General features: G+C 73.0%; 48 protein-coding genes (1 of these 48 running past the window's edge). 15 read left to right on the top strand and 33 right to left on the bottom strand.

Annotated features, from left to right (window positions below):
* The 4 genes from AB0398_RS19130 to AB0398_RS19115 all read right to left on the bottom strand — a co-directional run.
* A protein-coding gene (locus AB0398_RS19130; protein WP_366376528.1) for a DUF2567 domain-containing protein crosses the window boundary here: on the bottom strand, positions 1-124 show its 5' portion. 491 nt of this gene lie to the left of the window's left edge; only the first 124 of its 615 coding nucleotides appear in the window; it begins with the start codon at positions 122-124; the stop codon falls past the left edge of the window.
* Positions 125-158: 34 nt separating this feature from the next.
* A complete protein-coding gene (locus tag AB0398_RS19125; protein ID WP_366376908.1) occupies positions 159-962 on the bottom strand; it encodes an ABC transporter permease in 804 nt (267 codons plus the stop codon).
* A 271-nt stretch (positions 963-1,233) separates the two neighbouring features.
* The gene (locus AB0398_RS19120; protein ID WP_366376907.1) at positions 1,234-2,214 is read right to left on the bottom strand and encodes an ABC transporter ATP-binding protein; all 981 of its coding nucleotides are present in this window, start codon (positions 2,212-2,214) and stop codon (positions 1,234-1,236) included.
* A 20-nt stretch (positions 2,215-2,234) separates the two neighbouring features.
* Positions 2,235-3,566, bottom strand: a complete 1,332-nt coding sequence (locus tag AB0398_RS19115; RefSeq protein ID WP_366376526.1) for an NYN domain-containing protein — start codon at positions 3,564-3,566, stop codon at positions 2,235-2,237.
* Positions 3,567-3,791: 225 nt separating this feature from the next.
* Here AB0398_RS19115 and AB0398_RS19110 point away from each other — a divergent pair, with 225 nt between their 5' ends.
* The gene (locus tag AB0398_RS19110; protein ID WP_167309042.1) at positions 3,792-3,965 is read left to right on the top strand and encodes a hypothetical protein; all 174 of its coding nucleotides are present in this window, start codon (positions 3,792-3,794) and stop codon (positions 3,963-3,965) included.
* 102 nt (positions 3,966-4,067) lie between these two features.
* Here AB0398_RS19110 and dnaE read toward each other — a convergent pair whose 3' ends face one another.
* A complete protein-coding gene (gene dnaE / locus AB0398_RS19105; RefSeq protein WP_366376523.1) occupies positions 4,068-7,607 on the bottom strand; it encodes a DNA polymerase III subunit alpha in 3,540 nt (1,179 codons plus the stop codon).
* Between the two features lie 190 nt (positions 7,608-7,797).
* On the opposite strand from dnaE, the gene AB0398_RS19100 reads away from it, so the two are divergent.
* From AB0398_RS19100 to AB0398_RS19080, 5 genes are all read left to right on the top strand, one after another.
* The gene (locus tag AB0398_RS19100; RefSeq protein ID WP_366376522.1) at positions 7,798-9,156 is read left to right on the top strand and encodes a DUF2252 domain-containing protein; all 1,359 of its coding nucleotides are present in this window, start codon (positions 7,798-7,800) and stop codon (positions 9,154-9,156) included.
* A 37-nt stretch (positions 9,157-9,193) separates the two neighbouring features.
* Complete coding sequence (locus tag AB0398_RS19095; protein WP_366376520.1) at positions 9,194-9,880, top strand: hypothetical protein; 687 nt, start codon at positions 9,194-9,196, stop codon at positions 9,878-9,880.
* Between the two features lie 95 nt (positions 9,881-9,975).
* Positions 9,976-10,791 carry a DsbA family protein gene (locus AB0398_RS19090; protein ID WP_366376518.1) on the top strand — a complete coding sequence of 272 codons (816 nt, stop codon included), beginning with the start codon at positions 9,976-9,978 and terminating at the stop codon, positions 10,789-10,791.
* Between the two features lie 169 nt (positions 10,792-10,960).
* Positions 10,961-12,610 (top strand): alkaline phosphatase D family protein, encoded by a 1,650-nt coding sequence (locus AB0398_RS19085; RefSeq protein ID WP_366376516.1) that lies wholly within the window; start codon positions 10,961-10,963, stop codon positions 12,608-12,610.
* Positions 12,611-12,966: 356 nt separating this feature from the next.
* Positions 12,967-13,929 (top strand): zinc metalloprotease, encoded by a 963-nt coding sequence (locus tag AB0398_RS19080; protein WP_366376514.1) that lies wholly within the window; start codon positions 12,967-12,969, stop codon positions 13,927-13,929.
* 74 nt (positions 13,930-14,003) lie between these two features.
* Here AB0398_RS19080 and AB0398_RS19075 read toward each other — a convergent pair whose 3' ends face one another.
* From AB0398_RS19075 to AB0398_RS19050, 6 genes are all read right to left on the bottom strand, one after another.
* Positions 14,004-14,585, bottom strand: a complete 582-nt coding sequence (locus tag AB0398_RS19075; protein ID WP_366376513.1) for a dienelactone hydrolase family protein — start codon at positions 14,583-14,585, stop codon at positions 14,004-14,006.
* Between the two features lie 37 nt (positions 14,586-14,622).
* On the bottom strand, positions 14,623-16,209 hold the full coding sequence (locus AB0398_RS19070; protein WP_366376511.1) for a Na+/H+ antiporter: 1,587 nt from the start codon (positions 16,207-16,209) through the stop codon (positions 14,623-14,625).
* Positions 16,210-16,291: 82 nt separating this feature from the next.
* On the bottom strand, positions 16,292-16,759 hold the full coding sequence (locus AB0398_RS19065; protein ID WP_366376509.1) for a GNAT family N-acetyltransferase: 468 nt from the start codon (positions 16,757-16,759) through the stop codon (positions 16,292-16,294).
* Positions 16,756-17,697: an RluA family pseudouridine synthase gene (locus AB0398_RS19060; protein WP_053640443.1), complete on the bottom strand. Its 942-nt coding sequence runs from the start codon at positions 17,695-17,697 to the stop codon at positions 16,756-16,758. The genes AB0398_RS19065 and AB0398_RS19060 overlap by 4 nt, the downstream gene beginning before the upstream one ends.
* Positions 17,698-17,714: 17 nt before the next feature.
* Complete coding sequence (gene lspA, locus AB0398_RS19055) at positions 17,715-18,299, bottom strand: signal peptidase II (RefSeq protein WP_366376508.1); 585 nt, start codon at positions 18,297-18,299, stop codon at positions 17,715-17,717.
* Positions 18,300-18,438: 139 nt separating this feature from the next.
* Entirely contained in the window at positions 18,439-19,299 is an 861-nt protein-coding gene (locus AB0398_RS19050; RefSeq protein ID WP_366376507.1) for a TraR/DksA C4-type zinc finger protein, read from the bottom strand.
* A 548-nt stretch (positions 19,300-19,847) separates the two neighbouring features.
* On the opposite strand from AB0398_RS19050, the gene ileS reads away from it, so the two are divergent.
* Complete coding sequence (gene ileS / locus AB0398_RS19045; RefSeq protein WP_366376505.1) at positions 19,848-22,991, top strand: isoleucine--tRNA ligase; 3,144 nt, start codon at positions 19,848-19,850, stop codon at positions 22,989-22,991.
* Positions 22,992-23,180: 189 nt separating this feature from the next.
* Here ileS and AB0398_RS19040 read toward each other — a convergent pair whose 3' ends face one another.
* The 16 genes from AB0398_RS19040 to rsmH form a co-directional block, all read right to left on the bottom strand.
* Positions 23,181-24,338 (bottom strand): DivIVA domain-containing protein, encoded by a 1,158-nt coding sequence (locus AB0398_RS19040; RefSeq protein ID WP_366376503.1) that lies wholly within the window; start codon positions 24,336-24,338, stop codon positions 23,181-23,183.
* A 55-nt stretch (positions 24,339-24,393) separates the two neighbouring features.
* Positions 24,394-24,684 carry a YggT family protein gene (locus AB0398_RS19035; RefSeq protein ID WP_360801912.1) on the bottom strand — a complete coding sequence of 97 codons (291 nt, stop codon included), beginning with the start codon at positions 24,682-24,684 and terminating at the stop codon, positions 24,394-24,396.
* Between the two features lie 81 nt (positions 24,685-24,765).
* On the bottom strand, positions 24,766-25,386 hold the full coding sequence (sepF, locus tag AB0398_RS19030; protein WP_366376501.1) for a cell division protein SepF: 621 nt from the start codon (positions 25,384-25,386) through the stop codon (positions 24,766-24,768).
* A 122-nt stretch (positions 25,387-25,508) separates the two neighbouring features.
* The gene (locus tag AB0398_RS19025; RefSeq protein ID WP_366376499.1) at positions 25,509-26,228 is read right to left on the bottom strand and encodes a YggS family pyridoxal phosphate-dependent enzyme; all 720 of its coding nucleotides are present in this window, start codon (positions 26,226-26,228) and stop codon (positions 25,509-25,511) included.
* Complete coding sequence (pgeF, locus tag AB0398_RS19020) at positions 26,228-27,004, bottom strand: peptidoglycan editing factor PgeF (RefSeq protein WP_366376497.1); 777 nt, start codon at positions 27,002-27,004, stop codon at positions 26,228-26,230. The genes AB0398_RS19025 and pgeF overlap by 1 nt, the downstream gene beginning before the upstream one ends.
* The gene (gene ftsZ, locus AB0398_RS19015) at positions 27,001-28,218 is read right to left on the bottom strand and encodes a cell division protein FtsZ (protein ID WP_366376495.1); all 1,218 of its coding nucleotides are present in this window, start codon (positions 28,216-28,218) and stop codon (positions 27,001-27,003) included. Before ftsZ ends, pgeF begins: the two co-directional genes overlap by 4 nt.
* Positions 28,219-28,496: 278 nt before the next feature.
* On the bottom strand, positions 28,497-29,300 hold the full coding sequence (locus tag AB0398_RS19010) for an FtsQ-type POTRA domain-containing protein (RefSeq protein ID WP_366376493.1): 804 nt from the start codon (positions 29,298-29,300) through the stop codon (positions 28,497-28,499).
* Positions 29,301-29,335: 35 nt separating this feature from the next.
* On the bottom strand, positions 29,336-30,430 hold the full coding sequence (murG, locus tag AB0398_RS19005) for an undecaprenyldiphospho-muramoylpentapeptide beta-N-acetylglucosaminyltransferase (protein ID WP_366376491.1): 1,095 nt from the start codon (positions 30,428-30,430) through the stop codon (positions 29,336-29,338).
* A gap of 6 nt (positions 30,431-30,436) precedes the next feature.
* A complete protein-coding gene (gene ftsW / locus AB0398_RS19000) occupies positions 30,437-31,777 on the bottom strand; it encodes a putative lipid II flippase FtsW (protein WP_366376489.1) in 1,341 nt (446 codons plus the stop codon).
* Positions 31,778-31,832: 55 nt separating this feature from the next.
* A complete protein-coding gene (gene murD, locus AB0398_RS18995; RefSeq protein WP_366376487.1) occupies positions 31,833-33,272 on the bottom strand; it encodes a UDP-N-acetylmuramoyl-L-alanine--D-glutamate ligase in 1,440 nt (479 codons plus the stop codon).
* The gene (mraY, locus tag AB0398_RS18990) at positions 33,254-34,324 is read right to left on the bottom strand and encodes a phospho-N-acetylmuramoyl-pentapeptide-transferase (protein ID WP_121832102.1); all 1,071 of its coding nucleotides are present in this window, start codon (positions 34,322-34,324) and stop codon (positions 33,254-33,256) included. Before mraY ends, murD begins: the two co-directional genes overlap by 19 nt.
* Complete coding sequence (murF, locus tag AB0398_RS18985) at positions 34,321-35,745, bottom strand: UDP-N-acetylmuramoyl-tripeptide--D-alanyl-D-alanine ligase (RefSeq protein ID WP_366376484.1); 1,425 nt, start codon at positions 35,743-35,745, stop codon at positions 34,321-34,323. The genes mraY and murF overlap by 4 nt, the downstream gene beginning before the upstream one ends.
* Before the next feature lie 4 nt (positions 35,746-35,749).
* Positions 35,750-37,339 carry a UDP-N-acetylmuramoyl-L-alanyl-D-glutamate--2,6-diaminopimelate ligase gene (locus AB0398_RS18980; protein ID WP_366376482.1) on the bottom strand — a complete coding sequence of 530 codons (1,590 nt, stop codon included), beginning with the start codon at positions 37,337-37,339 and terminating at the stop codon, positions 35,750-35,752.
* 118 nt (positions 37,340-37,457) lie between these two features.
* Positions 37,458-39,452 carry a penicillin-binding protein 2 gene (locus AB0398_RS18975; protein WP_366376480.1) on the bottom strand — a complete coding sequence of 665 codons (1,995 nt, stop codon included), beginning with the start codon at positions 39,450-39,452 and terminating at the stop codon, positions 37,458-37,460.
* 7 nt (positions 39,453-39,459) lie between these two features.
* Entirely contained in the window at positions 39,460-39,969 is a 510-nt protein-coding gene (locus AB0398_RS18970) for a cell division protein FtsL (protein WP_366376478.1), read from the bottom strand.
* On the bottom strand, positions 39,966-40,922 hold the full coding sequence (gene rsmH, locus AB0398_RS18965; protein WP_366376476.1) for a 16S rRNA (cytosine(1402)-N(4))-methyltransferase RsmH: 957 nt from the start codon (positions 40,920-40,922) through the stop codon (positions 39,966-39,968). Before rsmH ends, AB0398_RS18970 begins: the two co-directional genes overlap by 4 nt.
* A gap of 541 nt (positions 40,923-41,463) precedes the next feature.
* Between rsmH and AB0398_RS18960 the strand changes: the two genes are divergently transcribed.
* Genes AB0398_RS18960 through AB0398_RS18950 form a run of 3 tightly spaced genes read left to right on the top strand, consistent with a single transcriptional unit; the run spans position 41,464 to position 46,315 of the window.
* Positions 41,464-42,483 carry a MoxR family ATPase gene (locus tag AB0398_RS18960; protein WP_366376474.1) on the top strand — a complete coding sequence of 340 codons (1,020 nt, stop codon included), beginning with the start codon at positions 41,464-41,466 and terminating at the stop codon, positions 42,481-42,483.
* On the top strand, positions 42,483-43,829 hold the full coding sequence (locus AB0398_RS18955; RefSeq protein WP_366376472.1) for a DUF58 domain-containing protein: 1,347 nt from the start codon (positions 42,483-42,485) through the stop codon (positions 43,827-43,829). Before AB0398_RS18960 ends, AB0398_RS18955 begins: the two co-directional genes overlap by 1 nt.
* Complete coding sequence (locus tag AB0398_RS18950; RefSeq protein WP_366376470.1) at positions 43,826-46,315, top strand: DUF3488 and transglutaminase-like domain-containing protein; 2,490 nt, start codon at positions 43,826-43,828, stop codon at positions 46,313-46,315. The genes AB0398_RS18955 and AB0398_RS18950 overlap by 4 nt, the downstream gene beginning before the upstream one ends.
* 226 nt (positions 46,316-46,541) lie before the next feature.
* Here the strand turns inward: AB0398_RS18950 and AB0398_RS18945 are convergent, their stop codons facing one another.
* The 3 genes from AB0398_RS18945 to AB0398_RS18935 form a co-directional block, all read right to left on the bottom strand.
* Positions 46,542-46,943, bottom strand: coding sequence for a DUF3040 domain-containing protein (locus AB0398_RS18945; RefSeq protein WP_366376469.1), 402 nt, complete (start codon positions 46,941-46,943; stop codon positions 46,542-46,544).
* Positions 46,944-47,215: 272 nt separating this feature from the next.
* Positions 47,216-48,004: a methyltransferase gene (locus AB0398_RS18940; protein WP_366376467.1), complete on the bottom strand. Its 789-nt coding sequence runs from the start codon at positions 48,002-48,004 to the stop codon at positions 47,216-47,218.
* A 66-nt stretch (positions 48,005-48,070) separates the two neighbouring features.
* Positions 48,071-48,589, bottom strand: a complete 519-nt coding sequence (locus tag AB0398_RS18935) for an SAV_6107 family HEPN domain-containing protein (RefSeq protein WP_366376465.1) — start codon at positions 48,587-48,589, stop codon at positions 48,071-48,073.
* A gap of 163 nt (positions 48,590-48,752) precedes the next feature.
* Here AB0398_RS18935 and AB0398_RS18930 point away from each other — a divergent pair, with 163 nt between their 5' ends.
* The 5 genes from AB0398_RS18930 (at position 48,753) to AB0398_RS18910 (ending at position 54,894) form a co-directional block, all read left to right on the top strand.
* Complete coding sequence (locus AB0398_RS18930) at positions 48,753-49,748, top strand: ATP-binding cassette domain-containing protein (RefSeq protein WP_366376463.1); 996 nt, start codon at positions 48,753-48,755, stop codon at positions 49,746-49,748.
* Positions 49,720-51,807, top strand: coding sequence for a YhgE/Pip domain-containing protein (locus AB0398_RS18925; RefSeq protein ID WP_366376461.1), 2,088 nt, complete (start codon positions 49,720-49,722; stop codon positions 51,805-51,807). The genes AB0398_RS18930 and AB0398_RS18925 overlap by 29 nt, the downstream gene beginning before the upstream one ends.
* A gap of 43 nt (positions 51,808-51,850) precedes the next feature.
* The gene (locus tag AB0398_RS18920) at positions 51,851-52,459 is read left to right on the top strand and encodes a TetR/AcrR family transcriptional regulator (RefSeq protein WP_366376460.1); all 609 of its coding nucleotides are present in this window, start codon (positions 51,851-51,853) and stop codon (positions 52,457-52,459) included.
* Positions 52,460-52,766: 307 nt separating this feature from the next.
* Entirely contained in the window at positions 52,767-53,414 is a 648-nt protein-coding gene (locus AB0398_RS18915) for a DUF4126 domain-containing protein (protein WP_366376458.1), read from the top strand.
* Between the two features lie 46 nt (positions 53,415-53,460).
* The gene (locus tag AB0398_RS18910) at positions 53,461-54,894 is read left to right on the top strand and encodes an NAD(P)/FAD-dependent oxidoreductase (protein ID WP_366376456.1); all 1,434 of its coding nucleotides are present in this window, start codon (positions 53,461-53,463) and stop codon (positions 54,892-54,894) included.
* Positions 54,895-54,934: 40 nt separating this feature from the next.
* Here AB0398_RS18910 and AB0398_RS18905 read toward each other — a convergent pair whose 3' ends face one another.
* The 3 genes from AB0398_RS18905 to thiE form a co-directional block, all read right to left on the bottom strand.
* The gene (locus AB0398_RS18905) at positions 54,935-55,792 is read right to left on the bottom strand and encodes a hypothetical protein (protein ID WP_366376454.1); all 858 of its coding nucleotides are present in this window, start codon (positions 55,790-55,792) and stop codon (positions 54,935-54,937) included.
* Between the two features lie 54 nt (positions 55,793-55,846).
* A complete protein-coding gene (gene metF / locus AB0398_RS18900) occupies positions 55,847-56,764 on the bottom strand; it encodes a methylenetetrahydrofolate reductase [NAD(P)H] (protein ID WP_366376452.1) in 918 nt (305 codons plus the stop codon).
* A gap of 148 nt (positions 56,765-56,912) precedes the next feature.
* Complete coding sequence (gene thiE, locus AB0398_RS18895; protein WP_366376450.1) at positions 56,913-57,566, bottom strand: thiamine phosphate synthase; 654 nt, start codon at positions 57,564-57,566, stop codon at positions 56,913-56,915.
* Positions 57,567-57,671 lie beyond the last annotated feature (105 nt).

Genomic DNA, 57,671 nt, shown 5'->3' with positions numbered 1-57,671 from the left:
CGCCCTGGATGACCTCGGCCGCCGTGATCGGGTCCCCGGCCGGGCCGGGCGTCGGCGGGACGGGCGGCGGCCGGTCGGGATCGTGCGGCTGCGGCTGGTGAGGCGGAGTCAGAGGTGCGGTCACCCCGCCATCGTGCCAGGTGTGCCTGTGACCCGCCTCAGCGGACGGCGGCCCTTCGGTACGCCCAGGTGGCGACCGCCAGCGAGACCGCGCCGACCGCGCCGCAGACGGCGAGGTCGAGGGCGACGACCGCCCAGTCGGGGTCCGGGTCGAAGGTGCGGGCCAGGGCCTCCACGCCGTACGTCGACGGCAGCAGGTCCCGCGCCCAGCCGATGGGCCCGGGCAGCCGCTCCGCCGGGAGCACGCCGAGGAGCAGCGCCGCCGACATGCCGAGCTGGCCCAGGAGGGTGGCCAGTTCCTGACGGGGCGCGAGGAGCCCGAGGGCGGCGCCGAGCCCCGCGAGGGCGGCGCCGGAGAGCGGGACGACGGCGACGAGGATCCACAGGTGGGTGAGCGGCAGGCCGAAGAGCAGGGAGCCCGCGACGGCGGTGAAGGCGGTCCCGGGGACGGTGAAGGAGGCGTACGCCCCCGCCGCGCCGAGCACGACCGCGGCGGGCGGCACCGGCAGGGTGGCGTAGTGGTCGAGGCCGCCGCTGGCCCGCAGCTGCCCGAAGTACTGGGCGAGCAGGTTGAGCGCGACGAAGGCGACGACGAGGACGGTGGAGCCGGCGACGACCGCGCGCGCCTCGGAGCCGCCGTCGACGACCCCGCGCATCAGGACCATGATCCCGATGGACTGGAAGGTGGCGACGAAGAGCAGCGGGATCCGGGCGACGCGGGCGCGGGAGAGCTGGGCGCGGTAGACGGCGGCCAGGGAGGGCAGCAGCCGGGCGCTCGGGGCGAGGGGCGCGGCGGCGGCCTCGTCGGCGCGCGGACGGACGCCCGGTGCGCGGGTCGGCAGGGCCTCGGCGGGCACGGTGCTCACTGCGGACAGCTCCTGACGGTCACGTGCGGGTACGGGACGCGGTGCCCTCCGGGGGTGGGGAGGGGCGCGTACGGGGGACGGCCGCCCCCGGGGGCGCGGGCGGCTCCCCGGGCGCCGGGGCGGCGTACCGCGCCGACGGGGCCGCGCGCGCCGGAAGGCCCGGCGGAGGCGGGTGCCCCGGCGGGGCCGGAAAGCGTGACGGGGCTGGAGGGGCCGGGTGCCCCGGCGGGGCCGGGCGTCGTGGTGGTCATCCCTTCACCAGCCCCTCCGCGCCCTTCGCCGCGCCGCCGAGGGCGAGGTAGACGTCCTCCAGGCTGGGGGTGGCCAGGGTGAAGTCGTCGAGGGCGGCGAAGGCGGCGCCGCCGGTGACGGTGGCGACGGCCGCGCGGGCCGCGTCGGGGGCGAGCCGCAGGATCCAGCGCCGGCCGGTCTCCTGGGCGAGGCCGCGCAGGGCGGCGACCTCGGGCAGGTGGAGCGGGGCGGTCTCGCGCCACACCAGCTCGACGCGGACCTCGCCCGCGACGCGCTCCTTGAGCCCGGCCGGGGTGTCGCAGGCGATGACCCGGCCGTGTTCGAGGACGGCGACCCGGTCGAGGACCGTCTCGGCCTCGATGACGTTGTGGGTGACGAGCAGCACGGTGGTGCCGTGTTCGGCGCGCCGCCGGTCGACGGCGGCCCAGACGGCGCGGCGGGCGACCGGGTCCATGCCGGTGGTGGGCTCGTCGAGGACGAGGACGGGCCGCCGGCCGACGAGGGCGGCGGCGACGCAGGCGAGGCGCCGCTGTCCGCCGGAGAGCTTCTTGAGGGGCCGGGGGGCGAGCGCGGTGAGGCCGAGCTCCTCCAGGACGGCGGCGCTCTCGGCGCGCGCGTCGCGGGCGGTGAGGCCGCGCAGCCGGCCGGTGGTCTCGGCGGCGAGGGCGACGGTGAGCTCGTCGAGGGCGGTGGACTCCTGGCCGAGGTGGGCGAGGAGCCGGGAGGCCCGCTCGGGGTGGCGCACCAGGTCGTGGCCGAGGAGCTCGACGGAGCCGGAGTCGGGGCGCATGAGCCCGGTGACCTGGCGGACGAGGGTGGACTTGCCCGCCCCGTTGGGGCCGAGCAGCCCGAAGATCTCGCCGCCGCGCACGTCCAGGCTGATCCCGTCGGTGGCCCGCACCTCGGGGGTCGCCGGGGCACCGCGCCTGCCGCGCGTGGCGGGGTACGTCTTGACCAGATCCCGCACCGCGCACACCGTACTCACGGAGGAAGAGCCTACGGGGTCGCCGGGCCCGCTCCGGGCGCGGGGGCGTGTTCGGCGGCGGCGCGGACGTCGATCTCGCGCCAGAAACCGGCCCGGATCGCGTACCGGTCGTGCTCGTCGATCTGGTCGTCCTTGTGGGCGAGGAGGCCGAAGCGGGCGGCGTAGCGGAGGAGTTCGCCGTCGATGCGGTGCGGGATGCGGGGGTAGAGGGTGGAGAGCTTCTGGACGTGGCTCTGTTCCGGGAGGCGCTCCATCCAGCGGCGGGCGAACACCTGCCCGACCTCGAAGGGGTCGCCGCCGACGGTGGTGATGTCCTCCTCGCGGTCGGCCCAGCGCTGCTCGGCGCTGGTGAGGGTGGCGAGGGTGGGCAGGGAGGCGGTCTCGGGCGGTTCGCCGAGGGGGGCGGGGCGCTCGACCCAGCCCCGGTCGGAGGACCAGCGGAGCGCGCTGGCGCTCTGCGCGGAGGGGCCGTGGGCGCCGTGGGTGCCGTTGGCGGCGGGGCCGCGCAGCCCCGCGAGGTCCTTGGGGGTGGGGACGCCCCTGCTCTGGGCCGGGGCGCGCCCGTTCTCCCCGGCGCGGTCGTGGCCGTGGTCGAGACCGCCGTCGGAGGCGCCGGAGGAGCCGTTCACCTCGGCCGGGGCCGTGCTCCCGTTCCGTACGGCCGCCGCCGCGGCTTCCGCCGCCCGTTCCGCGGAGGCGGCGAGGGCGGCCTCGGGCAGCGGCGCGGAGAGGATCGCGGCGATCTCGGGGCGCGGGGCGGGCGGGGGCGCGCAGAGCCCGGTGAGGTCCTTGGCGCGGACGGCGCGGGTGATCCAGGCCCGGTCGAGGACCCGCCGCTCGTCGGCCTCGGCGACGAGGTCCTCGGACTGGTTGTAGTCGCCGTCGGCGGCCTGGACGGCCCAGAGGTGGACGGCGACGCCGTGCTCCTTGGCGGACATGAGGCCGGGCAGCAGGTCGCCGTCGCCGGTGACGAGCACGATGTCGGAGCAGGCCCTGTTCCGGGCGAGCTCGGTCAGCTCGGTGTGCATGGCCGCGTCGACGCCCTTCTGCGCCCAGCGTCCGTCGCTCCTGGTCAGGGCGCCGAGCCGGACGGTGACCCGGGGCATCACGCGCAGTCTGCGGTGCTCGGGCTGGGGCACCCGGTCGGGCGCGCCGTCGAACCAGTAGATCCGCAGGAGGGGCAGCGCGGTCTCGGCCTCGGCCCGCTGGCGCAGCTGCTGGATCAGCGCGGCGTGGTCGACGGTGATCCGGGAACGGGCCGGTTCCCCGGCGAGGAGGCTGGCGGCGGCGCCCAGCAGGTAGCCGGCGTCCACCAGGACGACGCAGCGGTCCACGTGTTCCACCCTCTTTCGGCCCTGGGGGTCGGACTCGGGATCGGAAGTTGCTCCGGGTTTCCTTCGAGTCTGCCCGACCGCCGGTGGCTTGACGGTCGGAACTGGATCATCGGCGTGGCGAATGTCCTGCTCGGCGGGGTCTGACCCTCCGTAATGATCCAAAATGCGGCGTTTCAGGCCGTATGTGAGGCTGACAGCGGCCCTGGCCCCTAATTCCCTTGAGGAGGCATCACCATGGCCAAGAACCGGAACCAGAACCGCGCCCAGAAGCAGCAGTCCCCGGCCGAGCGCGGCGCCCAGCAGGCGCAGCAGTCGGCGATGGAGTCGGAGGCCGCTCAGCGCGCGTCCCAGGTCCTCCCTAGCGACGTCGCCCGCAAGGGCCGCCAGAAGCGCTTCGGCCACAACTGACGGCTTTCGCGTACGGCAAAGGGGCGCGCCCGTGACGACGGGCGCGCCCCTTGCGCGTGGCCGGACGGAGGACCCGTCCCTTGCGCGTGGCCGGACGGAGGGTCAGCCCGCCAGGCAGGACGGGCCGAGCAGCACCTTCAGATCGCCGAAGAGCGCCGGGTCGGCCGTCACCCGGTGCCGGTCGAGCCGCAGCACGGTGGTCTTGCGCGGGCCCTGGAGCCTGATCCGCACCTCGGTGTTGCCCTTGTGGTGCTTGAGGATCTCGCCGAGCCTGCTGATCATCGGCGGGGTCACCTTGACCGTGGGGATGGTGAGGATCACCGGCGCGTTGGTCCCGGCGTTCGACAGGTCGGGGACCATCAGCTCCATGGCGACGAGCCGGGGCACGTCCTCGCGCTTGTCGAGCCGGCCCTTGACGAAGACGACCGTGTCCTCGACGAGCTGGGTGGAGACCAGCTGGTAGGTGGCCGGGAAGAACATGCACTCGATGGAGCCGGCCAGGTCCTCGACGGTGGCGATGGCCCAGGCGTTGCCCTGCTTGGTCATCTTGCGCTGGAGGCCGGAGATGATGCCGCCGATGGTGACGACCGCGCCGTCGCTGTGCTCGCCGCCGGTGAGCTGGGCGATGGCCGCGTCCGTCTTGTCGGAGAGGACGTGCTCGATGCCGAAGAGCGGGTGGTCGGAGACGTAGAGGCCGAGCATCTCGCGCTCCTGGGCGAGCAGGTAGGACTTCTCCCACTCGACGTCGGAGAAGACGACGTCGAGGCCGAAGCCGGGCTCGTCGCTGGTCTCCTCGCCCATGCCGCCGAAGAGGTCGAACTGTCCCTCGGCCTCCTTGCGCTTGACCGCCACCACGTTGTCGATCATGGGTTCGTGGTGGGCGACCAGGCCCTTGCGGGTGTGGCCCATCTCGTCGAAGGCGCCGGCCTTGATCAGCGACTCGACGGTCCGCTTGTTGCAGACGACGGCCTCGACCTTGTCGAGGAAGTCGGGGAAGGAGGAGTACTTCCCCTTGGACTTGCGGGTCTTGATGATCGACTCGACGACGTTGGTGCCGACGTTCCGGACGGCGGTGAGGCCGAAGAGGATCACGTCGTCGCCCTGGGCGGCGAAGTTCGACTGGGACTCGTTGACGTTGGGCGGCAGCACCTTGATGCCCATGCGGCGGCACTCGTTGAGGTAGACCGCGGACTTGTCCTTGTCGTCCTTGACCGAGGTGAGCAGTCCCGCCATGTACTCGGCCGGGTGGTTGGCCTTGAGGTAGGCGGTCCAGTAGGAGACCAGGCCGTACGCGGCGGAGTGCGCCTTGTTGAAGGCGTAGCCGGCGAAGGGGACCAGGACGTCCCAGAGGGACTGGATGGCCTCGTCGCTGTAGCCGTTCTTCCGGGCGCCGGCCTGGAAGATGGTGAAGTTCTTCGCCAGCTCCTCGGGCTTCTTCTTGCCCATCACGCGGCGGAGGATGTCGGCCTCGCCGAGCGAGTAGCCGGCGATGATCTGGGCGGCCTTCTGCACCTGCTCCTGGTAGACGATGAGTCCGTAGGTGACCGCGAGCACCTCTTCGAGCGGCTTCTCCAGCTCGGGGTGGATCGGGGTGATCTCCTGCTGCTTGTTCTTGCGCAGGGCGTAGTTGGTGTGCGAGTTCATGCCCATCGGGCCCGGCCGGTACAGGGCGGACACGGCGGAGATGTCTTCGAAGTTGTCGGGCTTCATCAGCCGGAGCAGCGAGCGCATGGGGCCGCCGTCGAACTGGAAGACGCCGAGGGTGTCGCCGCGCTGGAGCAGTTCGAAGGTCTTCGGGTCGTCGAGCGGCAGGGCGAGCAGGTCGAGGTCGATGCCCTTGTTCGCCTTCACCATCTTGACGGCGTCGTCCATGATGGTGAGGTTGCGCAGGCCCAGGAAGTCCATCTTCAGGAGGCCGAGCGACTCGCACTGCGGGTAGTCCCACTGCGTGATGGTGACGCCGTCGGTGTGCCGCACCCAGATCGGCGCGTGGTCGACGATCGGCTCGCTGGACATGATCACGCCGGCGGCGTGCACGCCCATCTGCCGGACCAGGCCCTCGACGCCCCGGGCGGTGTCGATGACCTTCTTCACGTCGGGCTCGTTCTCGTACATCGCCCGGATCTCGCCCGCCTCGCTGTAGCGCGGGTGGGAGGGGTTGGTGATGCCGTCGAGGTCGATGCCCTTGCCGAGGACGTCGGCGGGCATGGCCTTGGTGAGCCGGTCGCCCATGGCGTACGGGTAGCCGAGGACGCGCGCGGAGTCCTTGATCGCGTTCTTGGCCTTGATCTTGCCGTAGGTGCCGATCATGGCGACCTTGTCGGAGCCGTACTTCTCCGTGACGTACCGGATGACCTCGACGCGCCGGCGCTCGTCGAAGTCGATGTCGACGTCGGGCATGGAGATGCGCTCGGGGTTGAGGAAGCGCTCGAAGATCAGTCCGTGCGGGATGGGGTCGAGGTCGGTGATGCCCATGGCGTACGCGACGATCGAGCCGGCCGCGGAGCCGCGGCCGGGGCCCACGGCGATGCCCTGGCTCTTGGCCCACATGATGAAGTCGGCGACGACGAGGAAGTAGCCGGGGAAGCCCATCGAGATGATGGTGTCCATCTCGTACTCGACCTGCTTCATGCGGTCCTCGGGGATGCCCCCGGGGAACCGGCGGGCCATGCCCCGCATGGTCTCCTCGCGGAACCAGGTGACCTCGGTGTAGCCCTCGGGGATGTCGAACCTCGGCATGAGGTTCTTCTCGACGAACATGCCCTCGGTGGAGATCTGCTCGGCGACCAGGAGGGTGTTGCGGCAGCCCTCCTGCCAGGCGTCCGAGGAGTCGACGGCGTACATCTCGTCCGTGGACTTCAGGTAATAGCCGGTGCCGTCGAACTTGAAGCGGTCCGGGTCGGAGAGGTTCTTGCCGGTCTGGATGCACAGCAGGGCGTCGTGGGCGGTGGCCTCGTGCGCGTAGGTGTAGTGCGAGTCGTTGGTGACCAGGGGCGGGATGCCGAGCTTCTTGCCGATCTCCAGGAGTCCGTCGCGGACCCGGCGCTCGATCTCGATGCCGTGGTCCATCAGCTCCAGGAAGTAGCGGTCCTTGCCGAAGATGTCCTGGTACTCGGAGGCGGACTTCAGGGCCTCGTCGAACTGGCCGAGGCGCAGTCGGGTCTGGAGCTCGCCGGAGGGGCAGCCGGTGGAGGCGATCAGGCCCTCGGACCACTGGCTGATGGTCTCCTTGTCCATCCGGGGCCACTTCTGGAGCCAGCCCTCGGCGTAGGCGTCGGAGGAGAGCTTGAAGAGGTTGTGCAGTCCGGTGGCGTTCGCCGCCCAGATCGTCTTGTGGGTGTAGCCGCCGGAGCCGGAGACGTCGTCCCGCTTCTGGTGCGGCTGGCCCCACTGGATCTTCCGCTTGTTCCGCCGGGACTCGGGGGCGACGTACGCCTCGATGCCGATGATCGGCGTGACCCCGGCCTTCTTGGCCGTGTGGAAGAAGTCGTACGCGCCGTGCAGGTTGCCGTGGTCGGACATGGCGATGTGCGTCATGCCCATCTCGTTGCACGCGTCGAACATGTCCTTCAGCCGCGCGGCACCGTCCAGCAGCGAGTACTGGGTGTGGACGTGGAGGTGCGTGAAGGGCGGCTTGGTCACGGCGGGAGGCCTCCGGGAACGACGGGGTGCAGGCTGCGGGCAGTCTGAGGGGGACGGTGTCGGAGTCTAGTCGGGCGGGAGGGTCGGACGGGGCACTCGGGGGCTAGGGTCGCGCGTTGGAAGACGGGGAATACCTGTCCCTTTTGTCGTGAACACTCTGCGTGCACGTCCCGTACCAGGAGGCATCCCGATGTCGGTCCCCCAGCCCACCGCCACCGAACGCGGTGAGCACATCCTCGCCGTCTTCGACACCGCCTTCGGCGAGCTGCTCGCCGCCGACCCGGCGGCCTTCCGGGTCAAGTTCCGGAAGATGGCCGGATCCGCCTTCGCCTTCTACCGGGGCACCGCGTGCCTGTTCTACGCCGACCTGGAGCGGGAGGCCCACGGCGGGCCGTACCTGGACGAGCGCACCGGCCGGGTCTGGATACACGGCGACCTGCACGCCGAGAACTTCGGCACGTACATGAACGCCAACGGGCGCCTGATCTTCAACGTCAACGACTTCGACGAGGCGTACGTGGGCCCCTTCACCTGGGACCTGAAGCGGCTCGCGGCCTCGCTCGCCCTGATCGGGTACGCCAAGGCGCTCAGCGACGGACAGATCACCGAGCTCGTGCGGATCTGCGCCGCCGCCTACCGGGAGCGGATCCACGCCCTGGCGACCGGCGCCGAAGGGGACGAGGCGCCCGGCTTCACCCTGGAGACCGCCGGCGGGCCGCTGCTCGCCGCCCTGCGCACGGCCCGGTCGCTGACCCGTTTCGGGCTCCTCGACTCGATGACCGGGATCCGGGACTTCGAGCGCCGCTTCTCGGCGGGCCGCGGCGCGATCGAGCTGGACGCGGCCACCCGCCGCGAGGTCCTGACGGCCTTCGACGCCTATCTGGAGACCCTGCCGGAGTCCAGCCTGACCCGCCCCGACTCGTACCGGGTGAAGGACGTGGTCGGGCGGCGCGGGATCGGCATCGGCTCAGCCGGCCTGCCCTCGTACAACATCCTCCTGGAGGGCAACAGCGACGCCCTGGAGAACGACGTCGTGATCTACCTCAAGCAGGCGCAGACCCCGGCGGTCTCCCGGCACGTGACGGACGCGGCGGTACGGGAGTACTTCCGGCACGAGGGGCACCGGACGGTGATCTCGCAGCGGGCGCTCCAGGCGCACGCGGACCCCTGGCTGGGGTGGACGGAGCTGGGCGGCGCGGGACAGCTGGTGGCGGAGGTCTCGCCGTACGCGGTGGACCTGGACTGGTCGGACATCGACGACCCGGCCGAGATCGCGGCGACCGTGGCGGACCTGGGACGGGCGACGGCGACCATGCACGCGGCGGCGGACGACTCCAGCGGCCACTCCCTCGTGCCGTTCTCGACGGAGCGGGCCATCGACGCGGCGATCGGCGCCGACGGGGAGGGCTTCGCCGAGCTGCTCGTGGACTTCGCGCACTCCTACGGGGCCCGCGCCCGGGCGGACCACCAGATCTTCGTGGACCTCTTCCGCAACGACCGGATCCCGGGGCTCCAGGGGCCGGCGGGACCGTCCACAGTCTCCCTTTAATGACCCCTTACGCGCCCGCGTGGCACACTCCTGAGCGATGGACATGGCAGGGACGCAGCTGAGGGCGCTGCGGGCGGCGTTCTTCACGGCACTGGTCGTGACGCTGTCCGTGGCGTCCCACGTGCTGCTCTCGGGCGTGCCGCTGCCGGTGGGCGCGGTCCTCCCGGTCGCCGCCGCCGTCTTCGCCGTGGCGTACGCGCTGGCCGGCCGCGAGCGCGGCCTCGGCCCGATCGCCGGGCTCCTCGTCCCGCTGGAGCTGGCGGCCGACACCCTCTTCACCAGCGGCCAGACGGTCTGCTACGGCCCCGCCGGCGGGCCGGTCGCCGGGTCGCTGCGCGCGGTGGGCGTGGAGGTCTTCTGCGGCGGCGCCGTGGGGACTCCGCTGCCCGGCGTGGCGGCCCCGGAGAGCGGGTACGCGACCGCCCTGCTCTCCTCCCCCGACCCGGCGCTGCCGTGGCTGCTGCTCCTGGCCCACGTGGGCGTCGGGTTCTCGGCGGCCTGCTGGCTGCGCGGCGGGGAGCGGGCCCTCGCCCGGCTGGTCGGCGCGCTGGAGGCCTTCGCGTTCCGGCCGCTGCTGCTCGTGGCGGCCTTCTTCCGCGCGGGCGGTCCGGCGCCCCGGCGCACCGGGCGCCTTGAGGGCCGGCCCCGGTCCTCGCGCACCCGGCTCCTCGTGCACTCCGTGGGGCGGCGGGGGCCGCCGCGTCCGGGCCTCGCTCTCGTCTGAGCGAGCCCCGCGGCTCCCCCTTTCCCTCTTTCACGGGCGCTCCACGTCCTCCGCGGACGTCTTGCGCCCTCCGCAGCCCCACGGAGAAGAAGATCATGAGTGCACGCAACAGCCAGGCCAGCAAGGCGGCCGCCCGCGAGCGACTGCGCCAGGAGCGCGAGCGCCAGGTGAAGAAGGACCGGGTGCGCCGGCAGCTCGTCGTGGCCGGTTCGGCCGTGGCCGTCCTCGCCGTCGCCGGCGGCGTCGGCTACGCGGTGGTGCAGGCCAACAAGCCCTCCGAGTGGGAGACGGCGGCGAAGGCGACGTCCGTCGCCACCCCGAAGAACACCTCGGGCGCGAACGGCACGACGGTCGTCGTCGGCAAGGCGTCCGCGAAGAAGACCCTGGAGCTGTACGAGGACTCGCGCTGCCCGGTCTGCGCGACCTTCGAGCAGTCGGTCGGCTCCACGGTCGAGAAGGACGTCGAGGAGGGCAAGTACAAGATCCGGTACGTCGGCGCCACCTTCATCGACGACGTCGCCACGGGCGAGGGCTCGAAGAACGCCCTCTCGGCGCTGGGCGCGGCCCTGGACGTGAGCCCGGAGGCCTTCCTGACGTACAAGTCCGCGCTCTACTCCACGAAGTTCCACCCGGAGGAGAACGACGACAAGTTCGCCAAGGACTCCTACCTGATCGAGGTCGCGGAGTCGGTGCCGGCGCTCAAGGGCAACGCCGCGTTCAAGAAGAACGTCGAGGAGGGCACCTTCGACGCCTGGGCGATGAAGATGTCCAAGGCCTTCGACGACAGCGGGGTGAAGGGCACCCCGACGCTGAAGATGGACGGCAAGCCCGTGACGGTCCAGGGCTCCGACAACCCGCCGATGACCTCGGACGAGTTCACGACGGCGATCACGGCGGCCCTCAAGGGCTGACGCCCGCCGCCGCCCGCTCCACGACGGAGCACCGGCCCCTCGGCCCCGGACCCTCGGTCCGGGGCCGGGGCGCGTCCGGACCGGCTCCGGGCGACCCGGGGGCGACCAGTCGGCGAACTTCCGGATTTCGCCTGCCCACCGGTCGTACCCGTCAGTAATCTGACTGCCCGTGACCAGTCGTCTCATATCTCCCGCCCCCACCCGCCGCACGGTCGTGAAGGCCGCCGCCGTCACCGCCGTCGCCGCGCCCGCCCTCCTGGGCGCGGCCTCCCCCGCCCTCGCGGGGACCGGGGCCCCCGCCTTCCTCCACGGCGTCGCCTCCGGCGACCCGCTGCCCGACGGCGTCCTGCTCTGGACGCGCGTCACCCCCGTCCCCGAGGCCGTGCCCGGCTCCGGCCTCGGCCCCGACGTCCGGGTCGGCTGGGAGGTCGCGGAGGACCGCGGCTTCGCCCGGACCGTCGCCTCCGGCACGACCACGGCGGGCGCCGCCACCGACCACACCGTGAAGGCGGACGTCCGGGGCCTGCGCCCGGCCACCTCCTACTGGTTCCGCTTCACCGTGGACGGCGTGGTCTCGCCGGCCGCCCGCACCCGCACCGCCCCGGCCGCCGACGCGGCCGCGCCCGGCGTCCGCTTCGGTGTGGTCTCCTGCGCGAACTGGGAGGCCGGGTACTTCTCCGCGTACCGCCACCTCGCCGCCCGCGCCGACCTGGACGCGGTGCTCCACCTCGGCGACTACCTCTACGAGTACGCCAGTGGGGCCTATCCCGAGGCGAAGTACACCGTCCGGGCCCACGAGCCGCGCCACGAGATCGTCTCGCTCGCCGACTACCGCGCCCGGCACGGAAAGTACAAGACGGACCCCGACCTCCGGGCGCTGCACGCGGCGCACCCGGTGATCGCCATCTGGGACGACCACGAGTTCGCCAACGACGCCTGGACGGGCGGGGCCGAGAACCACACCCCCGGCGCCGAGGGCGCGTGGGCGGCCCGGGTGGCGGCCGCCAAGCAGGCGTACTTCGAGTGGATGCCGGTCCGGGCCTCCACCGAGGGCACGGTCTTCCGGCGGCTGCGCTTCGGCAGGCTGGCCGATCTGCACCTGCTCGACCTGCGTTCGTTCCGCTCGGCCCAGGCGAAGACGGGCAGCGGCACGGTCGACGACCCGGAGCGGAGCATCACCGGGCGCGCCCAACTGGACTGGCTCAAGGCCGGGCTCGCCGGTTCGGACGCGACCTGGCAGCTGGTCGGCACCTCGGTGATGATCTCGCCGGTCGCCTTCGGCGCCCTGCCCGCCCACCTCCTGGAGCCGCTCGCGGAGCTGATGGGCCTGCCGAAGGAGGGGCTCGCGGTCAACGTCGACCAGTGGGACGGCTACACGGACGACCGCAAGGAGCTGCTCGCGCACCTGACCTCGCGGGGCGTCCGGAACACGGTCTTCCTGACCGGCGACATCCACATGGCCTGGGCCAACGACGTGCCGGTGAAGGCCGCGACGTACCCGCTCTCGGCCTCGGCGGCGACCGAGTTCGTGGTCACCTCGGTGACCTCGGACAACCTGGACGACCTGCTGCACGTGGCGCCGGGGACGCTCTCGGTGGTGGCGGCGACCGCGGTGAAGGCGGCCAACCGCCATGTGAAGTGGGTGGACATGGACCACCACGGCTACGGGGTGCTCGACGTGACCGCCGCCCGCTCCCAGATGGACTACTACACGGTCTCCGACAAGAGGGACCCGGCCGCGACGACGGCCTGGGCGCGCTCGTACCGGACGCAGAGCGGAACGCAGCGTGTCGAGCGGGTGTACCAGCCGGTCCTCTGAGGCACCCCGGATGGTTGATTTTCAGCCATGATCCCTTCTGTTAACGAGAGATCACACGGCTACGGCGGGTGGCGAGTTCCAGCGATCGAATCCGGACACACCACCCGCCTCCATCCTCCCGCTCGTTACGTCGACGTCTCAAACTCCGGAAGGCGCAGAAGATTTTCTTCCCGTTGCGCCGAATTGCCCCACGGATGATTGGGCCTGATCACTCCTCAACGGCCCCTGACATGGCCGCGTAATCTCCCCGGCGTGGCGGAGGAAGTTCCCCCGCCCACCCCCCACGAGGAGTCACCATGCGTGCTCTTGTCCGTATATCCCCGCGTACGTCACGTCGTGTCATCGGTACCGCCGTCATGGCCGGAACCCTGGCCCTCGCACCGCTTTCGGCCCCCGTCGCCACCGGTGCCGCCACCGCCGACCGCGCCTCCGCCTCCCTCTCCGCCGAGGAGTGCGAGGACGGCACCGGGGCCGTCTCCGCCGCCCGCAAGGCGCGCGGCGCCGACAGCCACGCCGCCGAGCCGAACGAGGTCTCGGCCGCCCAGGCCAAGGCGATGGACGCGGACCTCAAGAAGAGACTGGCGTCGCTCTCCCCGGCCGCGACCGCCAGTGCCGCCCGCGCCGCCGCCTCGGGCCGGGCCGCCGCCGCAGTCACCATCCCGGTCTACTTCCACGTCATCCACTCCGGGACGACGGGCAAGCTCTCCGCCTCCGCCGTCAACAGCCAGATCGCGGTCCTCAACGCGGCCTACGGCGGCCAGGGCACCGGCAACGCGAACACCAACTTCCAGTTCACGCTGGCCGGCACCGACTACACGAACAACTCCGGCTGGTACAACCTGGCCTCCGGCTCCAGCGCCGAGAAGCAGATGAAGCAGACGCTCCGCAAGGGCGGCGCCAACGCGCTGAACTTCTACACCGCCAAGCTGAGCGGCGGCCTCCTCGGCTGGGCGACCTTCCCGACCTCGTACGCCTCCAACCCGAAGATGGACGGCGTCGTCGTCCTGGACGCCTCGCTCCCGGGCGGCTCGGCGGCCAACTACAACCAGGGCGACACCGGTACGCACGAGGTCGGCCACTGGATGGGGCTCTACCACACCTTCCAGGGCGGCTGCGGCGGCAGCGGCGACTCCGTGTCCGACACCCCGGCCGAGTCGAGCCCGGCGTACGAGTGCCCGACGGGCCGCGACACCTGCACCACGGCGGGCGCGGACCCGATCCACAACTTCATGGACTACACGTACGACTCCTGCATGTACCAGTTCACCGCGGGCCAGGTGTCCCGGATGAACCAGCACTGGACCGCGTACCGCGGCTGACCGGCTCCGGGAACACACCGGGGGCGCGACGGGAAGAGCCTCCCGCCGCGCCCCCGGCGCACGTCCAGACGGGGCTACGCCGCGTCCGCCAGCTCCTCCAGGAACGCGAGCGCCACCGCCCAGGTCCGCTCGGCCGCCTCCGCGTCCCAGTCCGGCAGCTCCGGGTCCGTGTAGAGGTGCCCGGCGCCCCGGTAGCGGTGGATCTCCACGTCCGCCCCGGCCCGGCCCATCTGGAGGTACCAGGCGGACAGCCAGTCGTCCGTCTCGTAGGGATCGGGCTCGGCCACGTGCAGCTGTACGGGAAGCTCGTCCACCGACGCGTTCGGCGCGAGGTCCGAGGTGCCGTGCAGCAGCAGGAGGCCGCGGGCCCTCTCGTCGCCGAGGGCCAGGGTCTGCGCGACCGACGCGCCCAGCGAGAAGCCGGCGTAGACGAGTCCGCGCTCCGAGTACGGGGCGGCGGCCAGGATCGCGCGCTTCAGGAGCTCGTCCTTGCCGATCTCGTCCCGCTTCGCCATGCCCTCCTCCACCGAATCCGTGGTCCAGCCGTCGAAGAGGTCCGGCGTCCACACCCGGTGCCCGGCGTCCCGCAGCCGGTCGGCCGCGGCCTCCACGGCCGGGCGCGGTCCGTACACCGAGTGGAAAAGCATGATGTCCATGCCCGCCATCCTGCCACCCGCGGCGGACCGCCCCCGCTCACCGCATGCTGCGCACGTCCAGCTGACGGAGCACCCGGTCCACCACCTCCGGGTCGGCGCCCGGCTCGCTGCGCGCCGCCAGGACCTCGTGCCGGGCGGCCGACATCAGCTCCCGCTGGATGCGCTGCACCGCCTTGAAGCGGTCCGCCCGCTCCACGAAGGCGGTCCGCCGCTCGTCGTCCACGATGTCGGGGCTGATCCGCGCCGCGATGTCGAAGGCGCTGCGCTGGAGCCGCTCCTGCACCTCCTCCGGCAGGTCCTCGACCTCCTCGATCTCCTTGAGCCGCCGCTTGGCCGCCTTCGCGGCCCGGGCCGCGAGATCGTGCTCCAGGACCCGTTCGGCCTCGGCGTCCGCCTTCACCCCGAGCCACCGGACCAGGGTGGGCAGGGTGAGCCCCTGGAGGACGAGGGTGGTGAGGATCACGCAGAAGGCGATGAAGATGATCTCCGCGCGGCCGGGGAAGGGCTCGCCGTCGTCGGTGGTGAGCGGGACGGCGAGCGCGAGCGCCACCGAGGCCACCCCGCGCATCCCCGCCCACCACATGACGACGGTCTCCCGCCAGCTCACCGGGATCTCCTCGTCCACGTCCCGGAGCGTGTGCATCTTCTTCGCCAGCCAGGTCGCGGGCAGCAGCCACAGCAGCCGGACGACGACGACCGTCCCGGCCACGGCGGCGCCCCAGCCGAGCATCTCCAGGACGTGCCCGTCGGCGTACCCGAAGACGTGGACGACCTCCAGGCCGATGAGGCCGAAGGCGATGCCGGTCACGAGGGTGTCGACGATCTCCCAGAAGGTCTGCCCGGCGAGCCGGCCCATGACGTCGTCGGCGTCGGACGCGTGCTCGGCCAGGAAGAGGGCGGTGATCAGGACGGAGAGGACGCCGGAGCCGTGCAGCTCCTCGGCGAGCACGTAGCTCACGAAGGGGACGAGGAGGGTGAGTCCGGTCTGGAGGGTCGCGTCGCCCAGGAACCCGATGAGCTTGTTGGAGAGCCAGCCGAGCCCCAGGCCGACGGCCACGGCCACGACGGCGGAGAGCACGAGCGCGCCGGCCGCCCCGGGCACGGAGAAGGTGCCGCTGACGGCGGCGGCGATCGCCACGTGGTAGAGCACGATCGCGGTGACGTCGTTGAAGAGCCCCTCGCCCTCCAGGATCGACACGAGCCGTCGGGGCAGCCCGAGGGAGCCCGCGACGGCGGTCGCGGCGACCGGGTCCGGCGGGGCGACGAGGGCGCCGAGCGCGATGGCGGCGGCCAGCGGGATGCCGGGCACCAGCGCGTCGGCGACGGCGCCGACGGCGGCCGTGGTGACGAAGACCAGGGCCACGGCGAGCAGGAAGATGGGCCTTCTGTTGGCCGCGAACTGGCGCCAGGAGGTCCGCTGCACGGCCGCGTAGAGCAGGGGCGGCAGCACCAGCGGGAGGATGTACTCCGGCGGGATCTCGACGTTCGGCACGAAGGGCAGGAAGGCCAGCACGATCCCGACGAGGGTCATCAGGACGGGCGCGGGCAGCCCGAGCCGATCACCGAGGGGGACGGTGAGCAGGGCGCCGAGGAGCAGCAGGAACAGCAGGGCCAATTGATCCACGGGCTCAGCCTGCCACGCGCACCTGTTTTCACACGTGTTGTCCCGGGGGCGCCGCGACGGGCGGCCCCCGGGAGGACGGGCCCTACAGCGCCTTGCGCATGGCCCGGTGCGGGATGCCCGCGTCCGGGAACTCGGGGCCGTACGCCTCGTACCCGAGCCGCTCGTAGAAGCCGAGGGCGTGGATCTGCGCGTGCAGGTCGACGGCGGTCAGACCGCGCTCGCGCGCCGCCTCCTCGATGCCCCGGACCAGGGCCGCGCCGACCCCGAGGCCGCGCGCCGCCTTGGCGACCGCGAGCCGGCCGAGCGAGCCCACCGAGGCGTCGCCGCCGGTCTTGCCCAGCGCGTCGGCGCCGTGCAGCAGGCGCCCGGTGCCCAGCGGCAGCCCGTCCGCGCGGACCGCGAGGACGTGCACGGCGGTCGCGTCGTACGTGTCGTACTCCAGCTCCCGGGGCACGCCCTGCTCCTCGACGAAGACCTCGCGGCGGACCGCGAAACAGGCCTCCCGGTCCTCGTCGCCCAGGACCTCGCGGACGTCGTACGCGGCGCTCACCGGCTCTCCGCCTCGATCCGGTCCAGGGCCCTGCTCAGGTCCTCGGGGTAGGTGCTGGCGAACTCGACCCACGAGCCGTCGCCGGGGTGCTCGAAGCCGAGGCGGACGGCGTGCAGCCACTGCCGGGTCAGGCCGAGGCGCTTGGCGATCGTCGGGTCGGCGCCGTAGGTGAGGTCGCCGACGCAGGGGTGGCGGTGGGCGGACATGTGCACCCGGATCTGGTGGGTGCGGCCCGTCTCCAGCTTGATGTCGAGCAGCGAGGCCGAGCGGTAGGCCTCGATGAGGTCGTAGTGCGTGACGGAGGGCTTGCCGTCGGCGGTGACCGCCCACTTGTAGTCGTGCTGGGGGTGCCGGCCGATGGGGGCGTCGATGGTGCCGCTCATCGGGTCGGGGTGGCCCTGGACGAGCGCGTGGTAGCGCTTGTCGACCGTGCGCTCCTTGAACTGGCGCTTGAGCGAGGTGTACGCGTACTCCGACTTGGCGACGACCATCAGGCCGGAGGTGCCGACGTCGAGGCGGTGCACGATGCCCTGGCGCTCGGCGGCGCCGGAGGTGGAGATGCGGTAGCCGGCGGCGGCCAGGCCGCCGATGACGGTGGTGCCGGTCCAGCCGGGGCTGGGGTGGGCGGCGACGCCGATCGGCTTCATGATCACGACGATGTCGTCGTCGTCGTGGACGATCTCCATGCCCTCGACGGGCTCCGCGACGATCTGCACGGGCGCGGCCGCGCCCGGCATCTCGACCTCCAGCCACGCGCCGCCGCTGACCCGCTCGGACTTGCCGACGACGGAGCCGTCGACCTGGACCTTCCCTGCGGCGGCCAGCTCGGCCGCCTTCGTACGGGAGAACCCGAACATGCGGGCGATGGCGGCGTCGACGCGCTCGCCCTCCAGGCCATCGGGAACGGGCAGCGTGCGGATCTCGGGACTCGTACTCACCCGTCGAGTATGCCTTGTCAGTCCTTGTGGACGGTCCCGTCGGGGTCCAGGCCCCGGAACGACAGGATCACGATGAGGATGCCGCCGCAGACGATCGCCGAGTCGGCGAGGTTGAAGACGGCGAAGTGCGCGGGGGCGATGAAGTCGACGACCGCGCCCTCGAAGACGCCCGGCGAGCGGAAGATCCGGTCCGTGAGGTTGCCGAGCGCGCCGCCGAGCAGCAGGCCGAGCGCGATGGCCCAGGGCAGGCTGTAGAGCTTCCGCGCGAGCCGGATGATCACGACGATCACGGCGGCGGCGATGCAGGTGAAGATGATCGTGAAGGCCTCGCCCATGCCGAAGGCGGCGCCCGGGTTCCGGATGGCGTCGAAGCGGAGCAGGTCGCCGATCACCCGGATCGGCTCGCGGCCCTCCAGCTTCTCGACCACGAGGATCTTGCTGCCGAGGTCGAGCAGATAGGCCAGGAGGGCCACCACGAACAGGGCGACGATCCGGCGCCTGCCCCGGGGACGCTCCGCGGGGACGTCCGTGCCGTCGGAGGCGGCCGGCTCGTCGGCCCCTGCTGAATCCGGCGTACCGATGATGCGCTCCGCCTCTGCCACGTGAGTGAGTCCCTCGACCTCGATGCCTGACCGTGCACCGAGGGTACGGCACAGGCGTGCGAGACCGTCAGCCGAGACCACCGGCCGCGCGGCGCCCGTGGCCCGGCCCGTGCCGCCCTGGCGCCGCGCGGCGCCCGCCTCAGCCGCGCCGCTCCTGCCGCTGCTTGTCCTCGACGCAGAGCGTGGCCCTCGGGAAGGCCTGCATCCTGGCCTTGCCGATCGGCCTGCCGCACACCTCGCACAGTCCGTACGTGCCGGCGTCGAGCCGCTCCAGGGCGTGCTCGGTCTGCTCCAGCATCTCCCGGGCGTTGGCCGCGAGGGCCAGCTCGTGCTCGCGGGTGATGTTCTTGGTGCCGGTGTCGGCCTGGTCGTCACCGGCGCCGTCGCCCGAGTCCCGCATGAGGCCGGTCAGCTCCTCCCGGGAGTGGGCGAGCTCGCTGCGCAGCCGCAGCACCTCCGCCTGGAGCCCGTCGCGGGCCTCGGCGACCTCCTCGGGCGTCCAGGGGTCCTCGCCCGGACGGACCGCGAGCTCCCCGGCGCGGGCCGGGGGCACCGCGGCCCCGTCGCCGACGGTCGTGACGCCACCCGCGGTCTTCTTCGCTGCCACCGTCCTGGCTCCTGTCTGCTTCCGCGCGGACGCCCTGCCGGCGGCCGCCCTCTTCGCCCCGGCCTTCCCGGCGGGCGCGTCCGGGGCGGCGGTGTCCTCGGCGGAGGCCGCCTCGGCGGGGGCCGCCTCGGCGGGGGCCGCCGCTCCCGTCTTCTCCACGACGGCCCTCTTGGCCGCCGCGGCCTTCTTCGCGACCGTCTTCTTCGCGGCCGCCACCTTCTTCGCGACCGCCTTCTTGGCGCCCGCCTCGCCGGCCCCCCTCTTCCCGGACCCCTTCTCCCCGGCGGCCGCCTCCGGGGCGGGCTCCGGTTCCTCCGCGACCGTGGGGTGCCCGGCGACCGCAGTCCGTTTCCCGGCCGTGGTCTTCTTCGCGGCGGTCTTCTTCGCCACCATGTCGCGGCCCCTTCACATTTTGTGATCTTGCTCGCGAATCGTGCTGGGACGATAAATCGGCCCGAGGCCCGCGGCAACGGGGCACGCCGCCGTTCCCACCCGCCCCCGCTCCCCACCGGGGCGGCCTGCATCCGTTGTGCCCAGCTCTCCGCTCGGTTATCCGCACCGCCCCTCCCCCACATGGCCCCGCCCCGGGTCCGGCGCCCGCCGTGTGGCCATTCGGGTCACGGAAAACCGGTCGGCCGCCCTTCGCCGGGCCCCGTACACTGGCCTCAGCGAAAGGCTTGGATGGGGACGAGTAGCGTCGTACGCAGCCATGAGCGACCCGGGGACGGTGAGAGCCCGGGGGCGAGCCCGATGTGAAGCATCACCCCGGAGCCGCCGGAAGAAAGCCGCCCCCCGGGTGCGGCGACTAGACCCGGCGTCGCGACCCCAATGAGGGGGCTCGGGACGGTCACGTCCGGGGCCAAGGAGGGTGGTACCGCGGGAGCAGCGCTCTCGTCCCTCCGACGGAAGCAGAACCGTCCGTCCGGAGGAGAGTCCGCCGCATGACAGCGCCGCAGTACCGCCAGGTGCCCGCCCAGGTCGACCTGCCCGCCCTCGAGCACGCCGTGCTCGACTTCTGGCAGGAGAACAAGGTCTTCGCGAAGACCCTGGAGCAGTCCGAGGGCCGCCCCGAGTGGGTGTTCTACGAGGGCCCGCCCACCGCCAACGGCATGCCGGGCGCCCACCACATCGAGGCCCGCGTCTTCAAGGACGTCTTCCCCCGCTTCCGGACCATGCGCGGCTACCACGTGGCCCGCAAGGCCGGCTGGGACTGCCACGGCCTGCCGGTCGAGCTCGCCGTCGAGAAGGAGCTCGGCTTCTCCGGCAAGAAGGACATCGAGGACTACGGCATCGCCGAGTTCAACGACAGGTGCCGCGAGTCCGTGACCCGGCACACCGACGCCTTCGCCGAGCTGACGACCCGGATGGGCTACTGGGTCGACCTCGACGACGCGTACCGGACCATGGACCCCTCGTACATCGAGTCGGTCTGGTGGTCGCTCAAGCAGATCTTCGAGAAGGACCTGCTGGTCCAGGACCACCGGGTCGCGCCCTGGTGTCCCCGCTGCGGCACCGGCCTCTCCGACCACGAGCTGGCGCAGGGCTACGAGACGGTCGTCGACCCCTCGGTCTACGTCCGCTTCCCGCTGACCTCGGGACCGCTGGCCGGCCGGGCGGCGCTCCTGGTCTGGACGACGACTCCGTGGACCCTGGTGTCCAACACGGCGGTCGCCGCCCACCCCGAGGTCTCCTACGTGGTCGCCACCGACGGTGACGAGCAGGTCGTCGTCGCCGAGCCGCTGGTCGACAAGGCGCTCGGCGAGGGCTGGGTGACCACCGGCGAGACCTTCACCGGCAAGGACATGGAGCGCTGGACGTACGAGCGCCCGTTCGAGCTGATCGAGTTCCCGGAGCCGGCGCACTACGTCGTCAACGCCGAGTACGTGACGACCGAGGATGGCACGGGTCTGGTCCACCAGTCCCCCGCCTTCGGCGAGGACGACCTCAAGGTCTGCAAGGCGTACGGCCTGCCGGTCGTGAACCCGGTCCGCCCCGACGGCACCTTCGAGGAGGACGTGCCGCTGGTCGGCGGCGTCTTCTTCAAGAAGGCCGACGAGGCGCTGACCGCCGACCTGGACGCGCGCGGCCTGCTCTTCAAGCACATCGCGTACGAGCACAGCTACCCGCACTGCTGGCGCTGCCACACGGCCCTGCTCTACTACGCGCAGCCGTCCTGGTACATCCGCACGACCGCGGTCAAGGACCGCATGCTCGCGGAGAACGAGCGGACCAACTGGTTCCCGGAGTCGGTCAAGCACGGACGCTTCGGCGACTGGCTGACCAACAACGTCGACTGGGCCCTCTCCCGCAACCGCTACTGGGGCACCCCGCTGCCGATCTGGCGCTGCGAGGAGGGGCACCTGACCTGCGTGGGCTCGCGCGCCGAGCTGACCGAGCTCACCGGCACCGACCAGTCGGGCCTCGACCCGCACCGCCCGTACATCGACGCGGTGACGTTCGGCTGCCCCGCCGACGGCTGCTCGCTGGAGGCCGTCCGCGTCCCGGAGGTCATCGACGCCTGGTACGACTCGGGCTCGATGCCGTTCGCGCAGTACGGCTACCCGTACGAGAACAAGGAGCTGTTCGAGAGCCGCTACCCGGCGCAGTTCATCTCCGAGGCGATCGACCAGACCCGCGGCTGGTTCTACACGCTGATGGCCGTCGGCACCCTGGTGTTCGACAAGTCGTCGTACGAGAACGTGGTCTGCCTGGGCCACATCCTCGCCGAGGACGGCCGCAAGATGTCCAAGCACCTGGGGAACATCCTCCAGCCGATCCCGCTGATGGACCAGCACGGCGCCGACGCGGTCCGCTGGTTCATGGCGGCCGGCGGCTCGCCGTGGGCGGCCCGCCGGGTGGGCCACGGCACGATCCAGGAGGTCGTCCGCAAGACCCTCCTGACGTACTGGAACACGGTCGCCTTCCAGGCGCTCTACGCCCGCACGTCCGGCTGGGCGCCGAGCGCGGCGGACCCGGCCCCGGCCGACCGCACGGTCCTCGACAAGTGGCTCCTCTCCGAGCTGAACACGCTGGTGGCCGAGGCCACCGAGGCGATGGAGTCGTACGACACCCAGCGCACCGGCAAGCTCCTGTCGGCGTTCGTCGACGACCTGTCCAACTGGTACGTGCGCCGCTCCCGCCGCCGCTTCTGGCAGGGCGACAAGGCGGCCCTGCGGACCCTGCACGAGGTCGTGGAGACGGTCACCCGCCTGATGGCCCCGCTGACCCCGTTCATCACCGAGCGGGTCTGGCAGGACCTGGTCGTCCCGGTGACCCCGGACGCCCCGGAGTCGGTCCACCTGGCCACCTGGCCGGAGGCGGACGCCGCCCTGATCGACGGCACCCTCTCCGAGCAGATGCTGCTCGTCCGGCGCCTGGTGGAGCTGGGCCGGGCGACGCGCGCCGAGTCGGGCGTGAAGACCCGCCAGCCGCTCTCCCGCGCCCTGGTCGCGGCCAACGGCTTCGCGGCGCTCTCCCCCGAGCTCCGGGCCCAGATCACGGAGGAGCTGAACGTCTCCTCGCTCGCGTCCCTCTCCGAGGTCGGCGGCTCGCTGGTCGACACGACGGCCAAGGCGAACTTCCGGGCCCTGGGCAAGCGCTTCGGCAAGGGCGTCCAGGACGTGGCCAAGGCGGTGGCGGCGGCGGACGCGGCGGCCCTCTCCCTGGCACTGCGCTCCGGCGGGGCGAGCCTGGAGGTGAACGGCGAGACGATCACCGTCACCCCCGAGGAGATCATCATCACGGAGACCCCCCGCGAGGGCTGGTCGGTCGCCTCGGACGCGGGCGCGACGGTCGCCCTCGACCTGGAGATCACCCCGGAGCTGCGCCGGGCGGGCCTGGCCCGTGACGCGATCCGGCTGATCCAGGAGGCCCGCAAGAACAGCGGCCTGGACGTCGCCGACCGGATCGCCCTGCGCTGGACCTCGGACTCCGAGGAGACCACGGACGCCCTGACGGCCCACGCGGCCCTCATCGCGGACGAGGTCCTGGCGACGGACCACGCGAACGGCGAGGCCGACGACAGCTACGGCGCCCCGTTCACGGACGAGGCCCTCGGCCTGACGTTCCGCCTCCGCAAGGCGTAACCGGCACGGCGAAAGGCCCGGCTCCCCCGCTCCGGGGGGCCGGGCCGCTCGCCTCGTCCGGGGGCCGGGGCCTTCCGCTCTCCCCTCCCGTACGTCTCCGCACACGGCGAAGGGCCGGCCCCCGGTTTCCCGGGAGCCGGCCCTCGTAGCCTGCCGACGGCTACGCGCTCGTCGCGCGACCGCCCGCCGTCAGTTGTCGTCCTCGTCGATCAGGAAGCCCCGCATCGGCGCCGGAGCCTGCTGCATCGGCTGCGGTGCCTGCGGACGGACCGGAGCCATCGGCTGGGTCATCGCCGGAGACATCTGCTGCTGACCGCCGCCGTAGGACGGGGCGCCGCCCATGGACGGACCGCCACCCATCGTGCCGCCGCCGTAGGACGGGGCACCGGCGCCGGCCGAGGCCATCGACGGGGCCGGCGGCAGGGAGGCCGCGGCCGGGGTCCGCGGCGGAGCCAGCGAGTCGTCCGCCTGGGTCTCCAGCTGGCGCAGCTGCGACTCCAGGTACGACTTCAGACGCGTGCGGTACTCGCGCTCGAAGCCCCGCAGGTCCTCGACCTTGCGCTCCAGGGTGGCGCGGGCGGACTCCAGGGAGCCCATCGCGACGCGGTGCTTCTCCTGCGCGTCCCGCTCCAGGGCGTCGGCCTTGGCGCGGGCGTCCCGCTCCAGGCCCTCGGCGCGCGAGCGCGCCTCGCCGACGATCTTGTTGGCCTCGGAACGGGCCTCCGCGATCGCCTGGTCGGCCGTCTGCTGGGCCAGCGAGAGGACACGCGCGGCGCTGTCGCCGCCCGGAGCCTGCGCGGGCTGCTGCTGCATCTGCTGCGGGTGGCCCATCGGACCGCCCTGCATCGGGCCGGGACCCATCGGTCCGCCCTGCATGGGTCCGCCCTGCATAGGGCCACCCTGCATCGGACCGCCCTGCATGGGACCGCCCTGCATCGGGCCGCCCTGCATGGGGCCGCCCTGCATGGGACCGCCCTGCATCGGGCCACCCTGCATCGGGCCGGCGGGAAGCTGAGGAGCGCCGGAAGGCAGCTGCGGCGGGCCCATCTGCGGCGGCTGCTGCTGGACCGGCGGTCCGGATATGGCGGCGGGTACCGGGGCCCCGGGACCGACGGGACGATCCTGCTGCTCCGGGGGCTTGCGCATGCTCTGCTGCTGCTGGTTCTGCGCGGCGGCGCGCGTCGCGGCGGCCAGCTTGGCGCGCAGGTCCTCGTTCTCGCGAAGCAGGCGGGTCAGCTCGGCCTCGACCTCGTCGAGGAAGGCATCGACCTCGTCCTCGTCATAGCCTTCTCGAAGGCGGACGGTCGTGAACTGCTTGTTCCGCACGTCCTCGGGAGTCAGCGGCATCTCTTCTTCACCTCTACGTAGTCGTCGGCAGTCGGCAAGACCGTATCGTCCACACTCACCTCGCGAAGCTGCTCACGAGGGAGATCAGGATGTAGACGATGATCATCAGAACGAAGAAGGACAGGTCGAGTGCCACACCCCCGAGACGCAGCGGCGGGATCAGCCGCCGCAGGAGCTTGAGCGGTGGATCGGTGACAGTGTAGGTGGCCTCAAGGACGACCACCATCGCCTTACCGGGTTGCCATGAACGGGCGAACTGGAAGACGTAGTCCATGACAAGCCGGACGATCAGGAGGACGAGGAAGCACATCAGCACGATGTAGACCACCTGTAGTGCGACGCCCATCCCGCGTTTCCCTCTCCCCTGGCTTGCGTGCTCTCGCTCGTCCGGCCGCCCTCGCGACCGGTCCGTCCGGTTCCTGTGTTCTCAGCTCTGGTTGAAGAATCCGCCCTCTGCGATCCGGGCCTTGTCCTCCGCCGTGACATCGACGTTAGCAGGCGACAACAGGAACACCTTCTGCGTCACGCGCTCAATGCTGCCATGGAGCCCGAAGACGAGTCCGGCGGCAAAGTCGACAAGTCGCTTCGCGTCCGTGTCGTCCATCTCCGTGAGGTTCATGATCACCGGGGTCCCCTCACGGAAGTGTTCCCCGATGGTACGGGCCTCGTTGTAGGTCCGGGGGTGCAGCGTGGTGATGCGGTAGGGCTCCCGCTCGGACACGACCTTGGGCATGATCACCGGTGCGTTCTTCTCCAGGCTCGGGCGTTCGGGTGTGATGGATGCCACGGGGGCAATTCGGGCCGGACGTCCGCTTTCGGCGAGTACCGGGACGGAATGGGCGACGGGCTCCCGGGGGGCCGGGGGCTTCACCATGCGCACCGGCTCCTCGTGCTCCACCTGTCGCGGGGGGGCGTGACGCCGGTCGCGCTCGGGCTCCGGCTCCAGCTCGGGTTCGAAGTCGTCGTCGGGGTCGAAGCCCCGGCCGTCGTACCCATCGTCCTCCACGAGGCCGAGGTAGACCGCCATCTTGCGCATCGCGCCGGCCATGCTCCGATTCCTCCGCTCTGTGGTGGATCGGCCTTGTCACCAAGTGCCGGTGATCCACGGGTCGTCCCGCCGTTCTGCGGAATGACCATATTTTCTGCTGTGGTCCGACTTGCTTCGCGACGTTACCCGAGCTTCGGGCGGACACCGAGTACCGCCGTACCGACGCGTACGTGTGTCGCCCCGGCGGCGACGGCCTCTTCGAGGTCCCCGCTCATCCCCGCGGACACCATGTTCGCAGCAGGACGGGCCGTGCGCAGGGCAGTCGACAAATCCATCAACCGGTCGAAGGCGGCGCGCGGCTCGCCGGCGTAGGGACCGGCGAGCGGGGCGACCGTCATCAGGCCGTCGAGCCGCAGCCCGGGGGCGGCGTCCACGGCCGCCGCCAACTCCTCGATCCCGTCCGGCGACACGCCGCCCCGGTCACCCCGCTCGCCGGACTCCGCGTCGAGCGCGACCTGGATCAGACAGCCGAGTTCGTGCCCGCGCTTCTCCGCGGCGGCGGAGAGGGAGGAGACGAGCTTCGAACGGTCGACGGACTGCACGACGTCGGCGTAACCGGTCACCGACCTGACCTTGTTCGTCTGCAACTGGCCCACGAAGTGCCAGGTGAGGTCGAGATCGGCACAGGCGGCCGCCTTGGGCGCGGCGTCCTGGTCGCGGTTCTCGGCGACGTGCCGAACTCCCAGGCCGTGGAGGATTCTCACGTCGGTCGCGGGGTAGGTCTTGGTCACCACGATCAGGGTGACCTCCTCGCGCGCGCGTCCTGCGGCGGCGCAGGCGGCGGCGATGCGCGCCTCCACTCGGGCCAGGTTCTCGGCGAGTTCCGCCGTGCGGTCCGTCATCAGCTCTTTCCTGCCGGGGATCCGGGGACCTCGCCCCGGGAGGACTCGGCGTCCAACCAGACATATCCCGCGAGTCGCCCCGTGGTGCGGTCGCGGCGGTACGAGTAGTGGTCGCGGGACTCCAGGGTGCAGATCCCGGCGTCCTCGACGTCCCGGACCCCGAGCCGTTCGAGCTGCGCGCGCACTCCGGCGGCGACGTCGACGGCGGGGGTCCCCCAGGAGGTCTCCGCGGCGGCGGCCGGTTCGACGGCCGCGATCTCGTCGCGCATCGCCTCCGGCACCTCGTAGCACCGTCCGCAGACGGACGGTCCGGTGCGGGCGACGATCCGGGCGGGGTCGGCGCCGAGACCGGTCATGGCCTTCACGGCGGCCGGGACGATACCGGCGACCATGCCGGGCCGTCCGGCGTGGGCGGCGGCCGCGACCCCGGCGACGGAGTCGGCGAGCAGGACCGGTACGCAGTCGGCGGTGAGGACGGCGAGGGCGAGTCCGCGCCGGGTGGTGACGAGGGCGTCGACGGAGGGGATCTCCGCGTCGCCCCAGGGGCCGTCGACCTCGGCCACGTCCGCGCCGTGCACCTGGTTCATCCAGACCGTCCGGGCCGGGTCGAGCCCGAGGGCCCCGGCGGCGAGCGCCCGGTTGGCGAGCACGGCCCCGGGGTCGTCGCCCACCGCGCCGCCGAGGTTGAGCTCCTCGTACGGAACGGCGCTCACCCCGCCCCACCGGTCGGTGAAGGCGAAGTGCGCGCCGTTCGCGTCGAAGCGCCGTCCTATCACTTCAGGAAGTCCGGGACGTCCAGCTCCTCGGCCTGGCTGTCCGCGTACGGACGGGCCGGGGGGACCACCGGCGGGGCCGGGGTCAGCGGGGTCTCGTTGACGGCCGGGGCGACGGGCTCGGCCGGGGCGGGGGCCGGGTCCTCGCGCGGGGTCACCGTGCCGAGGCCGCCCAGCGGGCGGGAGGCCTCGGTGGCGCGGGGCGCCGGGGCGGGCTCCTCGCGCTTGGCGGAGACCGAGCCGATGATGTTGTCCCGGCGGGCCGGCGGCTGGCCGCCGTCGAAGCCGGCCGCGATGACGGTGACCCGGACCTCGTCGCCGAGGGCGTCGTCGATGACGGCGCCGAAGATGATGTTGGCCTCGGGGTGGGCCGCCTCGCTGACCAGCTGCGCGGCCTCGTTGATCTCGAAGAGGCCGAGGTCGCTGCCGCCCGAGATGGAGAGCAGCACGCCGCGGGCGCCGTCGATGGAGGCCTCCAGGAGCGGCGAGGAGATCGCCATCTCCGCGGCGGCCACCGCGCGGTCGTCGCCGCGGGCGGAGCCGATGCCCATGAGGGCGGAACCGGCCTCGGACATGACCGACTTGACGTCGGCGAAGTCGAGGTTGATCAGACCCGGGGTGGTGATGAGGTCGGTGATGCCCTGGACACCGCTCAGGAGGACCTGGTCGGCCGACTTGAACGCGTCGAGCACGGAGACCTGGCGGTCCGAGATCGAGAGCAGCCGGTCGTTGGGGATGACGATGAGGGTGTCGACCTCTTCGCGGAGCTCGGCGATGCCGTCCTCCGCCTGGTTGGCGCGACGGCGGCCCTCGAAGGTGAACGGCCGGGTGACCACACCGATCGTGAGGGCGCCGAGCGAGCGCGCGATGTTGGCGACGACGGGCGCGCCGCCGGTGCCGGTGCCGCCGCCTTCGCCGGCGGTGACGAAGACCATGTCGGCCCCCTTGAGGACCTCCTCGATCTCCTCGCGGTGGTCCTCTGCCGCCTTGCGACCGACGGCCGGGTTCGCCCCGGCCCCGAGGCCGCGGGTGAGTTCACGGCCGACGTCGAGCTTGACGTCGGCGTCGCTCATCAACAGCGCTTGCGCGTCGGTGTTGATCGCGATGAACTCGACGCCCTTGAGGCCGACCTCGATCATTCGGTTGATGGCATTGACACCACCGCCGCCGACACCGATGACCTTGATGACTGCGAGGTAGTTCTGCGGTGCTGCCACGTCGAAGGCCTCTCGCCTCGAGTTACGTGTCGCCACCGCGCGGTTGGCCGCGCTGCGACGACGGATGCCGATTGGGACGGTCCGAAACGCCGACCCAAACCCTAACGTTGAAGTTTAGGGTTACCAGTGTCTCTGTTCGCTGGACTCTTCCGAACAGGACACTAAGTCGACAAGCGGCGCACGTTCAACGAACACGCCGAACCTCCCGTTTTTCTTTTCACCCTATGTGATCACCCGTAGCGCTGGCCAACCAGGGTGCTGGCCAGCGGTGATGCCCGTCAACTCCCCGACGAGGCAGGCGCCGTGGGAGCACTTACATCGAAGTGCCCCGCTTTGGGGGTCGCCTTCATGAGGGCGGTCAGGACCCGGGCCTTGACGGGGCCGTGTTCACCGCTGCCCCAGAGGACGGTACGGCCGCCGGTCAGTTCGAGCGTGACGGAGTCGTACGAGGTGACGCGGACGACCCGGGTGTTCCGGGCGACCTCCGCCGGGAGTTCGCCCCGGACGCGGACCGCCTCCTTGAGCAGCCGGTCCGCGTCGAAGCGGCGGATGCTCGGGGAGGAGGAGGCGTCGAGGGCCAGCAGGGGGACGCCCGGGGGCGCGGTGGCGACGGTGGCGAACCGCACGCCGTTCATGTCCACTTCGGTGAACTTTCCGCCCTTTTCGATGAGCAGGACCGGCTTCCGCTCCGTCACTTCGAGCCCGATTCCGTGCGGCCAGGACCGCACGACCTCGATCGACTCGATCCGCGGCAGCAGCTGCCGGGTCCTGGCCTCGATGGCGTCGGTGTCGACGGAGGCGAGCGGGGCGCCGACCGGGACGGCGGCGGCCTTCTCGACCTCGGCCGGGGTCAGGACCCGGGTGCCCGAAGTCTTCACACGTTCCACACGGAACCAGTCCGACCCGTAGAGGGCCCAGAGCAGGCCGGCCGCGACCGCGACGAGGCCGAGCGCGGAGAGCAGGAACCGGGGCGCGGGTGCCCGGAACCTTCGATTCCGGGCACCCGGCCGGGACGGACCGTCCGACGACCCCTTCGACCCGCGTGCGCCGCCCTTCTCGGCGGTCGTCGGTGCGGTTGCCACCCGGCGCCTCCTGCCCTTCCGTCCGGAGCGCCGCGCTACGCCTGGCGGCGGGCGGCGATCGCCTCGTACACCATGCCGACGAGCAGGTCGTCGGCGTCCCGGCGGCCGAACTCGGCGGCGGCGCGGGACATCTCGTACAACCGGTGCGGATCGGCCAGTACGGGCAGGACGTTGGCCTGCACCCACTGCGGCGACAGCTCCGCGTCGTCGACGAGGAGCCCGCCGCCGGCCTTGACCACCGGCTGGGCGTTGAGCCGCTGTTCGCCGTTGCCGATGGGCAGCGGGACGTACGCGGCGGGCAGCCCGACGGCGGAGAGCTCGGCGACGGTCATCGCGCCCGCGCGGCAGAGCATCATGTCGGCCGCGGCGTACGCGAGATCCATCCGGTCCACGTAGGGTACCGGCACGTAGGGCGGCATACCGGGCATGTTGTCGACGCGCGGCATTTCGTTCTTCGGGCCGACCGCGTGCAGGATCTGGATACCGGAGCGCTGGAGCACCGGGGCGATCTGCTGGATCACCTCGTTGAGGCGCCGGGCGCCCTGCGAGCCGCCCGAGACGAGCAGCGTCGGCAGGTTCGGGTCGAGCCCGAACGCGGCGCGCGCCTCGGGGCGCACCCGGGCCCGGTCGAGGGTGGCGATGGTGTGCCGCAGCGGGATGCCGATGTAGCGGGCGTTGCGGAGCTTGTTGTCCGGGGTGGCGACGGCGACCCCGGCCGCGTACCGCGAACCGATCTTGTTGGCCAGGCCGGGCCGGGCGTTGGCCTCGTGGACCACGATCGGCACCCCGAGCCGCTTGGCGGCCAGGTAGCCGGGCAGCGCCACGTAGCCGCCGAAGCCGACCACGCAGTCCGCCTTGGTGCGCTCCAGGACCTGCTCGGCCGCCTTGATCGTGCCGCGCAGCCGCCCGGGGACGGTGATCAGCTCGGGGGTGGGCTTGCGGGGCAGCGGTACGGCGGGGATGAGCGCCAGCTCGTAGCCCCGCTCGGGCACGAGCCGGGTCTCCAGGCCCTTCTCCGTGCCCAGCGCCGTGATCCCCACGCTGGGGTCCTGCCTGCGCAGGGCGTCCGCGAGGGCGAGCGCGGGCTCGATGTGGCCGGCGGTCCCCCCACCGGCGAGTACGACATGCACCGAAATTCACCGCTCTCCGGACGGGCGCTTCTTCACGCGCCGTCGCATCGACTTCCATCTCTTCCCGACCCGCTTGCCCCAGCCGGGGCGGCGCATGGCCAGGGCCGCTTTCGCGGCGGGTTCCTGTCGCGCGAAGGCGATGAGGAGCCCGACGGCGAACATGGTCGGCAGCAGGGCCGACCCTCCGTAGGAGAACAGCGGGAGCGGGACACCGGCGATCGGCAACAGGCCGAGCACCGCACCGATGTTGATCACGGCCTGCGCCGTGATCCAGGTGGTCACGCCTCCCGCGGCGAACCTCACGAAGGGGTCCTCCGTGCCTCCGGCCACGCGGATACCCGCATAGCCTAGAGCCGCGAACAGGGCGAGTACCGACAGCGTCCCCGCGAGACCCAGTTCCTCACCGGTGACCGCGAAGATGAAGTCGGTGTGCGCCTCGGGCAGTTGGCCCCATTTCTCCACGCTCGCACCGAGCCCGGATCCGAACCATCCGCCCGACGCCAGAGCATAGATTCCGTGCGCGGCCTGGAGGCAGGGGGCTCCCTCGCCGCCGGGGTCGGAGGCCCCGATGCACTGGAAGCGGTCCATCCGGTGCGGGCTCGTCCTGATGAGCAGCGCCCCGAGGGCGCCGGCCACCACGAGCACGCCGACGAAGAGCCGGGTGGGGGCGCCCGCCGTCCACAGCAGGCCGAAGAGGATCGCGGTGAGGATGATCGCGGTGCCCATGTCGCCGCCGAGCATGATCAGCCCGAGCAGCATGAAGGTGCCGGGGACCAGCGGCACCAGCATGTGCTTCCACTGGGTGAGCAGCTTCATGTCCTGCTTGCGGGCGAGCAGGTCGGCCCCCCACAGGATCAGCCCCAGCTTGCCGAACTCGCTGGGCTGGAGCATGAAGGGGCCGCCCAGCGAGATCCAGTTCTGGTTGCCGCCGACGGAGTGCCCTATCCCCGGGATCTGCACGAGGACCATCAGGAAGACCGCGCCGACCAGGATCGGGTAGGCGAGCGCCCGGTGCAGCTTCACCGGCATCCGGGAGGCGGCCAGGAGCAGCCCGGTGCCGAGGAGCGCGGCGAAGAACTGCTTCCGGAAGAAGTACGACGGCACCAGCTCGTAGCGGAGCGCGGTGATCATCGAGGCGGAGTAGACCATCACGAGCCCGAGGGCGGTGATGAGCATCCCGGCCCCGATGATCACGTAGTACGCCGTGAGAGGGCGGTCCCAGGCCTTCCTGGCCCGCTCGTGGAGTCCCCGGATCCCCCCGCCGCCCGCCCGCCGCGGGATCGCGGGAGTCCGCCCCCCGCCGCGTGCGGCGGAGGGCCGGCGCGTCCCGGCGGTCTTGCTCGGCATGGTCGCCGTCCCCTCCGGTCGTGTCCGGTGCGGCCGGACCCTCCCACTGGTCGGGTCAGGCGTCCCCGGTGGCGGCGAGGGCGCGGACCGCGTCCGCGAAGGCCTCGCCGCGCTTGTTGTAGTTGGTGAACATGTCCATCGAGGCGCAGGCCGGGGCGAGCAGGACCGTGTCCCCCGGGCGGGCGAGCCGGGCCGCCTCGCGGACCGCCTCGGACATCGCCCCAGTGTCGGTCCGGTCGAGGTCGACCACCGGGACCTCCGGGGCGTGTCGCGCCAGGGCTTCGCGGATCAGGGCCCGGTCGGCGCCGATCAGGACGGCCCCGCGCAGCCGCTTCGCGGACTTCTGGACGAGCTCGTCGAAGGTCGCGCCCTTGGCGAGGCCGCCGGCGATCCAGACGATCGGGTCGTAGGCCGCCAAGGAGGCTTCCGCGGCGTGGGTGTTGGTGGCCTTGGAGTCGTCGACGTACGTGACTCCCCCGACCTCCTCGACCAGTTCGATGCGGTGCGGGTCGGGCCTGAAGGCCTTCAGGCCGTCCCGTACGGCCTTGGCGTCGACGCCGAAGGCGCGGGCCAGGGCGGCAGCGGCCAGGGCGTTGGCGATGTTGTGCGGGGCCGGGGGCTGCACGTCGGAGACCTCGGCGAGCTCCTGGGCGTTCTCCCGCCGGTTCTCGACGAAGGCCCGGTCGACGAGGAGGCCCTCGACGACGCCCAGTTCGGAGGGGCCGGGGGTGCCGAGGGTGAAGCCGATCGCCCGGCAGCCCTCCTCGACGTCGGCCTCGCGGACCAGGTCCTCGGTGGCCCCGTCGGCGACGTTGTAGACGCAGGCGACCTGGTTGCCCTCGTAGATCCGGCCCTTGTCGGCGGCGTACGCCTCCATGGAGCCGTGCCAGTCGAGGTGGTCGGGCGCCAGGTTGAGGACGGCGGCCGAGTGGGCGCGGACCGAGGGCGCCCAGTGGAGCTGGTAGCTGGAGAGCTCGACGGCGAGCACGTCGTACTCCTCCTCGCCGAGGACGGCGTCGAGGAGCGAGACGCCGATGTTACCGACGGCGGCGGTCCGCAGTCCGGCCGCCTCCAGGATCGAGGCGAGCATCCGCACGGTCGTGGTCTTGCCGTTGGTGCCGGTGACCGCGAGCCAGGGGGCGGCTCCGGGGCCCCGGAGCCGCCAGGCCAGTTCGACGTCGCCCCAGACCTCCACGCCCGCCTCGGCGGCGGCCGCGAAGAGGGGCTTGTCGGGCTGCCAGCCCGGGGTGGTGACGATCAGCTCGGTGCCGGACGGCAGGGTCGCCCCGTCGCCGAGGCGGACGGTGACGCCCTCGGCCTCCAGCGCGGCGGCCTGGGCCCGGGAGCGCTCGTCGTCGCCGTCGTTGACGACGGTCACGCGCGCGCCGAGCCCGTGCAGGACGCGGGCGGCCGGGATGCCGGAGACGCCGAGTCCCGCGACGGTGACCTTCTTGCCGTTCCAGTCGAGCCGCTCTGTCACTTGTCCGCTGCCCATCCCGCGTAGAAGAGGCCCAGGCCCACGATCACGCACATGCCCTGGATGATCCAGAACCGGACGACGACCAGGACCTCGGACCACCCCTTGAGTTCGAAGTGGTGCTGGAGGGGGGCCATCCGGAAGACGCGCTTGCCGGTCATCTTGAACGAGCCGACCTGGATGACCACGGACATCGTGATCAGCACGAACAGGCCGCCGAGCAGCGCGAGGAGGAGCTCCGTACGGGAGCAGATGGCGAGGCCGGCGAGGGCGCCGCCGAGGGCGAGCGAGCCGGTGTCGCCCATGAAGATCTTGGCGGGCGAGGTGTTCCACCACAGGAAGCCGAAGCAGGCTCCCATGAGGGCGGAGGCCACGACCGCGAGGTCGAGCGGGTCGCGGACCTCGAAGCAGGCGTTCGGGTTGGTGAGGGTCAGCGCGTTGGCACAGGACTCCTGGAACTGCCAGAGCCCGATGAAGGTGTACGCGCCGAAGACCATCACGGAGGCGCCGGTGGCCAGGCCGTCCAGACCGTCCGTCAGGTTCACGCCGTTGGACATGGCCAGGATCATGAAGAGCGCCCAGACCACGAAGAGCACCGGGCCGATAGTCCAGCCGAAGTCCGTGATGAAGGAGAGCTTCTCGGAGGCCGGGGTGAGTCCCCGCGAGTCGGAGAACTGGAGCGCGAGCACCGCGAAGGCGATGCCCACGATCAGCTGTCCGGCCATCTTCGCCTTGGCCCGCAGACCGAGCGACCGCTGCTTGACGATCTTGATGTAGTCGTCGAGGAAGCCGACCAGGCCCATGCCCGCCATCAGGAAGAGGACGAGCAGGCCGGAGTACGAGACGGGTTCACCGGTGATGACCTTGGCCAGCGCGTACGCGATGAGCGTGGCCAGGATGAAGGAGATGCCGCCCATGGTGGGCGTGCCCTTCTTCCCGGCGTGGCCGCGCGGGCCGTCGTCCCGGATGAACTGCCCGTACCCCTTGCGCGCGAGCAGCTTGATGAGCAGCGGGGTGCCGATCAGGGTCAGGAAGAGCCCGATGGCCCCCGCGAAGAGGATCTGCCTCATCGGCCGGTGACCTCGCCCTCGGTGTCGAGGAGAGCCAGGGCGACCTGTTCGAGACCGACCGACCTGGAAGCCTTCACAAGGACGACGTCCCCCGGGCGCAGCTCACTGCGCAACAGGTCGACCGCCGCCTGCGCGTCGGACACGTGCACCGACTCCTCACCCCACGAACCCTCGTTATATGCGCCCAGTCGCAGCCAGGACGCTTCCCTGTCCCCGACCGCCACGAGCTTGCTGACGTTGAGCCGGACGGCGAGCCGTCCGACCGCGTCGTGCTCGACGAGCGATGCGTCCCCGAGCTCGGCCATCTTGCCGAGCACCGCCCACGTACGGGCCCCTCGGGCCTGTGCGGCCCTGCCCATGGCCGCGAGCGCGCGCAGGGCGGCTCGCATGGACTCGGGATTCGCGTTGTAGGCGTCGTTGACGATCGTCACGCCGTCCGGACGCTCGGTGACCTCCATGCGCCAGCGCGACAGGGATCCGGCCTCGGAGAGCGCGGTGGCGATCTCTTCGACAGGCATGCCCAGCTCGTGCGCGACGGCGGCCGCGGCGAGCGCGTTCGACACGTGGTGCTCACCGTACAGGCGCAAGGTCACGTCGCTGCACCCGGTGGGTGTGTGAAGGCGGAAAGAGGGCCTCCCGGTCTCGGTGAGGTGGACGTTCTCGGCCCGTACGGCCGCTTCGTCCGCTTCTCCGAACAGGGTCACGCGGGCCTTGGTGCGGTCGGCCATCGCGCGGACGAGGGGGTCGTCGGCGTTGAGGACCGCCACGCCCCCCTCGGCCTCGGTGGGAAGCGACTCGACCATCTCGCCCTTCGCCAGGGCGATCTGCTCGCGGCCGCCGAACTCGCCGATGTGGGCGGAGCCCACGTTGAGGACGAGGCCGATGCGGGGCGGGGTGAGGGTGGTGAGGTAGCGGATGTGGCCGATGCCCCGGGCGCCCATCTCCAGGACCAGGTGCCGGGTCTCGTCGGTCGCGCGGAGCGCCGTGAGGGGCAGGCCGATCTCGTTGTTGAGCGATCCGGGCGTCCACACGGTGGGCGCGTGCCGTTCGAGGACCTGGGCGATCAGGTCCTTGGTGGAGGTCTTGCCCGCCGATCCGGTGAGGGCGACGACGTCGGTGCCGAGGCGTTCGACGACGGCGCGGGCGAGGGCCCCGAGGGCGGTCTGGACGTCGTCCACGACGATCGCGGGCACGCCGACGGGGCGGGCGGCGAGCACGGCCGTCGCACCCGCCTCCACGGCGCGCCGCGCGTAGTCGTGGCCGTCGACGCGCTCACCGGCGAAGGCGGCGAAGAGACTGCCGTCCCGTACCTCGCGGGAGTCGATGACGACGGGCCCGGTGATCCGGGCGGCCGGATCCGGTATGTCGTGCGCCTGCCCGCCGACGATTTCGGCGATCTCGGCGAGGGAGAGGGCGATCACTGCTTCATCCCTGACTGTTCTGGTGGCTGGCGTCGGCACTGCTGCTCGACGGGGAGGTCCGGGCCCTCTGTTCGAGGATCGCGGCGCGCAGGACCTCGCGGTCGTCGAAGGGGCGGACGGCCCCGGCGATCTCCTGGCCCTGCTCGTGGCCCTTGCCCGCGACCAGGACGGTGTCGCCCGGCCGGGCGCGGGCGACGGCCGCGGCGATCGCGGCGGCACGGTCGGCGAGGACGAGCACCTCGCCGCGCTCCTCCGCCGGGACCCCGGCGGCGCCGGTGAGCATGGCGGTGAGGATGGCGAGGGGGTCCTCGGAGCGGGGGTTGTCCGAGGTCAGGACGGCAGTGTCGGCGAGCCGGGCGGCGGCGGCACCCATCGGGCCGCGCTTGGTGGTGTCCCGGTCGCCGCCGCAGCCGATGACCACGTGGAGCCGGCCCTCGGTGACCTCGCGCAGGGAGCGCAGGACCGATTCGACGGCGTCCGTCTTGTGCGCGTAGTCGACGACCGCGAGGTACGGCTGCCCGGCCTCGACGCGCTCCAGGCGGCCGGGGACGCCGGGGACGGCGGCGACGCCCTCGGCGGCGGCCTTCGGGTCGAGGCCGGCGGCGGCGAGGACGGCGATCGCGGCGAGGGTGTTGGCGACGTTGAACGGGCCGGGCAGCGGGGCGGTGGCGGGGAACCGCTCGCCCCCGGGGCCGACCGCGGTGAACGTCGAGTCGTGGGAGCCCAGGACGAGGTCCTCGGCGCGCCAGTCGGCGTCGGCGCGGCCCTCGGCGGAGAAGGTGAGGACCGGGACGCCGGCCTCCTTCACGAGCCTGCGGCCGTACGCGTCGTCGAGGTTGACCACGCCCAGGCGGCTGCGCTCGGGCGTGAAGAGCCCGGCCTTGGCCCTGAAGTAGTCCTCCATGTCGGAGTGGAACTCCATGTGTTCCGGGCTGAGGTTGTTGAAGACGGCGACGTCGAAGACGCAGCCGTCGACCCGGCCGAGCACGAGGGCGTGGCTGGAGACCTCCATGGCGACGGCCTCGACGCCCCGTTCGCGCATGACGGCGAAGAGGGCCTGGAGGTCGGTGGCCTCGGGGGTGGTGCGCTCGGACTTGATGCGCTCGTCGCCGATCCGCATCTCGACGGTGCCGACGAGCCCGGTCCGCCGGCCGGCGCCGCGCAGTCCGCCCTCCACCAGGTAGGCGGTGGTGGTCTTGCCGGAGGTGCCGGTGATGCCGATCTTCAGCAGGTCGGTGCCGGGCCGTCCGTAGATCTCGGCGGCGAGTTCGCCCATCCGGCCGCGCGGGTCGTCGACGACCAGGACCGGCAGGCCGGTGGCGGCGGCGCGTTCGGCGCCCGCCGGGTCGGTGAGGACCGCGGCGGCGCCGAGTCCGGCGGCCTGGGCGACGAAGTCGGCGCCGTGGGCGCGGGCGCCGGGCAGGGCGGCGTACACGTCGCCGGGGCGCACGGCCCGGGAGTCGTGGGTGATGCCCGAGATCTCGGCGTCGGCCGGGGTGTCGGTCCCCAGGTGCGCGGCCAGGTCGCCCAGGGGTGTCGGGCGGGTCCGCTCCGGCCGTGGCGGGGTGGTTCGGTACTGATCAGCGTGTGGCACGGCGGTGAGCGTACCGGGCCCACCCTGTGGGGGGCCAAAAGAGCCCGGGGCCTCGCCGGAGTTCGATTTCCGGTTCCCGGAATGGGGGGTGATCGTTGTCACTGGTGCTCCCGGAGTGTCACGGGGTGGGGTCGAAGACGACCGGCAGTCGGGCGGGGTCGCTGCCCGTGGGGGCGATGTGGAGGGTCTTGAGGGCGAACTCCATGACCTTCTTGTAGATGGGTCCGCAGATCTGGCCGCCGAAGTAGCTGCCCTTGGTGGGGTTCTGGATGGCGCAGTAGACGGTGACCCGCGGCTGGTCGGCGGGGGCGAAGCCGGCGAAGGAGGCGGTGTAGCCCTTGTAGCGGCCGAGTTCGGGGTCGACGCGGTTGGCGGTACCGGTCTTGCCGGCGACGCGGTAGCCGGGGATCGCGGCGCGGGTGCCGGTGCCCTCCTCGTCGTCGACGACGGACTCCATCATGGTGGCGAGGGTCCTGGCGGTCTTCTCGCTGACGACCCGCGACTCCTCGGGCCGGGGGGCCGGGGTGAAGCGTCCGTCGGGGCCCTTGGTGCCGCGCACGAGGGTGGGGGCGACCCGTACGCCTCCGTTGGCGACGGTCGAGTACACGGAGGCGGCCTGCATGGCGTTGACGGAGAGGCCCTGACCGAAGGGGATCGTGTACTGCTGCGAGGTGGACCAGTCCTTGGGCTTGGCCAGGATGCCGGGGGTCTCGCCGGGATAGCCGAGGCCGGTGGGGCTGCCGATGCCGAACCTGCGCAGGTAGGAGTGGAGCACCTCGTTGGACTCGGCCTGGGTGGCGCCGAGCCGGCCGGTGGCGAGGATGGTGCCGATGTTGCTGGACTTGGCGAGGACGCCGTTGAGGGTCAGGTACCAGGTCGGGTGGTCGATGTCGTCCTTGAAGAGCCGGTCGCCGCGGTGGAGCCGGTTGGGGACGGTGACGTGGGTGTCGGGGGCGGCCTTGCCCTCCTCCAGGACGGCGGCCATGGACATGACCTTGCTGGTGGAGCCGGGCTCGTAGGCGTCCTGGAGGGCGGCGTTGCCCATGGCGGCGGCGTTGGCGGCGGAGAGGTCGTTGGGGTCGAAGCCGGGGGCGTTGGCCATGGCGAGGACCTCTCCGGTGCGGGTGTCCTGCACGACGACGTAGCCGCGGTCGGCCTTGGACTTCCGCACCTGCTCGGTGATGGCCTGCTGGGCGGCCCACTGGATGTCCCGGTCGATGGTCAGCTCGATGCCGGCACCGGGGACGGCGGGGGTGCCCCGGGATCCGGCGGTGGGCACCTGGCGGCCGCCGGACTGGGTGAAGCGGATCTTGCCGTCCTTGCCGGCGAGCTGCGGGTCGAGCATGGACTCCAGACCGCCGGCGCCCCGGCCCTCGGCGTTCACGTAGCCCAGTATCCCGGCGGCGAGCTCGCCGTTCGGGTAGACGCGCTTGGTGCTGGGCTCGCTGAGGACGCCGCCGAGGAGGTTGACGCCGTTGCCGCCGGCGGAGGGCTGGGACTTCTGCGCGTAGAGCTTCTTGAGGTCCTTGATCTGGTTCCACACCTGCGGGGTCTGCTTGCGGGCGAGGAGGGTGTAGCGGGACTTGGGGGTGCGGAGCTTCTTGGCGAGCTCGGCGGGCTGCTTGCCGAGGATCGGGGCGAGCAGGGCGGCCGCCTGCTCGGGGGCGTCGGCGGCCTTGCTCTCCTCCGGGGTGAAGAGCTTGGGGTCGGCGGTGATGTCGTACGCGTCGACGCTGGCGGCGAGCGCGATGCCGTTGCGGTCGGTGATCTCGCCGCGCTCGGCGGAGAGCGTGTACTCCTGGAAGCGGTACTTGTCGGCCTTGGCCGCGTACGCGTCGGCGTCGACGGCCTGGACCTGGAGCAGCCGCACGACGAAGACCAGCATGACGAGGGTCAGGCCGAGGGAGATCAGGCGCAGCCGGGGCCGGGGGTTGCCGAGCCGGATGGTGCGGGGCCGGCGGGCCGGGGGCCGGGGCGCGCTCCGCCCGGCGGCGGGGCGCGGCGCGGGGCGGGGCGGCCGGGTGCCGCCGGAGCCGGAGGCCGCGGCGGGCCGGGGGCGGGCGGGCCGTGCGGGGCCGGGGACGCGACGGCGCGTGGGCTCCTTGGGGGGCACTGCTCGGTCACCTGCCGGAGGTCGTGGGAGCGGTCGCGGGCGAGGTGCGCGCGGTCGGGGCCGGGCCGGAGCCGGCGGGGGCGCCGGCCGTCGCGCCCGGGCCCGCCGGCGGCTTCGGGGAGGCGGGCGGGTCCGCCGTGGGCGTCGGGGAGGGGGCGGTGGAGGGCCTGCCGAGCACCTTGCCGTCCGGGCCGAGGAAGGCGGGGCTGCCGCCCGGGACCATGCCGAGTTCGCGGGCCCGCCGCTCCAGGGCGTCGGGGGCCGCGTAGGCGTCCACGTCCCGCTGGAGCGCCTGCTCCTCGTCGGTGAGCTCGGTGGTCCGGTTCTTCAGCTCGTTCAGCTGGAACGAGCCCTGGTTGAGCGCCGAGTTCAGCAGGAGCAGGCTGATCAGGCCGCCGCCGAGCAGCACGACGACGAGCAGGACGAAGGGGGTGCGGGCGGCCGTGCTCGGCCCCGACGGCATGAGCCGTCCGAGCCGCGCGGCCCGCCCTTTGAGGGGCCCCTTCGCCGTGCTCACAGGACGTCTTCCCGGATGCGCTCGACGCCCCGCAGCCGGGCCGGGGCGGCGCGCCGGTTCTCGGCGACCTCCTCCTCGGTGGGCAGCTCGGCGCCGCGGGTGAGCAGCTTGAGGCGGGGCTGGTACTTCTCGGGGACGACCGGCAGGCCGGGCGGGGCGGTGGTGGCCGCGCCGGCCGCGAAGACCTGCTTGACGATCCGGTCCTCCAGGGACTGGTACGACAGGACGGCGACCCGGCCGCCGACGGCGAGGGCCCTCACGGCCGCCGGGATAGCCCTCTCGACGCTGTCGAGCTCGTGGTTGACCTCGATGCGCAGGGCCTGGAAGGTGCGCTTGGCCGGGTTGCCGCCGGTGCGCTTGGCGGCCTGGGGCAGGGCGTCGCGGATGAGCTCGACGAGCCGGGCGCTGGTGGTGAAGGGCTCCTTGTCGCGCTCGCGCACGATCGCGGAGACGATCCGCTTGGCCTGCTTCTCCTCGCCGTACGCGCGCAGGATCCGGACCAGTTCGCCAGGCGGGTAGGTGTTGAGGACCTCCGCCGCGCCGATGCCGGTCGACTGGTCCATGCGCATGTCGAGCGGGGCGTCCTGGGCGTAGGCGAAGCCGCGGTCGGCCTCGTCGAGCTGCATGGAGGAGACGCCCAGGTCGAAGAGGACGCCGTCCACCTTCGGGACGCCGAGCCGGTCGAGGACCTCGGGCAGCTCGTCGTAGACCGCGTGGACGAGGGTGGCCCGCTCGCCGTAGGGGGCGAGCCGCTCGCCGGAGAGCCGCAGGGCCTCCTTGTCGCGGTCGAGGGCGACGAGCCGCACCTCGGGGAACCGCTTCAGCAGGGCCTCGCTGTGGCCGCCGAGCCCCAGGGTGCAGTCGACGACGACCGCGCCGGGGCGCTCCAGGGCGGGGGCCAACATGTCCAGGCACCGCTGGAGCATCACCGGGACGTGTCGGTCGTTGCTCAATGCGCCCTCTCAATTCGGGCACGGGGGAACGTACCGCCGGGTCCCCGCCCGCTCGCTGGGGAGAAGCGGTCGTCCGGCGCCGGAAGGGCGCGTCGGCCGACCGGCGAGCGGGAGGAGGCCGAGCCGTGGGTACCGCCGCGCACACGGGGGAGAAACCGCGGAAATCGCTCGTTGTCTCCGTGAACTTCGCGTCACTTTAGTCCACCGGACCCGCCGGTCAATCAACCCGCTGGCGCGTCGCACGGCCCCGGCGGTTCCGCCGGACATTCCGGGCGGCTCACTCGTTCGGGGCGCGGCCCTCCCTCCTGTGGGTCAACTCACAGAGAGGCCCGTTGACGCTCCCCGCCCCCTCCCGGGGTGACGAGCGCGGACCAGCGCCGCCGACCGGGTTTAACGGTCGAAACTCCGGCATTTCCTCCGTACTTGCCGGCAGCCGAGTGACACGACCCGGCCACGCCAACAAGAATGCCCGGGTGGACACCTCACGAAGATCCCACCGGGGGCGGGTGTCCGTGTGTTTCGGAAGGCCGAGGAGGGCCGGGTGACGACCTATGACGATCGAGCGAGCCTCACTGATCTGACCGCCACTGTGGAGCGCGTCCGCAGGTCGGTGGAGAGTGTGATCGAGGGCAAGCCCGAGGTCGTACGGCTTTCGCTGACCGTGCTGCTCGCCGAGGGACACCTCCTGATCGAGGACGTCCCCGGCGTCGGCAAGACCATGCTGGCCAAGACCCTGGCCCGGTCCATCGACTGCTCGGTGCGCCGCATCCAGTTCACCCCCGACCTGCTGCCCTCGGACGTCACGGGCGTGTCGATCTTCGACCAGCAGCGCCGGGAGTTCGAGTTCAAGCCGGGCGCGATCTTCGCCCAGATCGTGATCGGCGACGAGATCAACCGCGCCTCGCCGAAGACCCAGTCCGCGCTCCTGGAGTCCATGGAGGAGCGGCAGGTCACCATCGACGGGCAGACGTACGAGCTGCCCAGCCCGTTCATGGTGGTCGCCACCCAGAACCCGGTCGAGATGGAGGGCACCTACCCGCTGCCCGAGGCCCAGCGGGACCGCTTCATGGCCCGGGTCTCCATCGGCTACCCGAGCGCCGAGGCCGAGTTCCAGATGCTCGACGTGCACGGCGCGGTCAACCCGCTGGACGACCTCCAGCCGGTGGCGCACGCCCACGACGTCCTGAAGCTGATCGAGGCGGTGCGCGCGGTGCACGTCGCCGACGCCGTGCGCCGGTACGCGGTCGACCTGGTCGCCGCCACCCGCACCCACCCCGACCTGCGGCTCGGCGCCTCCCCCCGGGCCACGCTCCACCTGCTGCGGGCCGCGCGGGCCTCCGCCGCGCTCAGCGGCCGCGAGTACGTGCTGCCCGACGACCTCCAGGCCCTCGCCGCGCCCGTCCTCGCCCACCGGCTGCTGCCGACGGCGCAGGCCCAGCTCAACCGCCGCACCGCCGAGCAGGTCGTCCAGGACATCCTGCAGCGCACCCCCGTCCCGGCCTCGGCCCCGCCCGCCGGGCCGCTCTACGGCCAGCAGCAGCCCGGCGCCCGGCGGCTGTGATGACGAGCGCCGCCGTGCCGGACGGGCAGCGGGGCGACGACGACCGGGGCGGCCTGCGGGCCGCCCTGAGCGGCCTCACCACCCGCGGCCGGTCCTTCCTCGCCGCCGGGGTGGCCGCCGCCGTCTGCGCGTACGTCCTCGGCCAGGCCGACCTGCTGCGCGTCGGGCTGCTGCTCGCCGCCCTGCCGCTGGTCTGCGTCCTCGTGCTGCACCGGACCCGCTACCGGGTCGCGACCTCGCGCCTGCTCGTCCCCCAGCGGGTGGAGACGGGCACCGAGGCCCGGGTCCAGCTGCGGATGGAGAACGTGTCCAAGCTGCCCACCGGGCTGCTCATGCTCCAGGACCACGTGCCGTACATGCTGGGGTCCCGGCCCCGCTTCGTCCTCGACCGGGTCGAGGCGGGCGGGCGGCGCGAGGTGTCCTACCGGGTCCGCTCGGACCTGCGCGGCCGCTTCCCGCTCGGGCCGCTCCAGCTGCGGCTGAGCGACCCCTTCGGGATGTGCGAGCTGACCCGCTCCTTCAGCGCGTACGACACCCTCACCGTCGTGCCCAGGACCGAGGCCCTGCCGCCGGTCGGGTTCTTCGGCGAGGCCGCCGGGCGCGGCGAGGGGCGCCAGCGCACCCTCGCCCTCGCCGGCGACGACGACGTCATCCCGCGCGCCTACCGCCACGGCGACGACCTGCGCCGGGTGCACTGGCGCTCCACCGCCCGCTACGGCGAGCTGATGGTCCGCCGCGAGGAGCAGCCGCAGCGGGCCCGCTGCACCGTCCTCCTCGACACCCGCGAGGTCGCCTACCGGGGCGCGGGCCCGGACTCCGCCTTCGAGTGGGCGGTCTCCGGCACCGCCTCCGCGCTCGTCCACATGCTGGAGCGCGGCTACACGGTCCGGCTGCTCACCGACACCGGCAGCGCCGTCCCCGGCGAGGGCGCCGAGGGCTTCGGCGGCCCGGTGCAGGACCCGGCCGACTCGGCCGGTCTGATGATGGACGCCCTCGCGGTCGTCGACCACTCCGAGGGGGCGGGCCTCTCGCGCGCCTCCGAGGTGCTGCGGGCCGGCGGCGACGGACTGCTCGTCGCCTTCCTCGGCGACCTCGACGAGGAGCAGGCCGCGCTCGTCGCCCGGATGCGGGGCCGGAGCGGCGCGGCCGTCGCCTTCGTCCTGGACTCCGGCGCCTGGCTGACCGGCAGTTCGGTCTCCGGGGCGGTCGAGGGCCGGGTGCGGCAGTTGCGCGAGGCGGGCTGGACGGCGCTCGCCGTGCCGCCCGGGGCGCGGCTCGCCGACCTGTGGCAGCGGGCGTCCGCCGCGGAGGCCGCCGCCGACACCACCTACGGAGGATGGGCATGAGCGGGCGCGCACGGCTGACGCTGGCCTCCTGGGCCGCCACCCTGATGGCGGCCGGGGCCCTGCTCCCGCTGGTCAAGCCGGCGACCTGGATCTTCACGGCGGCCTTCGTGCTGGCCCTGGTGAGCGGGGCGGGCACGCTGGCGCGGCGGGTGCCGCTCGCCGCGCCGCTGACCCTCCTCGCCCAGACGGTGGTCGCGCTGCTCGCGCTGACCGCGGTCTTCGCCCGCGGGCAGGCGGTCCTCTGGTTCCTGCCCGGCCCGCAGGCCGTCACGCACACCGTCGAGCTGTTCCGGGCGGGCGCCGAGGACGTGAGCCGGTACGCGGCCCCCGCGCCGGACACCGAGGGCATCCGGCTCATGCTGGTCTGCGGCGTGGTCGTCATCGGGCTCATGGTGGACGCCCTCGCGGTCACCTTCCGCAAGGCGGCCCCGGCCGGTCTGCCGCTGCTCGCCCTGTACTCGGTGGCGGCCGGCCTCTCCGGCGGCGGCGCGGGCCGGCTCTGGTTCCTCCTGGCGGCCACCGGCTATCTGCTGCTGCTCCTCGCCGAGGGCAGGGACCGGCTCTCCCAGTGGGGGCGGGTCTTCGGCGGCGCCCAGCGCACCGGCCGGCCCGGCACCGCCGTCGGCAGCGGCGGCCAGACCTTCGCGCCGGTCCGCACCGGGCGCCGGATCGGGGCCGTGGCCATGGGGGTCGCGCTGGTGGTGCCGCTCGCGCTGCCCGGTCTGAACGGCGGACTCCTCGGAGTCGGCGGCGGGGGCGAGGGGTCCGGGGGCTCCGGCACGGGCGGCACGATCTCCACCGTGAACCCGCTGGTCTCCCTCCAGGACGACCTGCGCCAGCAGGAGGACCGCGAGGTCCTGCGCTACCGGACCAACGCCCGCGACACCAGCGGCATGTACCTGCGGCTCGTCGCGCTCGACCAGTTCGACGGCCTCTCCTGGAAGTCCTCGGTCCGCCCGATCGTGGACGTGCCGGAGCGGCTGCCGTGGCCGGACGGGCTCGCCCAGGGCGTCCGGGTCACCGAGGTGACCGGCAACTTCGTCGCCTCGGAGAACTACGAGCAGAAGTGGCTGCCGATGCCGTACCCGGCCTCCCGGGTCGACGTCGAGGGGCGCTGGCGGTACGAGCCGGCCGGCCGGATGCTGGTCGGCGACGACAAGCAGACCACCCGGGGCGCCCGCTACCAGGTGGCCAGCCTGGACGTGCAGCCGACGGCGGAGCAGCTGGCCGCCGCCGGGCCCGCCCCGGAGGAACTGCGCCGCGAGTACACCAAGGTGCCCGTGTCGCTGCCGGCGGACGTGCGGGAGACGGCCCGGAAGGTCACCGCGGGCGCGGACGACGACTACCGGCGGGCCCTGAAGCTCCAGGACTGGTTCGCCCGGGACGGCGGCTTCCGCTACGACGTGGACGTGAACTCCGGCACCGGGGTGCAGGCGATCTCCCGCTTCCTGAAGGACAAGCAGGGCTTCTGCGTCCACTTCTCCTTCTCGATGGCGGCGATGGCCCGCTCGCTCGGCATCCCGGCCCGGGTGGCCGTGGGCTTCATGCCGGGCACGCCGCAGAGCGACGGATCGGTGTCGGTCGGCATCCGGGACGCGCACGCGTGGCCCGAGCTGTACTTCGAGGGGGCGGGCTGGACGCGGTTCGAACCGACCCCGCAGCGGGGCTCCACCCCCTCCTACGCCCGGGAGACCGTCCCTTCGGGCTCGGCCACCGGGCCCGCGCAGCCGCAGCAGAGCGCCTCGGCGCAGCCGTCCGCCGCGCCGAGCGCCTCGGAGAGCTGCACGCCGCAGATGCGCAGGCTCGGCGACTGCGGCCAGGAGACGGCGGCGGCCGGGGCGGCCCCGGACGACTCCGGCGCCGATCCGCTGGCGACGACCCTGGTCGTCCTGGGTGTGGCCGTGGTCCTGGTCCTGCCGCTGCTTCCGCTGTTCTGGCGGAACCGGGCCCGCGCCCGGCGGCTCGGGCCGGCCGGGACGCGGGAGCCGGAGGAGACGTCCGGGCCGTCCGGGCCGGTGCCCGCGGACGGACGGCCCGGACGGGCCTCGGCGCGGGGCGCCGGGGGGACGGCGGCGCGGACGCTCGCGGTCTGGCGGGAGATCAACGACACGGCCTGGGACTACGGGGTCGAGCCGGACGAGTCGCAGACGCCCCGGGGGACGGCGGCGCGGATCGTGCGCCTGGGCGAGCTGCGGGGCGAGTCCGCCGAAGCGGTGCACCGGGTGGCGCGGGCGGTGGAGGAGGTGCTGTACGCGCCCCGGTCGCAGCCGGTCGCGAACCTGGCCGAGGAGGCCGGGCGGGTCCGGGCGGGCTTCCACGCGGGCGCGGACCGTCGCACCCGCCTCCGCGCCCTGCTCGCCCCCCGCTCGGCGGTCCGCGTCCGCTGGGCGGCCTCGGCCCGCTGGGCGACGGCGACGGCCCGCTGGTCGGACCGCCGCCACGCCCTGGCGACCCGCTTCCGGCGGGCGCCGCACGGGGCGGGCTGAGAGAGCCGGGATACGGCGGAGGGGCGGGATCCGGAAGGATCCCGCCCCTCTTGCGACGGCGCTCCGCCGTGGTCCTGCTGCCGGACCCGGCCGCCGTGTCCTCCCACCGCCGTCCCGTGACCCACGGCCCCGCGCAGCGACGAGCCCCGCAGGGCCGCTGCGCTCGGGTGCGCGGCTCTGCGGGGCTCGGTCGCTGAAGGGGGCGGGGCTTCCGCTCAGGGGGCCGTCAGTGGCCGCCGCCCTGCTCGTCGCGGCGGCGCTGCCACCGCTCTTCGATCCGGTTCATCATGGGGCGTCGCTGCCGGGTCTGACGGCCGCCGGCCGCCGTTCCACCCGAAGCCTGCTGCTCACCCGGCTTCGGCGCCTTGCGCCATCCGGTGACCGCCAGGACCGCGCAGCCCAGCATGACGAGGAATCCCACCACGCTGATCCAGATCTGCTGTGCGACCATTCCGGCCATGAGGAGCGCGATACCCACCAGGAAGCCGGCGACTGCCTGGTAAACCCGTCGCCGGGTGTACGTACGCAGTCCGCTTCCCTCGAGCGCTGTCGCGAACTTGGGATCTTCGGCGTACAGCGCTCGCTCCATCTGCTCGAGCATTCGCTGCTCGTGCTCCGAGAGCGGCACGGAGTCCTCCTAGTCGTCGGCCGCGGGGGCGACCGGTTTGCGGCCCTTTCAGGATAGGCAGGGAATCGCCCCCGTGAAACCCGCCCACAATGCCGAATAGCCAATCCGGGCCGCCATGCGGATCGGTTGCTGAGGCGTTGATTCCCCGGGGCCCCGTCCGTCATGCCGGATGGTGTCCCCCGATCATACGGGGCCGGGGCCCGGACCGGGCGTGCTGTGGCGTACTCCATGGAGCGCCGCGGCCCGAACCGCCGAACGGGTGGCCTCCCGGATCAGGCCCGCTTCTCCCCGAGGACGTGCAGCTGGGTGGCGACGGCGTGGAACGAGGGCAGCTCCGCGGCGGCCGCCTCGAGGCGGAGGAGGGCCTCGGCCGCGCCCGGCTCGGTGTCGACGAGGACGCCGGGGACGAGGTCGGCGAAGACCCGGACGCCGTGCACGGCGCCGACCTCCAGACCGGCCCCGTCGGCCAGCTCGGCGAGCTGCTCGGCGGTGAAGCGCCGGGGCACGGGATCGCCCGCGCCCCAGCGGCCCGCCGGATCGGTGAGCGCGTGCCGGGCCTCGGTGAAGTGCCCGGCGAGGGCACGGGCCAGGACGGCGCCGCCGACCCCGGCGGCGAGCAGGCTGAGGCTGCCGCCGGGCCGGAGCGCGGCGACCGCGTTGCGCACGCCCTCGGCGGGGTCGTCGACGTACTCCAGGACGCCGTGGCAGAGGACGGCGTCGTACCCCTCGCGCCCGACCACGTCGAAGAGGCCCCGGACGTCGCCCTGGACGCCGGTGACGAGGTCGGCGACGCCGGCCTCGGCGGCCCGGCGCTCCAGCGCGAAGAGCGCGTTGGGGCTGGGGTCGACGACGGTGACCCGGTGGCCGAGGCGGGCCGCCGGGACCGCGAAGTTCCCGGAGCCGCCGCCCGTGTCGAGGACGTCGAGGGCGTGCTTCCCGGTGGCCTCGACCCGGCGGTCGAGGGCGTCCTTGAGGACGTCCCAGACGACGGCGGTGCGCAGGGAGGCGCGCGACGGGCGTGAGGTCGCCTCTCGACCGAAGGCGGGGGAAGGGTCCGGCACGGCTGTTGACTCCTCGGTGACGGGTACGGACCTCCCCACCCTATGGCCTCGCTCCCGCCTTTCGGATCACCCTCCCGCGTCGTCGTCCCCGGGGGCGCGGGGCGACACCGGCCGGAGGGCGAGCAGCCGCTCGACCAGGCGCGAGAAGTACTCGGCGTCCCTGAGGAGGTCGTCGGCCTCCCTCGGGGTGGCGGCACTGGTGATGCCCGCCTCCGCGCGGGCCCTGCGGGGCGCTCCGGCGGCGAAGTGGGCGCTCCACTCGGCGAGCTCGGGCGCCAGCTCGGCGAGGAGCTCCCAGGCGGTCCGTATGCGCTCCTTGCGGCGGGGTACGGGGTCGGGGGTGCCCCGGGCGGCGAGCACGGCCGCGGCGGCGCGCAGGGCGGCGAGGTGCGCGGTGGCGTACCGCTCGTGGGGGCGGTCGAGGGCGGCGGCCTCGGCGAGTCCGGCGCGGGACTTGGCGAGGAGGTCGAGGGCGGCGGGAGGGGCGGCGGTGCGGCGGGAGACGGGGTGGATGTCGGACGCGGGTCCGGAGTGCGCGGGGACGGGGTGGCGCCTGGGTGCGGCTGCTGCGGATGGACGTGCCATGACGAAGCCTCCTGTCGTCGCGTGACGGCGCTGTGGCCGTATGTGTCCATCGTGCCCACTCCCACTGACAATCACGCTGACCTGCGGTTTTGCGAAGGCTCCGATACGGGGGTAGTTTTTGAACTGACTAGTCAGTTCAAAAATGGGGAATGGGGGTGGGTCCGTGGACGCGGAAGCCGGTGAACGGCCGCACGGCGCCGCCGTCGTCGCGGACGGCTTCGGGCTGAAGGGGCCGCGGGGCTGGGCCTTCCGGAAGGTCTCCTTCCGGGCGGAGCCGGGCGCGCTGGTGGCGATCGAGGGGCCGTCGGGCTCGGGGCGCACCTGTCTGCTCCTCGCGCTCACCGGCCGGATGAGGGCCAAGGAGGGGCACGCCGAGGTCGGCGGCCTCCCGCTGCCCCGGAAGATGGCGGCGGTGCGCCGGATCAGCGCGCTGGGCCAGGTCCCGGGCGTCAACGAGCTCGACCCCGCCTTCACGGTCGCCGAGCACCTGCGCGAGCGGGCGCTGCTCCAGCGCCGCTTCGACGGCTCCGTACGGGCGCTGCTGCGGCGCCCCGGCACGCGGGCGGCGGAGGCGCGGGCCCGGATCGCGGAGGCCGTGGCGGCCGCGGGGCTCGACCTCGACGCCCTGCCGAAGGGCGAGCGGACCTCCGTGCGGGACCTGGAGCGGCCCGAGGCGCTGCGGCTCTCGATCGCCCTCGCCCTGATCGGGCGCCCCCGGCTGCTCGCCGTGGACGACACGGACATGAAGCTCTCGGACGCGGACCGGGCCGGGGTCTGGGCGCTCCTGCGCTCCCTGGCCGCCGCCGGGACGACCGTCCTCGCCGTCTGCAGCGAGGCCCCGGAGGACGCGCTGCGGATCACCACGATCGCTCCGGAGGAGCCCGTGGAGGAGCCCGTGGAGGCGTCCGGAGAGGAGTCCGCGGAGCCGCCGGAGGCCCCGGAGGCCCCCGGGACGCCGGAGGAACCCGCCGGGGAGGGGGCTGCAGGGGAGAAGGCCGACGCCACCGGCACGAAGACCACCGACGCGAAGACCGTCGACACGAAGAAGGCCCGCCCGAAGACCACCGGAGCGGACGCCGCCGGCACCGACACGGGCGCCGCCGCGTCCACGACCGAGGAGGGGGCGGACGATGCGCTCGCCGAAACTGGCCGCTCTTGAGCTGAGGCGCTTCGGCAGGGGCAAGCTGCCGCGCGCCGCACTCGTCGCGGTCCTGCTGCTGCCGCTGCTGTACGGCGCCCTGTACCTGTACTCGTTCTGGGACCCGTACGGCAGGCTCGACAGGATCCCCGTCGCCCTCGTCAACGAGGACCGGGGCGCCACCGCCGACGGCAAGGAGATCAACGCGGGCGACGACATCACGAAGGGGCTCCTGGAGAGCGAGACCTTCGCGTGGCACCGGGTGAGCGACGAGGAGGCGCGCAAGGGCGTCGAGGACGGGACGTACTACCTGTCCCTGACCATGCCCGGCGACTTCAGCACGCGCATCGCCTCCAGCTCCGGCGACTCCCCCGAGACCGGCGCGCTGCGCGTGCGGACGAACGACGCGAACAACTACATCGTCGGGCAGATCTCCCGGACGGTCTTCGCCGAGGTGCGCACCGCGGCCTCCACCAAGTCCTCGCGCGGCTTCCTCGACAAGATCTTCATCTCCTTCTCCGACATCCACGACGCCACCGAGAAGGCCGCCAAGGGCGCGGCCGACCTCAAGCAGGGCGTCGACAAGGCCAAGAAGGGCTCCAAGAGCCTGGCGGACGGCCTCGGGGACGCCAAGGCGGGCAGCGGCGACCTGGCCGAGGGCCTGAAGAAGCTCGACAAGGGCGCCAAGGAGCTGGAGACCGGCTCCCGCAAGGTCGCGGACGGCACGCAGACGCTCGCCGACAGGGTGAACGGCACCGCCGACAAGGTCCGCCCCTACCTGGCGAACAACGGCAAGTCGATCCGGGACACCGCCCGGCTCGTCTCCGACTCGGCCACCGCCGTCCAGCACAACCTCGACATCCTGGTGAAGCGGGGCCCCCAGGTCCGCACCGCCGCGCACAAGGCCGACGCCGAGTTGACCGCCCTGCACCGCGAGGAGTGCGTGGAGGCCCCGGCGCCCGACGCCCGCGCGTGCAAGGTCCTCCAGCGGGCCGCGGTCACCGCCGGCGACGTCGCCGTCATCGCGGACGACGTGCACGAGCTGACCGAGGACAGCAACGGCGACCTGAAGACGCTGAACGCGCGCCTGGTCACGCTCAAGAAGCAGGCCGACGAGCTGGCGGCCCGCGCCCCGCACCTCGACGAGGAGGTCGAGAACGCCATCCGGAAGATCAACGAGCTGAACGCGGGCGCCAAGAAGGTCGCGGCGGGCGCGGAGAAGCTGCACACCGGCATCAGCGGGGCGAAGACCGGCTCGGTCGACCTCGACACCGGCGTCGGCAAGCTCAAGAAGGGCGCGGGCGACCTGGACGGCGGCCTGTTCAAGCTGGCCGACGGCTCCGGCGAGCTGGCCGGCGGGCTGCGCGACGGGGTCGGACAGATCCCGGACTACGACCAGCAGGCCCGCGACAAGCGCACGGAGGTCATGGCCGACCCGGTGCGGCTGGCCTCCCAGTCGATGCACAAGGCGCCGAACTACGGCACGGGCTTCGCCCCGTACTTCATCCCGCTCTCCCTCTGGGTCGGCGCGATGGTCGCGTACATGGTCATCCAGCCGATGAACCGGCGCGCGCTCGCCGCGGGCGGCTCCGCCTGGCGGATCGCGCTCGCGGGCTGGCTCCCGGTGGCGGCGATCGGCCTCCTCCAGGTCGCGGCCCTGATGTCGGTGCTGCACTGGGGCCTCGGCCTCCAGATGGCGCGGGCCGCCGGCACGGTCGGCTTCCTCGCCCTGGTCACCTGCTGCTTCACGGCGATCATCCAGTGGTTCAACGCCCGCTTCGGCGCGGCGGGCCGGATCCTGGTGCTCGCGGCCCTGATGCTCCAGCTCACCTCGGCGGGCGGCACCTACCCCGTGCAGACCAGCCCCCCCTTCTTCAACGCGATCCACCCCTTCCTGCCCATGACGTACGTGGTCGAGTCGCTGCGCCGGCTGATCACGGGCGGCGGGCTCGAACCCGTCTGGCAGTCCTGCGCGGTCCTGACGGCGTTCACCCTGGGCGCCCTGGCCCTGACCGCCGTCTCGGCCCGCAGGCGGCAGGTCTGGACGCTGGACCGGCTCCACCCCGAACTGACCCTGTGAGACGGGGCCGGTACCACCCGTGACACCTGTGAGAATCGACCCCATGGACAGCAGCAGCACCAGACGCCAGGCCACGCGCGCGAAGCTCTACGAGGCGGCCGTCACGCTCATCGCGGAGCAGGGCTTCTCCGCGACGACGGTGGACGAGATCGCCGAGCGGGCCGGCGTGGCCAAGGGCACGGTCTACTACAACTTCAAGAGCAAGACCGAGCTCTTCGAGGAGCTGCTGCGGCACGGGGTGTCGCTGCTCGCCGCCTCCCTGCGCACGGCGGCCGAGGAGACCGCCGGGCGCGGCGGGAGCCGGGTCGACGCGCTGGACGCGATGATCCGGGCGGGCCTCGTCTTCATCGACCGCTACCCGGCCTTCACCCAGCTGTACGTGGCCGAGCTCTGGCGCACCAACCGGGCCTGGAACTCCACGCTCCTGGTGGTCCGCCAGGAGGCGGTCGCGGTGGTGGAGGGGGTGCTGCGCGAGGGGGTCGAGGGCGGGGAGCTGAACGAGGAGATCGACGTCCAGCTCACGGCGGCGGCGCTCGTCGGCATGGTGCTCGTGGCGGCGCTCGACTGGCAGGCCTTCCAGAGCGAGCGCTCCCTCGACGACGTCCACGCGGCCCTCTCCCGGCTCCTGCACGGCCGGGTGGGCGGCCGGTAGGCCCTGTCCGCCCCTTCACGCGCACGCGTACGCACGAAGAAGCCGGTGCGGTGAGGCTCGATCCCCCCGAGCCTCGCCGCACCGGCTTCCCGCCGCACCCCCGTACCGGAAGGCCGCACCCCCGTGCCCCCGTGCCTCCCGTACCGGCAGGCGCGCGGCCCCGTTCCGCCGCCCCGTGACGGCGGTACCGGAGCCGCGCCCCTTCCGTGGACTCCACTCTCTCCTCCGGACCCCGCCGGCCCCATCCGCGCGCCTACTCATCTCGGCCCCTGGGTACGGATACTCAGTCCTGGTTACGATCGCGGGCGTGTCCGTACTCCCCCTGGTGTTCACCAGCGGCTGGGCGAGCGGGATCAACGCGTACGCGGTGGTCCTGCTGCTCGGCCTCTTCGGCGCGACCGGGCTGACCGACGAGGTGCCCGCGTCCCTCCAGCGCACCGACGTCCTCGTCGTCGCGGGCGTGCTGTTCCTGTGCGAGGCGGTGGCGGACAAGGTCCCGTACGTCGACTCGATGTGGGACTCCGTCCACACCGTGGTCCGGCCGGTCGCGGGGGCCGTCGTCGGCGCCCTGCTCGCCGGGCAGGACGGCTCGCTGCCGGAGCTGGCGGCGGCCGCGGTCGGCGGTTCGACGGCCCTCCTCAGCCACGTCGTCAAGGCGGGGACGAGGATGGCGGTCAACACCTCGCCGGAGCCGTTCACGAACGTCGGGGTGAGCCTGGCGGAGGACCTCGGGGTGGCGGCGGTAGTCACCTTCGCGATCTTCCACCCGGTGGCGGCGGCGGTCGTCGCGGGCGTCCTGCTCCTGCTCGGCCTGGTCATGGTGGTCTTCCTCGCCCGGCGGATCCGGCGCTTCCTGCGCCGCAGGTCCCGGCGCCGGGAGGAGAGGCGGCTCGCCGCCGCCGGGACCCGCCCCCGGGCCCCGGGCCCGCCCGACGACGGGCCGCGGCGCTTCTGACCTCTCCCCTCCGGGGCCGTCGGAGGGGCCGGATAGGCTCGCCGACATGGCACGGATTGTGGTGATCGGCGCGGGACTCGGCGCCATGGCGGCGGCGGCCCGGCTGGCCGTGGCGGGCCACCGGGTGACGGTGTACGAGCAGGGCGCGACGTACGGCGGCGCGGTGGGCCGGTTCGCACGCGACGGCTTCGCCTTCGACACGGGCCCGGGGCTGCTGCACCTGCCCGCCGTCTACCGGGACCTGTTCGTGAAGACGGGCAGGGAGCCCCTGGAGGAGTGCGTCGCGCTGACGCAGGTCGACCCGGCGGGCCGTCACGTCTTCGCCGACGGCACGCGTGTGGACCTGCCGAACGCCTCCCGGGCCGGCACGGTCGCCGCCCTGGACGCGGCGCTCGGCGCGGGCGCGGGCGAGCGCTGGGGCGACTTCCTGACGCGGGCCCGCGAGGCCTGGGACCGCACCCGCCGCCCGCTCCTGGAGGAGCCGCAGCCCGTCGACCCGGCGCCGCTCGCCCGCGAGCCCTACCCGGCCCCCAAGGCGGGCCTGCTGCGCCGCCCCACGAGGACGCTCGCCCGGGTCGGGGCGCGGGAGCTGCGCGATCCCCGGCTCGCCGCCCTGCTCGACGCGTACGCGTGGTCCTACGGCTTCGACCCGGCCGACGCCCCGGCCTCGGCCGCCGTCCTGCCGTACATGGAGCAGACCTTCGGCAGCTGGTACGTGGCCGGGGGCCTGCGGGCGCTCGCCGACGCGGTGTACGAGCGGTGCCGTGAGCGGCGGGTGGAGTTCGTCTTCGGCGCGCCGGTGGTGGACGTCCTGGAGAAGGACGGCCGGGCGGTCGGCGTCCGGCTGGACGGGGGCGAGGAGGTCGCGGCCGACCACGTGGTCTCCGGGGCGCCGGTGCCGGCGCTCTACCGCGACCAGGTCGTGGAGTGGGAGCGCGGCGAGGACCGGCCCCGCCACCAGGTGCTCGGCACCGGCCGGGTGACGGCCTGTCTGGCCCTGCGCGGCGCGCGGGAGGCGGACGCGGTCCACCGCACGGTGGTGCACGCGGAGGGCGGCCGTCCGACGGTGACCGTGCTGCGGCCGGACGACCCGGCGCTGCGGCCGGACGCGGACCACGAGTCGGTGACGGTCACGGCGACCGTCCGCACGACTCCGGGGCAGGAGTGGGAGGCGTTCGCCGACCGGATGGTCGAGGCCGCCGGGCGGGCGGTGCCGGGCCTTCGGGAACGGCTGCTGTGGCGGCACGTCCGCACCCCGGAGGACGTGCGGCGCGACACCGGGGCCGCCGAGGTGCCCGGGCCCGCGCTCGCCGGGGCGGGCGGGCGGCTGCTCCCGGCCGGCAACCGCTCGCCGCTGCCGGGCCTGTACTTCGCGGGCGGCTGGTCGCACCCGGGCGGCGGGCTCGCCCACGCGGGCATGTCGGGCGCGCTGGTGGCGGGGCTGATCGTGGAGGGCGCGGACTTCCGCGGCTCGCAGTGACCCGCCGCGGCCCGCGGCGGAACCTCGCGCCGCGCGGGGCTCAGTAGCGGTACTGCTGCCGGTCGTCCTGGTGCGGCTCGTGGCCGTACGGCCCCGGGGCCTGCTGGTGCGGGTCCGGCTCGTTGTCGCGCTGCTGCGGGACCCAGACCCCGCCGGGCGGGGTGTCGTAGGTGTACGAGGGGGCGTAGGGGTCGCCGTAGTACGAGCCGTACTGCTGGGCGTCCGTGCCCGGGCCGATGTACGGGTCGGAGTAGGCGGCGTACTGCTGCTGCCCGGCGGCCCCGTAGTCGTACCCCTGCTGGTGGACGGGCTGCTCGTACCCCTGGTGGTCGTGCCCCTGCTGCTCGTACCCCTGGCCGTATCCCTGCTCGTATCCCGCCGCGTAGGGGGCGTAGGCCGCCGGGTCGTATCCGGCGTCGGCGGCGGGGGCGGTGTCGCGGCCGGTGTCGTAGACCCCGTACCGGCCGGTGTCGTCGGGCATCGGCAGCGGCTCGTAGACCGCCGTGACGTCGTCGGCCGCCTCCGGGTGCCGCTCGGGGGCGTGGTGACCGGCGCCCGGCTCGTCGTACGAGAGGTCGGTGACCTCCAGGGTGGGGCCGGCCCGGTCCGGCGCGCCGGCCTTGCGGCGGCGGCTCGCGCCCGGGCTGCCGCCGATCGCCCAGCCGGTGGAGAAACCGCGGCGGAAGGAGAGCGTCACATAGGTCTGGCCGACGGCGAAGGCGAGCGCACCGGCGACGATCACCGGGACCGAGGGCAGCAGGACGCCCAGGACCACGAAGAGGAAGCCGCAGAAGGCGAGCACGCGCCAGCGCAGCCGCGCCTTGTACTGGAGGAGCACCTCCCCGAGCAGCCACAGCGCGACCACGCCGAACGCGATGTAGAGGACCGTCCACCCCATGCCCCGCCGCCCCTCTCCGCGGTCACCGCCGCGGAGAGGGGCGGGTACGACCGGTCACGACTGCTGGTGCAGTCCGAGATTCTCGTAGATCTCCAGTGTCGCGGTGGAGCTGTTGAGCGTGATGAAGTGCAGCCCGGGGACGCCCTCGGACAGCAGACGCGCGCAGAACTCCGTCGCGAACTCGATACCGATGGAGCGTACAGCGGCGGGATCGTCCTTGACGGCGAGGATGCGGTCTTTCACGCGCGCCGGGAAGGCGGCGTTGCTCAACTGGGGCAGCCGGTCGAGGGTCTTCACGTTCACGACGGGCATGACCTCGGGGATGATCGGGGTCTCGCAGCCCGCCTTGACCGCGCTGTCACGGAGCCGCAGGTAGTTCTCCGGGTCGAAGAACATCTGGGTGATGGCGTAGTCGGCCCCGGCGCGGCACTTGTCCACGAAGTGCCGGATGTCCGTGTCCCAGTCGGTGGAGCGGGGGTGCATCTCGGGGAAGGCGGCGACGCCGACGCAGAAGTCGCCGGACTCCTTGATCAGCCGGACCAGGTCGGCGGCGTACCGGACCCCCTCCGGGTGCTCGATCCAGTCGCCCAGCGGGTCGCCCGGCGGGTCGCCCCGGAGGGCGAGCATGTTGCGGATGCCGGCGTCGGCGTACTGGCCGAGGATGTTGCGCAGTTCGGCGACGGACTGGCCGACGGCCGTCAGGTGCGCGACGGGGGTGAGCGTGCTGTCGGAGGCGATCTTCTGGGTGGCCTTGACGGTGCCGCCCCGGGTGGTGCCGCCGGCGCCGTAGGTCACGGAGACGAAGCTGGGCCCGACCGCCTCGACCCGGCGCATGGCCTTCCAGAGGGACTGCTCGCCCTTCTCGGTCCGGGGCGCGTAGAACTCGAAGGAGTACGACGTGCCGCCGGAGGCGAGGATGTCGCGGACCGTGCGGGCGCGGTCCGAGCGGACGGAAGCGGTACCAAGGGCCATACCGGCAGGTTAGACGGGGTGCGCGGGCTGTGGGCGGGTTGTCCGATCGGTGGACACTTTTTCGGACACATTCCGGCCGGATCGGTCCGGCCGGACCGGGCGCGCCCCGGTTCTCACGCCCCCGGCGCGTCCCACTCCCCGGCGCGTCTCACTCCCCCGCGCGCTCCCGGACCCGCTTGGCGAGGGCGGCGGTCGCGGCGGCCGGGTCGTCGGCCTCGGTGATCGCCCGGACGACGACGATCCGGCGCGCGCCCGCGTCCAGGACCTCGTCGAGGTTGGTCTCGTCGATGCCGCCGATGGCGAACCAGGGGCGGTCCTGGGCCAGGCCGGCCGCGTACCGCACGAGGCCGAGCCCCGGCGCGTACCGTCCGGGCTTGGTGGGGGTGGGCCAGCAGGGCCCGGTGCAGAAGTAGTCCACGCCCGGCTCGGCGGCGGCCGCGGCCACCTCGGCCTCGGCGTGGCAGGAGCGGCCGATCAGCACGTCGTCGCCGAGGATCGCACGGGCGGCGGGAACGGGCAGGTCGCCCTGCCCGAGGTGGAGGACGTCGGAGCCGACGGCGTGGGCGACGTCGGCCCGGTCGTTCACGGCGAGGAGCCTGCCGTGGCGGCGGGCGGCCTCGGCGAAGACGGCGAGGTGCTCCAGCTCCTCGGCGGCCTCCATGCCCTTGTCGCGGAGCTGCACGACGTCCACGCCGGAGGAGAGCACGGCGTCGAGGAAGGCGGGCAGGTCGCCCTGGCGCTTCCGGGCGTCGGTGCAGAGGTAGAGCCGGGCGTCGGCGAGGCGCTCGCGAGGCGTGGGCATGGGTGGGTTCCCCCCGTCGGTGTCGCCGGTGTCGCGGCGGCCGGTCCCCGGCCCCGGTCGGCGTCCCTCACGGGACACGGACCGGGGCTTCGCCCTCGTTTCGGT

Source organism: Streptomyces sp. NPDC086147, from assembly GCF_040702165.1.
Lineage (GTDB): Bacteria > Actinomycetota > Actinomycetes > Streptomycetales > Streptomycetaceae > Streptomyces.
This window is presented reverse-complemented; position numbering and strand designations above follow the sequence as displayed.

Coding starts and splice junctions, on each gene's coding strand:
- AB0398_RS19110 (WP_167309042.1), top strand. CDS start 3,792: ATGGCCAAGAACCGGAACCAGAACCGCGCCCAGAAGCAGCAGTCCCCG.
- AB0398_RS19100 (WP_366376522.1), top strand. CDS start 7,798: ATGTCGGTCCCCCAGCCCACCGCCACCGAACGCGGTGAGCACATCCTC.
- AB0398_RS19095 (WP_366376520.1), top strand. CDS start 9,194: ATGGACATGGCAGGGACGCAGCTGAGGGCGCTGCGGGCGGCGTTCTTC.
- AB0398_RS19090 (WP_366376518.1), top strand. CDS start 9,976: ATGAGTGCACGCAACAGCCAGGCCAGCAAGGCGGCCGCCCGCGAGCGA.
- AB0398_RS19080 (WP_366376514.1), top strand. CDS start 12,967: ATGGCCGGAACCCTGGCCCTCGCACCGCTTTCGGCCCCCGTCGCCACC.
- AB0398_RS19075 (WP_366376513.1), bottom strand. CDS start 14,585: ATGGACATCATGCTTTTCCACTCGGTGTACGGACCGCGCCCGGCCGTG.
- AB0398_RS19050 (WP_366376507.1), bottom strand. CDS start 19,299: ATGGTGGCGAAGAAGACCGCCGCGAAGAAGACCACGGCCGGGAAACGG.
- ileS (WP_366376505.1), top strand. CDS start 19,848: ATGACAGCGCCGCAGTACCGCCAGGTGCCCGCCCAGGTCGACCTGCCC.
- AB0398_RS19040 (WP_366376503.1), bottom strand. CDS start 24,338: ATGCCGCTGACTCCCGAGGACGTGCGGAACAAGCAGTTCACGACCGTC.
- AB0398_RS19035 (WP_360801912.1), bottom strand. CDS start 24,684: ATGGGCGTCGCACTACAGGTGGTCTACATCGTGCTGATGTGCTTCCTC.
- sepF (WP_366376501.1), bottom strand. CDS start 25,386: ATGGCCGGCGCGATGCGCAAGATGGCGGTCTACCTCGGCCTCGTGGAG.
- AB0398_RS19025 (WP_366376499.1), bottom strand. CDS start 26,228: ATGACGGACCGCACGGCGGAACTCGCCGAGAACCTGGCCCGAGTGGAG.
- ftsW (WP_366376489.1), bottom strand. CDS start 31,777: ATGCCGAGCAAGACCGCCGGGACGCGCCGGCCCTCCGCCGCACGCGGC.
- murD (WP_366376487.1), bottom strand. CDS start 33,272: ATGGGCAGCGGACAAGTGACAGAGCGGCTCGACTGGAACGGCAAGAAG.
- mraY (WP_121832102.1), bottom strand. CDS start 34,324: ATGAGGCAGATCCTCTTCGCGGGGGCCATCGGGCTCTTCCTGACCCTG.
- AB0398_RS18955 (WP_366376472.1), top strand. CDS start 42,483: ATGACGAGCGCCGCCGTGCCGGACGGGCAGCGGGGCGACGACGACCGG.
- AB0398_RS18950 (WP_366376470.1), top strand. CDS start 43,826: ATGAGCGGGCGCGCACGGCTGACGCTGGCCTCCTGGGCCGCCACCCTG.
- AB0398_RS18935 (WP_366376465.1), bottom strand. CDS start 48,589: ATGGCACGTCCATCCGCAGCAGCCGCACCCAGGCGCCACCCCGTCCCC.
- AB0398_RS18925 (WP_366376461.1), top strand. CDS start 49,720: ATGCGCTCGCCGAAACTGGCCGCTCTTGAGCTGAGGCGCTTCGGCAGG.
- AB0398_RS18920 (WP_366376460.1), top strand. CDS start 51,851: ATGGACAGCAGCAGCACCAGACGCCAGGCCACGCGCGCGAAGCTCTAC.
- AB0398_RS18910 (WP_366376456.1), top strand. CDS start 53,461: ATGGCACGGATTGTGGTGATCGGCGCGGGACTCGGCGCCATGGCGGCG.
- AB0398_RS18905 (WP_366376454.1), bottom strand. CDS start 55,792: ATGGGGTGGACGGTCCTCTACATCGCGTTCGGCGTGGTCGCGCTGTGG.
- metF (WP_366376452.1), bottom strand. CDS start 56,764: ATGGCCCTTGGTACCGCTTCCGTCCGCTCGGACCGCGCCCGCACGGTC.
- thiE (WP_366376450.1), bottom strand. CDS start 57,566: ATGCCCACGCCTCGCGAGCGCCTCGCCGACGCCCGGCTCTACCTCTGC.